At 73.9% G+C, this 54152-nt stretch carries 58 protein-coding genes and 1 tRNA gene (2 of these 59 running past the window's edge); 31 read left to right on the forward strand and 28 right to left on the reverse strand.

Annotated elements, in window-relative coordinates:
• Positions 1 to 212: the start of a SulP family inorganic anion transporter gene (locus JOE35_RS01315; RefSeq protein WP_209559474.1), read on the reverse strand. The gene continues 1348 nt to the left of window position 1, outside the view; only the first 212 of its 1560 coding nucleotides appear in the window; it begins with the start codon at positions 210 to 212; its stop codon lies beyond the left edge, outside the window.
• A 100-nt stretch (positions 213 to 312) separates the two neighbouring features.
• On the opposite strand from JOE35_RS01315, the gene JOE35_RS01320 reads away from it, so the two are divergent.
• Entirely contained in the window at positions 313 to 708 is a 396-nt protein-coding gene (locus JOE35_RS01320) for a MerR family transcriptional regulator (protein ID WP_209561800.1), read from the forward strand.
• A gap of 48 nt (positions 709 to 756) precedes the next feature.
• Here JOE35_RS01320 and JOE35_RS01325 read toward each other — a convergent pair whose 3' ends face one another.
• Positions 757 to 1875 carry a glycoside hydrolase family 6 protein gene (locus JOE35_RS01325; protein WP_209559475.1) on the reverse strand — a complete coding sequence of 373 codons (1119 nt, stop codon included), beginning with the start codon at positions 1873 to 1875 and terminating at the stop codon, positions 757 to 759.
• A 290-nt stretch (positions 1876 to 2165) separates the two neighbouring features.
• On the opposite strand from JOE35_RS01325, the gene JOE35_RS01330 reads away from it, so the two are divergent.
• Positions 2166 to 3530 carry a M23 family metallopeptidase gene (locus JOE35_RS01330; RefSeq protein WP_209559476.1) on the forward strand — a complete coding sequence of 455 codons (1365 nt, stop codon included), beginning with the start codon at positions 2166 to 2168 and terminating at the stop codon, positions 3528 to 3530.
• Positions 3531 to 3675: 145 nt separating this feature from the next.
• On the opposite strand, the gene JOE35_RS01335 is transcribed toward JOE35_RS01330, so the two are convergent.
• A complete protein-coding gene (locus tag JOE35_RS01335; RefSeq protein WP_209559477.1) occupies positions 3676 to 4608 on the reverse strand; it encodes a LysR family transcriptional regulator in 933 nt (310 codons plus the stop codon).
• A gap of 71 nt (positions 4609 to 4679) precedes the next feature.
• On the opposite strand from JOE35_RS01335, the gene JOE35_RS01340 reads away from it, so the two are divergent.
• Entirely contained in the window at positions 4680 to 5648 is a 969-nt protein-coding gene (locus JOE35_RS01340) for an EamA family transporter (protein ID WP_209559478.1), read from the forward strand.
• Between the two features lie 123 nt (positions 5649 to 5771).
• Positions 5772 to 6425 carry a ScbR family autoregulator-binding transcription factor gene (locus JOE35_RS01345; RefSeq protein ID WP_209559479.1) on the forward strand — a complete coding sequence of 218 codons (654 nt, stop codon included), beginning with the start codon at positions 5772 to 5774 and terminating at the stop codon, positions 6423 to 6425.
• 142 nt (positions 6426 to 6567) lie between these two features.
• On the opposite strand, the gene JOE35_RS01350 is transcribed toward JOE35_RS01345, so the two are convergent.
• The 4 genes from JOE35_RS01350 to JOE35_RS01365 form a co-directional block, all read right to left on the reverse strand.
• On the reverse strand, positions 6568 to 7518 hold the full coding sequence (locus JOE35_RS01350) for a hypothetical protein (RefSeq protein ID WP_209559480.1): 951 nt from the start codon (positions 7516 to 7518) through the stop codon (positions 6568 to 6570).
• A 25-nt stretch (positions 7519 to 7543) separates the two neighbouring features.
• Positions 7544 to 8293: a response regulator transcription factor gene (locus JOE35_RS01355; RefSeq protein WP_209559481.1), complete on the reverse strand. Its 750-nt coding sequence runs from the start codon at positions 8291 to 8293 to the stop codon at positions 7544 to 7546.
• The gene (locus tag JOE35_RS01360) at positions 8290 to 9636 is read right to left on the reverse strand and encodes a sensor histidine kinase (RefSeq protein WP_209559482.1); all 1347 of its coding nucleotides are present in this window, start codon (positions 9634 to 9636) and stop codon (positions 8290 to 8292) included. Before JOE35_RS01360 ends, JOE35_RS01355 begins: the two co-directional genes overlap by 4 nt.
• 309 nt (positions 9637 to 9945) lie before the next feature.
• The gene (locus JOE35_RS01365) at positions 9946 to 10566 is read right to left on the reverse strand and encodes a superoxide dismutase (RefSeq protein ID WP_209559483.1); all 621 of its coding nucleotides are present in this window, start codon (positions 10564 to 10566) and stop codon (positions 9946 to 9948) included.
• A gap of 113 nt (positions 10567 to 10679) precedes the next feature.
• Between JOE35_RS01365 and JOE35_RS01370 the strand changes: the two genes are divergently transcribed.
• The 4 genes from JOE35_RS01370 (at position 10680) to JOE35_RS01385 (ending at position 13870) form a co-directional block, all read left to right on the forward strand.
• A complete protein-coding gene (locus JOE35_RS01370) occupies positions 10680 to 11687 on the forward strand; it encodes a hypothetical protein (RefSeq protein WP_209559484.1) in 1008 nt (335 codons plus the stop codon).
• Between the two features lie 69 nt (positions 11688 to 11756).
• Positions 11757 to 12248, forward strand: coding sequence for a hypothetical protein (locus tag JOE35_RS01375; RefSeq protein WP_209559485.1), 492 nt, complete (start codon positions 11757 to 11759; stop codon positions 12246 to 12248).
• A 72-nt stretch (positions 12249 to 12320) separates the two neighbouring features.
• Entirely contained in the window at positions 12321 to 12899 is a 579-nt protein-coding gene (locus JOE35_RS01380; RefSeq protein WP_209559486.1) for a molybdopterin-dependent oxidoreductase, read from the forward strand.
• Positions 12896 to 13870, forward strand: a complete 975-nt coding sequence (locus JOE35_RS01385; protein WP_307802890.1) for an FAD-binding oxidoreductase — start codon at positions 12896 to 12898, stop codon at positions 13868 to 13870. The genes JOE35_RS01380 and JOE35_RS01385 overlap by 4 nt, the downstream gene beginning before the upstream one ends.
• Here JOE35_RS01385 and JOE35_RS01390 read toward each other — a convergent pair.
• Positions 13867 to 14586, reverse strand: a complete 720-nt coding sequence (locus tag JOE35_RS01390) for an SDR family oxidoreductase (RefSeq protein ID WP_209561802.1) — start codon at positions 14584 to 14586, stop codon at positions 13867 to 13869. The genes JOE35_RS01385 and JOE35_RS01390 overlap by 4 nt on opposite strands.
• Positions 14587 to 14755: 169 nt before the next feature.
• Between JOE35_RS01390 and JOE35_RS01395 the strand changes: the two genes are divergently transcribed.
• Positions 14756 to 15163: a MerR family transcriptional regulator gene (locus tag JOE35_RS01395; RefSeq protein WP_209559487.1), complete on the forward strand. Its 408-nt coding sequence runs from the start codon at positions 14756 to 14758 to the stop codon at positions 15161 to 15163.
• A 141-nt stretch (positions 15164 to 15304) separates the two neighbouring features.
• Here JOE35_RS01395 and JOE35_RS01400 read toward each other — a convergent pair whose 3' ends face one another.
• Positions 15305 to 15616 carry a hypothetical protein gene (locus JOE35_RS01400; RefSeq protein ID WP_209559488.1) on the reverse strand — a complete coding sequence of 104 codons (312 nt, stop codon included), beginning with the start codon at positions 15614 to 15616 and terminating at the stop codon, positions 15305 to 15307.
• Between the two features lie 170 nt (positions 15617 to 15786).
• Here JOE35_RS01400 and JOE35_RS01405 point away from each other — a divergent pair, with 170 nt between their 5' ends.
• The 3 genes from JOE35_RS01405 (at position 15787) to JOE35_RS01415 (ending at position 19432) form a co-directional block, all read left to right on the forward strand.
• A complete protein-coding gene (locus JOE35_RS01405; protein ID WP_209559489.1) occupies positions 15787 to 16245 on the forward strand; it encodes a DUF3817 domain-containing protein in 459 nt (152 codons plus the stop codon).
• A 65-nt stretch (positions 16246 to 16310) separates the two neighbouring features.
• Positions 16311 to 18494: a heavy metal translocating P-type ATPase gene (locus JOE35_RS01410; RefSeq protein ID WP_209559490.1), complete on the forward strand. Its 2184-nt coding sequence runs from the start codon at positions 16311 to 16313 to the stop codon at positions 18492 to 18494.
• 74 nt (positions 18495 to 18568) lie between these two features.
• The gene (locus JOE35_RS01415) at positions 18569 to 19432 is read left to right on the forward strand and encodes a tryptophan-rich sensory protein (RefSeq protein WP_209559491.1); all 864 of its coding nucleotides are present in this window, start codon (positions 18569 to 18571) and stop codon (positions 19430 to 19432) included.
• A 232-nt stretch (positions 19433 to 19664) separates the two neighbouring features.
• Here the strand turns inward: JOE35_RS01415 and JOE35_RS01420 are convergent, their stop codons facing one another.
• Positions 19665 to 20702, reverse strand: coding sequence for an aldo/keto reductase (locus JOE35_RS01420; RefSeq protein ID WP_209559492.1), 1038 nt, complete (start codon positions 20700 to 20702; stop codon positions 19665 to 19667).
• Between the two features lie 246 nt (positions 20703 to 20948).
• Between JOE35_RS01420 and JOE35_RS01425 the strand changes: the two genes are divergently transcribed.
• The gene (locus JOE35_RS01425) at positions 20949 to 21968 is read left to right on the forward strand and encodes a helix-turn-helix transcriptional regulator (protein ID WP_209559493.1); all 1020 of its coding nucleotides are present in this window, start codon (positions 20949 to 20951) and stop codon (positions 21966 to 21968) included.
• Between the two features lie 280 nt (positions 21969 to 22248).
• Positions 22249 to 23325 carry a chorismate synthase gene (gene aroC, locus JOE35_RS01430; protein WP_209559494.1) on the forward strand — a complete coding sequence of 359 codons (1077 nt, stop codon included), beginning with the start codon at positions 22249 to 22251 and terminating at the stop codon, positions 23323 to 23325.
• 21 nt (positions 23326 to 23346) lie between these two features.
• Here aroC and dcd read toward each other — a convergent pair whose 3' ends face one another.
• Positions 23347 to 23934 carry a dCTP deaminase gene (dcd, locus tag JOE35_RS01435; RefSeq protein ID WP_209559495.1) on the reverse strand — a complete coding sequence of 196 codons (588 nt, stop codon included), beginning with the start codon at positions 23932 to 23934 and terminating at the stop codon, positions 23347 to 23349.
• 9 nt (positions 23935 to 23943) lie between these two features.
• Positions 23944 to 24681: a FadR/GntR family transcriptional regulator gene (locus JOE35_RS01440; protein WP_209559496.1), complete on the reverse strand. Its 738-nt coding sequence runs from the start codon at positions 24679 to 24681 to the stop codon at positions 23944 to 23946.
• 154 nt (positions 24682 to 24835) lie between these two features.
• Here JOE35_RS01440 and JOE35_RS01445 point away from each other — a divergent pair, with 154 nt between their 5' ends.
• From JOE35_RS01445 to JOE35_RS01460, 4 genes are all read left to right on the forward strand, one after another.
• Complete coding sequence (locus JOE35_RS01445; RefSeq protein ID WP_209559497.1) at positions 24836 to 26227, forward strand: GntP family permease; 1392 nt, start codon at positions 24836 to 24838, stop codon at positions 26225 to 26227.
• A 109-nt stretch (positions 26228 to 26336) separates the two neighbouring features.
• Positions 26337 to 27107 (forward strand): SDR family oxidoreductase, encoded by a 771-nt coding sequence (locus tag JOE35_RS01450; RefSeq protein ID WP_209559498.1) that lies wholly within the window; start codon positions 26337 to 26339, stop codon positions 27105 to 27107.
• A 72-nt stretch (positions 27108 to 27179) separates the two neighbouring features.
• The gene (locus JOE35_RS01455) at positions 27180 to 28199 is read left to right on the forward strand and encodes a zinc-binding dehydrogenase (protein WP_209559499.1); all 1020 of its coding nucleotides are present in this window, start codon (positions 27180 to 27182) and stop codon (positions 28197 to 28199) included.
• Between the two features lie 70 nt (positions 28200 to 28269).
• Positions 28270 to 29250 carry an NAD(P)H-quinone oxidoreductase gene (locus JOE35_RS01460; RefSeq protein WP_209559500.1) on the forward strand — a complete coding sequence of 327 codons (981 nt, stop codon included), beginning with the start codon at positions 28270 to 28272 and terminating at the stop codon, positions 29248 to 29250.
• 90 nt (positions 29251 to 29340) lie between these two features.
• Here JOE35_RS01460 and JOE35_RS01465 read toward each other — a convergent pair whose 3' ends face one another.
• Entirely contained in the window at positions 29341 to 29766 is a 426-nt protein-coding gene (locus tag JOE35_RS01465) for an Asp23/Gls24 family envelope stress response protein (protein ID WP_209561803.1), read from the reverse strand.
• 128 nt (positions 29767 to 29894) lie between these two features.
• Between JOE35_RS01465 and JOE35_RS01470 the strand changes: the two genes are divergently transcribed.
• From JOE35_RS01470 to JOE35_RS01480, 3 genes are read left to right on the forward strand one after another with little or no spacing between them, the layout of a single operon-like run.
• Positions 29895 to 30452 (forward strand): RNA polymerase sigma factor, encoded by a 558-nt coding sequence (locus JOE35_RS01470; RefSeq protein WP_209559501.1) that lies wholly within the window; start codon positions 29895 to 29897, stop codon positions 30450 to 30452.
• Positions 30449 to 31141 carry an Asp23/Gls24 family envelope stress response protein gene (locus tag JOE35_RS01475; RefSeq protein ID WP_209559502.1) on the forward strand — a complete coding sequence of 231 codons (693 nt, stop codon included), beginning with the start codon at positions 30449 to 30451 and terminating at the stop codon, positions 31139 to 31141. The genes JOE35_RS01470 and JOE35_RS01475 overlap by 4 nt, the downstream gene beginning before the upstream one ends.
• The gene (locus JOE35_RS01480; RefSeq protein ID WP_209559503.1) at positions 31141 to 31614 is read left to right on the forward strand and encodes a hypothetical protein; all 474 of its coding nucleotides are present in this window, start codon (positions 31141 to 31143) and stop codon (positions 31612 to 31614) included. Before JOE35_RS01475 ends, JOE35_RS01480 begins: the two co-directional genes overlap by 1 nt.
• A gap of 22 nt (positions 31615 to 31636) precedes the next feature.
• On the opposite strand, the gene JOE35_RS01485 is transcribed toward JOE35_RS01480, so the two are convergent.
• The 5 genes from JOE35_RS01485 to JOE35_RS01505 form a co-directional block, all read right to left on the reverse strand.
• A complete protein-coding gene (locus JOE35_RS01485) occupies positions 31637 to 32542 on the reverse strand; it encodes an NAD(P)-dependent oxidoreductase (RefSeq protein ID WP_209559504.1) in 906 nt (301 codons plus the stop codon).
• 109 nt (positions 32543 to 32651) lie between these two features.
• Entirely contained in the window at positions 32652 to 32825 is a 174-nt protein-coding gene (locus tag JOE35_RS01490; protein WP_209559505.1) for a CsbD family protein, read from the reverse strand.
• A 233-nt stretch (positions 32826 to 33058) separates the two neighbouring features.
• Positions 33059 to 34063 carry an aldo/keto reductase family protein gene (locus JOE35_RS01495; RefSeq protein WP_209559506.1) on the reverse strand — a complete coding sequence of 335 codons (1005 nt, stop codon included), beginning with the start codon at positions 34061 to 34063 and terminating at the stop codon, positions 33059 to 33061.
• 284 nt (positions 34064 to 34347) lie between these two features.
• Complete coding sequence (locus JOE35_RS01500; RefSeq protein WP_158614689.1) at positions 34348 to 34500, reverse strand: hypothetical protein; 153 nt, start codon at positions 34498 to 34500, stop codon at positions 34348 to 34350.
• A gap of 160 nt (positions 34501 to 34660) precedes the next feature.
• Positions 34661 to 35143: a hypothetical protein gene (locus JOE35_RS01505; protein WP_209559507.1), complete on the reverse strand. Its 483-nt coding sequence runs from the start codon at positions 35141 to 35143 to the stop codon at positions 34661 to 34663.
• 149 nt (positions 35144 to 35292) lie between these two features.
• Here JOE35_RS01505 and JOE35_RS01510 point away from each other — a divergent pair.
• The 3 genes from JOE35_RS01510 to JOE35_RS01520 all read left to right on the forward strand — a co-directional run bounded on the left by JOE35_RS01510 (position 35293) and on the right by JOE35_RS01520 (position 36690).
• Positions 35293 to 35366, forward strand: a tRNA-Gly gene (locus JOE35_RS01510).
• A gap of 146 nt (positions 35367 to 35512) precedes the next feature.
• Positions 35513 to 36289, forward strand: coding sequence for an alpha/beta hydrolase (locus JOE35_RS01515; protein WP_209559508.1), 777 nt, complete (start codon positions 35513 to 35515; stop codon positions 36287 to 36289).
• Positions 36290 to 36339: 50 nt separating this feature from the next.
• The gene (locus tag JOE35_RS01520; protein ID WP_209559509.1) at positions 36340 to 36690 is read left to right on the forward strand and encodes a hypothetical protein; all 351 of its coding nucleotides are present in this window, start codon (positions 36340 to 36342) and stop codon (positions 36688 to 36690) included.
• Positions 36691 to 36695: 5 nt separating this feature from the next.
• Here the strand turns inward: JOE35_RS01520 and JOE35_RS01525 are convergent, their stop codons facing one another.
• Entirely contained in the window at positions 36696 to 37364 is a 669-nt protein-coding gene (locus JOE35_RS01525; protein ID WP_209559510.1) for a TetR/AcrR family transcriptional regulator, read from the reverse strand.
• Between the two features lie 77 nt (positions 37365 to 37441).
• Between JOE35_RS01525 and JOE35_RS01530 the strand changes: the two genes are divergently transcribed.
• Complete coding sequence (locus JOE35_RS01530) at positions 37442 to 37912, forward strand: GNAT family N-acetyltransferase (protein WP_209559511.1); 471 nt, start codon at positions 37442 to 37444, stop codon at positions 37910 to 37912.
• Positions 37913 to 38285: 373 nt separating this feature from the next.
• Here JOE35_RS01530 and JOE35_RS01535 read toward each other — a convergent pair whose 3' ends face one another.
• Positions 38286 to 39950: a HAMP domain-containing sensor histidine kinase gene (locus JOE35_RS01535; RefSeq protein WP_209559512.1), complete on the reverse strand. Its 1665-nt coding sequence runs from the start codon at positions 39948 to 39950 to the stop codon at positions 38286 to 38288.
• A 70-nt stretch (positions 39951 to 40020) separates the two neighbouring features.
• The gene (locus JOE35_RS15975) at positions 40021 to 40689 is read right to left on the reverse strand and encodes a response regulator transcription factor (protein WP_209559513.1); all 669 of its coding nucleotides are present in this window, start codon (positions 40687 to 40689) and stop codon (positions 40021 to 40023) included.
• A gap of 162 nt (positions 40690 to 40851) precedes the next feature.
• On the opposite strand from JOE35_RS15975, the gene JOE35_RS01545 reads away from it, so the two are divergent.
• From JOE35_RS01545 to JOE35_RS01555, 3 genes are all read left to right on the forward strand, one after another.
• Entirely contained in the window at positions 40852 to 41637 is a 786-nt protein-coding gene (locus JOE35_RS01545) for a hypothetical protein (protein WP_209559514.1), read from the forward strand.
• A gap of 262 nt (positions 41638 to 41899) precedes the next feature.
• Positions 41900 to 42820 carry a helix-turn-helix transcriptional regulator gene (locus JOE35_RS01550; RefSeq protein WP_209561804.1) on the forward strand — a complete coding sequence of 307 codons (921 nt, stop codon included), beginning with the start codon at positions 41900 to 41902 and terminating at the stop codon, positions 42818 to 42820.
• A 277-nt stretch (positions 42821 to 43097) separates the two neighbouring features.
• Positions 43098 to 43949 carry a GDSL-type esterase/lipase family protein gene (locus JOE35_RS01555; protein WP_209559515.1) on the forward strand — a complete coding sequence of 284 codons (852 nt, stop codon included), beginning with the start codon at positions 43098 to 43100 and terminating at the stop codon, positions 43947 to 43949.
• A gap of 55 nt (positions 43950 to 44004) precedes the next feature.
• On the opposite strand, the gene JOE35_RS01560 is transcribed toward JOE35_RS01555, so the two are convergent.
• The gene (locus tag JOE35_RS01560; RefSeq protein ID WP_209559516.1) at positions 44005 to 44823 is read right to left on the reverse strand and encodes a ZIP family metal transporter; all 819 of its coding nucleotides are present in this window, start codon (positions 44821 to 44823) and stop codon (positions 44005 to 44007) included.
• Between the two features lie 182 nt (positions 44824 to 45005).
• On the opposite strand from JOE35_RS01560, the gene JOE35_RS01565 reads away from it, so the two are divergent.
• Positions 45006 to 45194, forward strand: a complete 189-nt coding sequence (locus tag JOE35_RS01565; protein WP_209559517.1) for a hypothetical protein — start codon at positions 45006 to 45008, stop codon at positions 45192 to 45194.
• Positions 45195 to 45262: 68 nt separating this feature from the next.
• Here JOE35_RS01565 and JOE35_RS01570 read toward each other — a convergent pair whose 3' ends face one another.
• From JOE35_RS01570 to otnK, 6 genes are all read right to left on the reverse strand, one after another.
• Positions 45263 to 46465 carry a multidrug effflux MFS transporter gene (locus JOE35_RS01570; protein WP_209559518.1) on the reverse strand — a complete coding sequence of 401 codons (1203 nt, stop codon included), beginning with the start codon at positions 46463 to 46465 and terminating at the stop codon, positions 45263 to 45265.
• Positions 46466 to 46656: 191 nt separating this feature from the next.
• On the reverse strand, positions 46657 to 47976 hold the full coding sequence (gene nhaA, locus JOE35_RS01575) for a Na+/H+ antiporter NhaA (protein ID WP_374099689.1): 1320 nt from the start codon (positions 47974 to 47976) through the stop codon (positions 46657 to 46659).
• A gap of 73 nt (positions 47977 to 48049) precedes the next feature.
• A complete protein-coding gene (locus JOE35_RS01580; protein ID WP_209559519.1) occupies positions 48050 to 48220 on the reverse strand; it encodes a hypothetical protein in 171 nt (56 codons plus the stop codon).
• A 139-nt stretch (positions 48221 to 48359) separates the two neighbouring features.
• Positions 48360 to 49151 carry a DeoR/GlpR family DNA-binding transcription regulator gene (locus JOE35_RS01585; RefSeq protein ID WP_307802891.1) on the reverse strand — a complete coding sequence of 264 codons (792 nt, stop codon included), beginning with the start codon at positions 49149 to 49151 and terminating at the stop codon, positions 48360 to 48362.
• 10 nt (positions 49152 to 49161) lie between these two features.
• Entirely contained in the window at positions 49162 to 49959 is a 798-nt protein-coding gene (locus JOE35_RS01590; RefSeq protein WP_209559520.1) for a class II aldolase/adducin family protein, read from the reverse strand.
• Positions 49956 to 51248 (reverse strand): 3-oxo-tetronate kinase, encoded by a 1293-nt coding sequence (gene otnK / locus JOE35_RS01595; protein WP_209559521.1) that lies wholly within the window; start codon positions 51246 to 51248, stop codon positions 49956 to 49958. Before otnK ends, JOE35_RS01590 begins: the two co-directional genes overlap by 4 nt.
• Positions 51249 to 51430: 182 nt before the next feature.
• Between otnK and JOE35_RS01600 the strand changes: the two genes are divergently transcribed.
• Both JOE35_RS01600 and JOE35_RS01605 read left to right on the forward strand, forming a co-directional pair.
• Complete coding sequence (locus tag JOE35_RS01600) at positions 51431 to 52807, forward strand: homoserine dehydrogenase (protein WP_307802892.1); 1377 nt, start codon at positions 51431 to 51433, stop codon at positions 52805 to 52807.
• Positions 52808 to 52914: 107 nt separating this feature from the next.
• A protein-coding gene (locus JOE35_RS01605; protein WP_307802893.1) for an SLC13 family permease crosses the window boundary here: on the forward strand, positions 52915 to 54152 show its 5' portion. It continues 277 nt past the right edge of the window; only the first 1238 of its 1515 coding nucleotides appear in the window; the start codon lies at positions 52915 to 52917; the stop codon falls past the right edge of the window.

The following is a 54152-nucleotide window of genomic DNA, read 5'->3' on the forward strand; positions in this document are numbered from 1 at the left end:
ACGGCGAGCACGACCGACGCGACCAGGCTGACCATCGGGTCGACGCCGGCGATGACCGAGAACGAGATCACCTCGGGCACGAGGGCGAGGGTGGTGACGATGCCGGCCAGCGCCTCCCTGGTGAGGAGGCGTGGCGAGAGGAGCACCGCACGCACGCTGTCGTCGGGACGAGCGGGCGCGACGGCGCGGGGCTGGGGGGTATCGGCGGTCACGGCGTGCTCCGGGTGGGGGTGGTGGGAAGATCGGGGGACCGGCGACACTGCCGTGTGATCGACCCTACCCTCACGTGAGGGTAGAGATGGGCCAGTGACGATGACGGACGTCGACGCACCGATGATGCAGATCGGCGAGCTCGCCGACCGTGCCGAGATGTCGCTGCGCACGATCCGGCACTACGACGAGGTCGGGCTGCTCACCCCCTCGGGCCGCAGCGACGGCGGGTTCCGCCTCTACACGGACGCCGACTTCTCGCGGCTGATGGTCATCCGACGCATGAAGCCGCTGGGCTTCTCCCTCGACGAGATGGCCGAGCTGCTGCGGGTCGTCGATGCGCTGACTGCTGCCGGTGCCGACGGTGAAGGAGGCGGGGCGCCCGACACCCGCGCCCGTCTCGACGCCTTCATCGCGGACGCCGTCGAGCGCCGGGCCCGACTCGAGCGGCAGCTGGCCATGGCCGACGAGTTCCTGGAGCTGCTGCGCAGCCGCTGACGCGCCTCCCGCGGTCCCGGCCCGCGCCTCCTGGGGCTGCATCTCGGGCTACTCGCTGCGGCGCTCGACCAGACCCTCGGCGAACGACGCCCACCACTCGCCCGCGGGCGGCCCGCCGTTGCAGGTGCCGTCGCTGATGCCGGGCGTCTTCACCCACAGGAACGCGTCGAGGCCCTTGCTGCCGCCGGTGACGTGCGGGTCCTGGCCGAGGCCGGCTCCCTCGGGGTTGCACCAGGTGCCGCGCCAGCCCTGGCCGTTGCGCGAGACGTCGATGACGTACCGGCTGTCACCGGTGAGCTCGCTGACCCGCTCGGCGTAGGCGCGCTCGTCGTCGACCGGGTAGAAGCTCGCGACGTTCGTGTAGAAGCCGCGGGCGCGCTCGACGCCGGCCTGCTCGAGGCGCTCGGCCATCTCGCGTGCGGGCACCCAGTTCGAGTTGCCGCCGTCGAGGTAGGCGGGCACCCCGGCGTCGGCGAACGCTGCGACCGACTCGCGGATGAGGGGGAGGCGCTCCTCGGCGAGGTCGGGGCAGCGCGTCAGCATGCCGAGCGAGTCGGGCTCGACGATCACGACCGCGCGGTGGCCGCGGAGGGTGTCGGCGACGAGCTGGTTCCAGGCGGGGTAGTCGTCGGCCGCGAGTCCTCCGGCGGAGTAGTTGCCACAGTCCCGGTCGGGGATGGCGTAGGTGACGAAGACGGGGGTCGCGTCCTGCAGCTCGGCGGCGACGAGGTAGTCGGTGATCTCGTCGACGAGGGCGGCGTCGTCGTGCCCGTCGCCGAGCCAGAGCGCGACGGGGCGCTCGGCGATCAGCTCGGCGGCACGGGCGGCGTCGTCGTCGCCGCGGGCGGTGAGGCGCTCGGCGGCGCGGGCGGCGAGGGAGTTCGGCTCGGTGGCCAGCCCGCCGTCGAAGACGAGGGTGTTGGGGGCGGAGCGGATCGAGTCGGGGGTGATCGCGCCGAAGGGCCGGGGGGCGGCGTCGGCGGTCGAGGTGGGGGCAGGGGACGGCTCGGGCGACGTCGTGCCGTTCGCGTCGTCGGTCGGGCTGGTCGTCGGGCTCGGGCCTGCGTCGTCGCGGTCGGCGGACGTGCAGCCGGCCAGGCCGAGGGCGGCGGCGACGACGGTCAGGCCGAGGGCGGTGCGCAGGAGGTGCGGCGTCAGGTGCGGCATCGATCCCGTTCCCGGGCGCCGTGGGGAGGGCCCCGACGATGGTGGACCTCCATGACAGCACGCCGCGCGGCTGCGCGCAGGGGGCGCTTCGGGGGACACGGCCTGTCCCCGGAGCCTTTCGCGAGCCTCCTCCACAGGCGCTCGATAGTCCACAGGTGTCGTGTGCCACGCACTGGGGGAGGTGCGCCGAGGAGGTGGTCGCTAGGGTGGACCGACCGCCGCGCCCGAGCAGCGTGACCACGACCGGCCCGCCTCCGGTCGTGCCGCCGCCACACGACGAACCGAGAACCATGCTCCGCCGCCCTGCCCCCCTGTCCGTCCCGCTGCCCGCTGTTCCCCCCTCGTTCCGGGCCGCCGCCTCCCGCACCGCGTCCCGAGCGGCCTCGCGTGCCGCGGTCGCCGCCCTGCTCGTCGTGGGCCTCGCGGCCGTCCCGGTGCTGGCAGCCCCGGCCCCGGCGCAGGCGGCCGGCCCGAGCTGGCAGCAGGTGCTCGACGCGCGTGGCTCAGAGCAGGCGAAGGAGGCGGCGCTCGCCGACATCCAGGTCGCGCTCGAGGCGGCCTCGTCCAGGGCCGCCGACGCCCAGGCGGCCGCGGACGAGGCGGGCGCCGCCCTGACGACGGCGCAGCTCGCCGTCGACGAGGCCACCGGCGAGTACGAGACGGTGAAGCAGAAGGCCGAGGCCGCGCGGGCCGACGCCGATGCGGCGCAGGTCGTGGTCGGCCAGGCCGCGGCGCTGCTCGCCCGCCCGGGCAGCGGCGGGCTCACGGGCGACCTGATGTCGTCCGGTGCGGGTGCCGAGGAGGTGCTGCGCGACCTGAGCATGTCGACGAAGATCGGCGAGAACCTCAGCGCGCTCCGCGACCGGGCAGTCTCGGCCGAGAACCTGGCGACCTCGCTGGCCGACCAGGCCGCGGTCGCCCTGGCCGAGCGCGACAAGCTGGCTGACGAGGCCTCCGACGCCCTCGACGCCGCCGTGGCCGCGAGCGACACCGCCCAGCGCGACGTCGCCGCCGTCGACGAGGAGAAGGCGACCCTGGCCGCACAGGCCGCTGCCCTGCAGGACGACCGGCTCAGCCTCGAGCAGGCCTACGCGTCCGCCCAGGCCAAGGCAGCCGCGGACGCCGCCGCCGCAGCTGCGGCCGCCCGTGCAGCCGCAGCTGCAGCTGCACCCGCACCTCCCCGAGGCGGTGGCGGGTCACGACCGGCCGGTCCCGGCTCGCCCGGCACCTCCGTGCCCGATCCCGGCACCGGCTGGGTCGCGGGCATCCGCTCGTACTCGTCGTACCAGGCCTACGGCTACCGGGTGCACCCGATCACGGGCGACTACAAGCTGCACGCCGGCGCCGACTTCGGCGCGAGCTGCGGCACTGCGATCTACTCGGTCGCCGCGGGCACCGTGACCTACGCCGGTGCGGCCGGCGGCTACGGCAACCTGATCATCATCGACCACGGCAACGGCATCAGCAGCGCCTACGGCCACATGGAGCGCTCGGGCATCTACGTCGCCAACGGCCAGTCCGTCTCGGCCGGCCAGAACATCGCGGGCGTCGGCACCGCCGGCGGCTCGACGGGCTGCCACCTGCACCTCGAGATCCGCCGCGGCGGCATCGCGACCGACCCGGTCGCCTTCCTCGCCACCAAGGGCGTCCGCTAGGCCCCTTCCGCAGGGTCGATCGGCGACGTAGCCTCAGGGCAGCGAGCCCCGGCTCGTCGCGCCGGTCCCCGTCCGGCGGCACGGCTCCCGACTCGTTTCCCGTGAGCCGGGGGCCATCCCTCTTCCTCGGCGACGCGACCGGGCCTCAGGAGGTGCGACGCGCCTCCTCGGAGGCGGCCTCGGTCGCCCGCGCCTCGGCCGCGATCTCCGCGACGACCGTCTGCACGACGGGCCGTGCCGCCCGCTCCGGCCGCATCAGCGCCTCGACGTGCCGTCCGGCCCGCACGCTGTCGAGCGTCGCGAGGCGGAACCGCCCCGGCGCCCGCCCGGCCGACGTGTGCCGGGGCACCAGAGCCACGCCGAGCCCGGCGGCCACCATCGCCTCGATCACGGGCAGGTGCACCGTGCGGTGCACGACCTGCGGCACGACCCCCGACTGCAGCGCCATCGACACGAGCACGCGGTCGATCGGGTAGCCCTCCGGCACGCAGACCCAGGGCTCGCCGATCACGTCGGCCACGGAGACCCGCTCGCGTCCGGCCAGCGGGTGGTCGAGGGGCAGGGCGACCTCGAGGGGCTCGCGGAGCAACGGCACGACGGTGAGCCCCGGGTGCTCGGCCGGCACGACGCCGTCGGACCGGTGCCCGATCACCACGTCGACGTCGGCCGTGAGCTGTGCGAACTCGTCCTCCGAGACGTCGCGGTCGCTGATCTCGAGCTCGATCCCCTCGTGCTCCCGCATCCGGACCAGCAGGCCGGGCAGCAGCAGCTCCGACGCCGACGGGAACAGCGCCAGCCGCACCACGCCGAGCAGGCCGCCACGGTGCGCCTCGAGCGCGGCCTCCGCCTCGGCGACCGCCGTCGACACCGCCACGGAGGCGCGGGCCAGCGCCTGCCCCGCGTCCGTCAGCTGCACCCCGCGTCCCGCCCGCCGCACGAGCTCGACGCCGAGCTGACGCTGCAGCGTCCTCAGCTGCTGCGAGACCGCGCTGGGCGAGCGGTGCACCGCTGCGGCGACCGCGGTGACGCTCCCGCGGTCGGCGAGCTCGCGCAGCAGGTCGAGGTGCTGGATCTCCATGAAGGGACGCTACATCGTCGATGACGAGACCTGCGCTGGTCCTGCATCCGCACCTCCGGCAGGGTGGTCCCATGAGCCCCCGCGACCGCCTCCTCGCCCTAGTCGTCGTGGTCTGCTGGGGCGTCAACTTCCCGATGACGGCGCTCGCGCTCGACCACTTCCCGCCGATCTTCCTGGTGGCGCTGCGCTTCGCCCTGCTCGCGGTGCCGACCCTGCTGTTCGTGCCGCGGCCGGCGATCCCCTGGTCGCGGCTGCTGATGGTGGGCGTCGGCCTCGGGATCCTCCAGTTCGGGTTCCTGTACCTCGGCATGGCCGCGGGCATGCCGTCGGGGCTCGCCTCGCTCGTGCTGCAGGCGTCGGCGCCCGCGACCGTGGTGATCGCGGCGATCTGGCTGCGCGAGCGCATCACGCGGCGCCAGGCGATCGGCATCGGCGTGGCCGTGCTGGCGCTCGCGGTGATCGCGGCGCACCGGTCGCAGGTCGCGGCCCTGCTGCCCGTCGTCCTCACGCTGTGCGCGGCGATCGGCTGGGGACTCGGCAACGTCGCCGTCCGTCGCGCCGCCGCCCCCGACCCGCTGCGCCTCACCCTCTGGATGTCGGTCGTGCCGCCCGTGCCGATGCTCGCCCTGTCGCTGGCCGTCGAGGGCCCCGAGCGCATCGGGGACAGCCTGGCCGGGGCGTTCACGGTCGCGGCGCTGCCGTCGGTGATCGGCCTGCTCTACGTGGTGCTCGTCGCGACGGTGCTCGGCTACGGCCTGTGGACGCGCCTGCTCGCGGCGTACCCGTCGAGCACCGTCGCGCCGTTCTCGATGCTCGTGCCCGTGGTCGGCGTGTTCGCGTCGTGGGTGGCGTTCGCCGAGGTGCCCGACCTCGTGGAGGTCTGCGCCGGGGTCGTCGTCGTCGCCGGGGTGCTGTTCGCGAGCCGCCCGCCACGCGGTGCGCGTGCCGTTGCCGCAGCAGCCGCCGCCGGCAGCGGTGCTGTCACATCAGGTTCCGAGCACGACGTCCCGGCACGACGGGACGCGACGCTCGGAACGTGATGCGACAGCCCGTCACGGTGCCGTACCGCCCGTGGCCCTACCCTGGGGTCATCCTCGTCACGGCTGCCGACGCCGACTCCCGCCGACCACGGGAGAGCGACGAGCAGAGGGCAGGAGGCGACCGTGGCGCAGCAGCGCAGGGCCCGCGAGACGCGGGCGGCCATCTTGCAGGGCGCCTCCTCGGTGTTCCTCGCCCGCGGCTACGCCGAGACGTCGCTCGACCAGGTGACGGACGCGGCGGGCGTCACGAAGGGCGCCCTCTACTTCCACTTCCGGTCGAAGGCCGACCTGGCCGGGGCGGTCGTCGCCGAGCAGCAGCGGCTGTCGAGGGCCTGGACCGAGCTGGCGATCGCGAGCGCCCCGTCCGCGGCCGGTGCGCTGATGCTGGCGTGCGCCTCCTTCGCGACACAGCTCTCGACCGAGCCGATGGTCGCCGCCGGCCTGCGGCTCTCGACCGAGTCCATCGGCGAGGTGCCGACCAGGGCGCCCTCCGCGCTCGCCTGGGTCGGCGAGACCGCGGGGCACGTGGGCCGCGCGGTCGAGGAGGGGACGTTCCGCGACGACCTCGACGTCGACCGGGCGGCGCGCTTCGTCGTCGGCGCCTTCAGCGGCGTGCAGACCTTCTCGGCCCTGAGCACCGGGCACGCGGACGTCTTCGAGCGGCTGCAGGACATGATGCGGTTCGTGCTGCCGTCGTTCCTGTCGCCGCGGTCCGCCGGCCTCGTCGGCGAGCTCGCCGCACTGATCAGGCCGACGGACCGTCCCCCGATCGGCTGACCTGCGTCAGCCGACCGGCAGGAGCCCCCGCCCCGTCAGTGTCCTCTGTACCCCATCATGCATACTCCGCGACCTGTTTCGGAACCCCCCGTCGGAGGGTCGAGGCATCCTCGCTTCACGAGGTGCGCCGTCTGAGGTGCGCCTACAGCCCCTTCGGCCTCTCCGGTCCGAGCTGCTCGATCGTCCGGTCGACGAGCTGCTGGGCCGCGACGAGGGGTCCGGTGTCGATCTGGGCCAGGCGCTCGCCGTAGTCGTGCGGCACGGTCAGCTGCTGCTGCCACTCGGCCTCGTAGAGCGCGTCGAGGTACCCGGAGGCGGCGCGGCAGGCAGCGTCGGTCTCGGCCAGGTCGCGTTCCTCGTCGCTGACGGCCGTCGCCGGGTCGTACGAGGTGAAGGTCTCGGCCATCCGCGTGGTCGGCATGTCCGCCGGGTCGTCCGGCAGGTCGTCGGCCCAGGGCCCGGCCCCGACGCCCTGGTCGAGCATGCAGGCGTGCCACGCGTCGGCCGCCCGGCGCACGGACGAGTCCTGTCGCGCCTCGAGGAACGCCGCGTTGCTGAGCCGGATGGCGATGTCGCCCACCGACCCGGTGCTCGACGACGCGGAGGCGCCCGTCAGCAGCTCGGGATGCTGCCGGTAGGCGCGGTCGAGGCAGGTACTGCGGTCGGCCGCCTCGTCCGGCGAGGTCTCGCGGTACTCGAAGGCCCGCCAGGCGTCGGCGCCCGCGTCGACGGTGGGAGGCACGTGGTACCCGCGGGCACGGGCCGCGGCCAGGTCGAAGGCGCGGAGCGGCTGCCGCTCGGTGGCGTTCGTGGCCGCGTCGACGTCGCGCCAGGGCACGATCGCGTCGTCGTGGCCAGCGTCGACCATGCAGTCCTGGATGAGCAGCTCGGTCGCGTAGTTGAGGCGCACGACACCGACGCCGACGTACTGGTCGAGGGGCATCGTCCACGACGCCTGGTCCTTCTCCGGCAGGTCGGGCAGGGTCCAGGCCGCGTTGGCGGGGATGCCGACGGCCACGACCCCGGCGACGAGCGCGGCCACCGCGACGACGGTGACCCGCTTCGCGACGCGTTCCCGGCCGCCGGCCCTCACCGACCGGCCCCTCGGCACGCGGCCCTCACCGGCGGGGCCTCTGCCCGCCGTCGGACGCGGGCACGAGCCCGTTCTCGTAGGCGAACACGACGATCTGCACGCGGTTGCGCATGCCGAGCTTCTGCAGCACCGAACGGACGTGGCTCTTCACCGTCGCCTCGCTGAGGTACGCCTCGCCCGCGATCTCGATGTTGCTGAGCCCCTTCGCGACGAGCAGGAACATCTCGCGCTCGCGCGGGGAGAGCGGCTCGAGCGGGTCGACCCGTGGGGCAGGGGTCGTCGGGACGGCGAACTCGTGCACGACGTCGAGCGCGGCCGCCGCGGTCGGCACGGGGTCGCCCGCCCACGCCGCCCGGATCGTCGTGAGCACCTCGTCGGGCGTCGCGTCCTTCGTGAGGAACGCGTAGGCGCCGGCCTTGAGGGCCCCGAACACGGCCTCGTCACGTTGGATCGTCGTGAGCGCGACCACCCGCGGGAGGTCGTCGGGCGACACGCCCTCGAGGATGCGTGCCGTCGCCTCGAGCCCGTTCATCACGGGCATCCGCAGGTCCATCAGCACGACGTCGGGGTGCTCGCGCTCGACCAGCGCCAGCGCCTCGCGCCCGTCGACGGCGGTGCCGACGCATCGCAGGTCCGGCTGCGCCTCGATCAGCATGCGCAGGCCGGAGGCGAACAGCGGCTGGTCGTCGACGACCGCGACGGTGATGACGGCGGTGGCGGCGGCGCCGGGGGCGACTGCGGGGCGCGAGTCGGCGGCGGGGCGCGAGTCGGTCATGAGGAGCTTCTCTCGGTCGGCACGGAGGCAGAGGCAGGTGCAGGTGCAGAGGCAGGGGCAGGGGCAGGGGCAGCAGACGAGGAGGTGCCGGTCGCGACCGCCGAGGAGGCGCCGGTCGTCGGCACGAACGCGGTCACCTCGAAGGCGGTCCCGTCCGCCGACGGCTGTGCGGTCAGCCAGCCCCCCGCGAGGCGGGCGCGCTCGGTCATGCCGCGGACGCCGGCGCCGCGGTCGGCACCGGTGCGGGCCGCCACGAGCGGGGCGCCGCGGCCCCGCGAGGTGACCTGCAGCGTGAGGCCCCGTCCGCGCCAGTCGAGCTGCACGGCGACGCGGCTCGAGGTGCCCGCGTGCTTCAGGGCGTTCGTCAGGCTCTCCTGGACGATGCGGTAGACGGCGAGCTCCTGCGAGGGGGCGAGGGCGCCGGCCGGGCCCTGGGGGCCCGGGGCTCCCTCGACCGTGACGTCCACCTCCATCCCGACCTCGCGCATCGCGACGACCAGGGCGTCGATGTCGGCCAGCGTCTCGCGGGGGGCCGTGACGTCGTCGTCCTGGGTGATCCGCTCGACGAGTCGCCGGACGTCGAGCAGCGCCGTGCGGCCCACCTCGGCGATGGTGCGGAGCGACTCCGCCGCGACCTCGGGCCGCGTCGCCTGCAGCGCGAGCCCGCCCTGCGCCTGCGACACCACGACCGCGAGCGAGTGCGCGAGCGCGTCGTGCACGTCGCGGGAGATCCGCGCCCTGTCCTGGGCGAGGCGCAGCTCGAGGTCGGTCGCCTCGAACCGCGTCTCGGTCGCCTCGAGGGCCTGCCGGATCACGAGAACCCGCCGGATGCTGGCGAACGCGACGCCGATGGCCCACGCGCCCGCGAAGACCCCGAACAGCGCGGCGGTGAGCAGCGAGAACTCGATGCGGAGCCCGGTCGTGCCCGCGCCGACCCAGGTGCTCCAGCTCTGCGGCCGCGTCAGGGTCGGGACGGCGAGCAGCCACGCGGCGAGGCCGGCGGCGACGGCGGCGACGAGCAGCGCGGCCAGGCGGAGCCAGGGCGACGGCTTCACCGCCACGAAGGCCATCACCAGGGCGATGGCGACGTACGCCGTCCAGGTGTCCTGCGACGGGGCCTCCGCGAGGCCGAGCAGCTGCAGCAGCGGCACGACCACGACGAGCGCGAGCGAGGTCGTCGGGATCCACCAGGCGAGGGCGATCGCGACGGCGAAGAGGCCGAACACCACGGTGTTGTCGGCGACGCCGCCGCGGCCCCACGAGCTGGCGACCCAGAAGACGAAGTAGACGAGGGCCGCGGCCGGCGCGACGACGTGTCGCCCCCACCGCCTCGCGTCCGCCATGTGCGCCAGGTTAGGTGCAGGGGCGACTCTGGCGCGCCTCCTGCCCGCCGTTTTCATCCCGAGGACGCACGCCGCCGCCGCAACTCCTCATTCAGGAAGATCGGTCCTGATCTTCGCGAGGAGAGGACCCGCGTTCCTGATCCGTGCACGAATCAGGAACCCGAGGCGGCCAGATCCTGAATCACGAGAGACGCGCGCGCGGGCGCGGGCGCAGGAGGCGCGGGGACGCGCCCGAGACGGGGCAGGACGCACGAAGGAGGCGCGGTGCAGGCTGACCTGCACCGCGCCTCCTGCGAGGACTGCCTGCTGCTAGAAGGTCAGCAGTCCCTGGGTCTTGGTCGTGGCGGCGGCGTAGCGCTGGCCGACGTTGTCCCAGTTGACGATGTTCCAGAAGGCCTTGACGTAGTCGGCGCGCACGTTCTGGTAGTCGAGGTAGTAGGCGTGCTCCCAGACGTCGAGCATGAGCAGTGGGACGAGGCCGAACGGCACGTTGCCCTGCTGGTCGAAGAGCTGGAAGACGCTGAGGCGCTGACCGATCACGTCGTACGCGAGCACCGACCAGCCGGAGCCCTGCACGCCGAGCGCGGTGGCGGTGAAGTGGGCCTTGAACTTCTCGAGGTCGCCGAAGTCACGGCCGATGGCCTCGAGCAGGTCGCCGGTGGGCTCGCCGGTCTCGGGGGTGAGGTTCGTCCAGAAGATCGAGTGGTTGACGTGGCCGCCGAGGTTGAACGCCAGGTCCTTCTCGAGCTTGTTCACGTTCGCCAGGTTGCCGGTCTCGCGGGCCTCGGCGAGGGCGGCGTTGGCCGTGTTCGCGCCGGTGACGTAGGTGTTGTGGTGCTTGGAGTGGTGCAGCTCCATGATCTTCGCGCTGATGTGCGGCGCGAGGGCGCTGTAGTCGTAGGGGAGATCGGGGAGGGTGTACTCAGCCATGTGGGAGTCCTTTCGCAGTTGACCTCCGTCCACCGTACGACCACCACCCACGCCCAGGTCAACGATCTCCCAGGAGGCGCGCAGGAGCGAGAGCCCGACGTGCAGGGTCTGCAATGATCTGGACCGTGCAGATGCCGATCACCCGAGTCGAGGTCTTCGAGGCCGCTCGTCGACGGCAGCTCCCGGTCAACGTGCCCCTCGACCCGTGGCGTCAGGCCCTGCGACGTGAGCTCGGCACGCAGCGCTTCGCCCGGTGGTTCACCCTCGCGATGTTCGGCGTGCTGCCCGCCGTGCTGGCCGTGGGGATCCTCGTGACGACGCCCTCGCTGTCGCGTGCGCTGGGGGACCTCGTCCCGCTCGTGCTGTTCTGGTCGATCTCCGTCGTCGTGGTCCGCCTGACGGGTCGGCGCCGCCGGGGCATGCGGGCCCTGCTCACCGTGCTCGACCACCCGCCCGTCGAGAGGCCACGCGTCGAGGGCAGCCTCTCCGACCAGGAGCGGCACCTGATCCGCAGCCTGCCAGAGCCGATCTCCGCCGCCGACTTCCTCTACTGGTTCGGCGCCCCTGACGGGCGGGATCTCGGCCTCGAGCTGCTGGGCGAGGTCGTGCGGTCGCGGGTCGCCGACGACCTGTGGGCTGCGCTGCGGGTCTGCTTCGTCTTCGGGCTCGACGGCGACCACGTGCCGCTGCTCGCCCGCCTCTGGGACGCCGACTGGCACGAGGAGCACCTCGACGTCGTGGCCGCGCTGGGCGCGACGGGCGCGGCCTCGGCGGTGCCCTTGCTGCTCGGCGTCGTCGACGACGTCCCGCTGCACCTCGAGGGGCCGGACGCCTGGCGCGTGCCCGTCGCCGTGGTCGACGCGCTGCTCACGCTCGACGTCGAGGGCGACGGCGACCTCGACAGGGACCTCGACGGCGGTGGCGACGGTGCCGACGGTGCCGGCGGTGGCGGCGGTGCCGACGTCGGCGACCTGCGCGAGCTGGCACTCGCCGAGCTGACGGGGCACGTCGACCGCGTCGTGGCAGGGTACGCGTGGGTCCGCCTCGTCGACCTCCACCCCGACTGGTGGCAGCAGATGGTGGACGAGGGCTCCGAGGCCGACTTGCCGGCCGCCTCCTGACCCTCGTCCCCACCGGGGCAGGCACGAAGGAGGCAGCAGGCCGTCGACGGACCCTGGCACCCTGGGTGCATGGCCGAGACGACGCACCACCGACGACCTGCCACCGCCTCCCGCGCCGCCCTCGTGGCGGTCGCGGCGACCTTCCTCCTGGGCGCGTGCGCGCAGACGGGGCCGGGCGACGCGCCTGGTGCGGGGGCGGCGCCGACGGGGTCGTCCAGCGCGTCCGCGCCGGCCAGCCCTGACGGCGACGGCGACGGCTCGGACGACGGCACCGCCGACGGCGGCCCCTCCGTGGCGTGGCTCGACGAGGGCCGGTCCTTCTCCCTCACCCTCTACGGCAGCTCGACCTGTCCGCCCGCGGTCGAGTCGGTCGAGGCAGCCGGTGCCGACGCGGTGACCGTGCGGCTCGCGCCTGCCGACCAGGGGATGTGCACGATGGACTACGTGCCGACCGTGTCCGAGCACGACCTGCCCGACGGCGTCGACGGTCGCCCCGTCGCTATCGACGTCGTCGTCGCCGCGGGCGAGGGTGCGGAGCCCGTCTCCCTCGAGCTGCCGTAGGGAGTCCGGGTCCGGGGGTGTCCGGCGTCGGTCGTGCTGGGTAGCCTGACGTCGACCACGAGGAGGCGCACCATGGCAGGTTTCACGGGCTTCGGCCGACGTCGCGAGGCCGACCCGCGACTCCCGCCGGGGCAGCACCTCGAGAAGGGGTTCCCGGTCCTGTCGGCGGGCCCGACCCCGAACATCAAGAGGTGGGAACTCCAGCTCGGCACCGAGCAGGGCAGCCGCTCGCTCAGCTGGGCCGACTTCCAGGCGCTGCCGCACGAGCAGATCGAGACCGACATCCACTGCGTCACGAGCTGGTCGAAGCTCGGCACGCACTGGTCGGGCGTCTCGCTCGACACCCTCTTCGACGGCCTCGAGACCACGCACGAGTTCGCGATGACGACGAGCTACGGCGGCTACACGACGAACCTGCCCCTGAGCGAGCTGCTGGGCGGAAAGGCCTGGGTGGTCGACACCTACGAGGGCGAGCCGTTGGGCTCGGAGCACGGCGGCCCGGCGCGCCTGTTCGTGCCCGGCCTGTACTTCTGGAAGAGCGCGAAGTGGGTGCAGGGCATCCAGACGATGGCGTCCGACCGCCGCGGCTTCTGGGAGAGCATGGGCTACCACCAGCTCGGCGACCCCTGGCGCGAACAGCGCTACGCGTGAGCTCGCCGGACGGCGGTGCGTCCGCCTCGCCGCCTGCGTCCCTGGCCGGTGACCCGTTCAGGTGGTTGCCGGCGACGATCGTCGGCGCCGCGCCGCAGACCCCGACCGGGCGCTCGATCGTGCTCGAGGTCCCAGGGCTGCGACCCGCGCGCGCCGGGCAGCACGTCGACGTGCGGCTCACCGCGGACGACGGGTACCAGGCCGTCCGCTCGTATTCGCTGTCGGACGTCTCGTTGTCAGGCGTCTCGTTGTCGGACGTGCGCGCGAGCGCAGGAGGCGCGGGCCGGGCACCGCAGGTCGAGCTGACGGTGGAGGAGCTCCCCGACGGCGAGGTCTCGCCCTACCTCGTCTCCGCGGCAGAGGTCGGCGACCCTGTCGAGGTGCGCGGGCCGATCGGCGGCTGGTTCGTCTGGCCGCCGACCGAGTTCGACCCGGAGTCGGCCGTGCACGCCGTGCTGCCGGAGCCGGACGGGGCGCCGGCGCCGGGTCGGTCGCCCGTGCAGCTGATCGGGGGAGGCTCGGGCATCGCCCCGCTCGTCGCGATGGTGCGGGCCCGGGCCGCTGGGGCTGCCGCTGCTGATGACGCAGTCCTCGGCGACGCGGCTGCCGACAGCGCGGCCGCAGCCGGCGCGGCCGGCCCCGCCGGGGCGCCGCCGCCGATGCGGTTGCTCTGCTCCGTCCGGACGCCGGCCGACCGCTGGTTCGAGACCGAGCTGACGGCGCTCGCCGAGGAGTCGGCGGGCGAGGTGCAGGTCGACTGGGTCTTCACGCGGGAGGCTCCCGCAGGGGCGACCCGCGCCTCCGGCAGGATCACCCGTGACGAGCTGGTCGACCTCGTGCTGCCGGCGTCCGAGCACCCGCTCGTCTACGTCTGCGGCACGAACTCGTTCGTCGAGACCGTCGCCGGCTGGCTGGTCGACGCCGGCCACGACCCGACCCGCGTCCGCACGGAGCGCTTCGGCGGCGTCTAGCCGAGCAGCTCGCGCATCTTCGCGTAGAACACGGCGGGGTCGCCGGCGAGCGACGCCTTCACCATCGCGCTCCAGTCGTCGACGACGACCTCGATCGCGCCGGCGGCGAGGCCGTCGAACGAGCTGCGGGGCACGTCGCGCGGGTCGATCTTGGGCCCGTCGTAGTTCGCGGTGATGTCGGTGTCGGCGGCGCCGAGCATCACGCCCTGCACGAGCGTCCCCTGGGCGGCGAGCTCGAGCCGGACGGCGTTGGTCATGTTCCACTCGGCGGCCTTGGCGGCGGCGTAGGCCCCGCTGCCGGTCGCCGCGAACCACGAGAGGGCGGAGAGGACGTTGACGATCGCGCCGCCTCCGTTGGCCGCGAGCACGGGGGCGAACTCGCGGATCACGTCGAGGGTGCCCCAGTAGTGCGTGTCCATCTCGCGGCGGGCGTCCACGAGGTCGCCGGTGATCAGCGACGCACCGGTCGCGATGCCGGCGTTGTCGACGAGCACGGTCACGTCGTGGGCCGCAGCGGCGGCGGCCACCACGGAGTCGTGGTCGGTGAGGTCGAGCTGCAGCGGCACGACCCGGGCGTCGTCGAAGTCGAGGGTCTCGGGTCGACGAGCCGTCGCCCAGACCTTGGCGGCGCCGCGCTCGAGCGCCTCGAGGACGAACTGGCGGCCGATGCCGCGGTTGGCTCCCGTCACGAGGACGGTCTGGCCGGTGATGTCGATGTTCATGCGTGGTGTCTTCCTGGTCGTGGACGGTCGGCCGGGCAGTCTCGGCTGGCCCGGCGTCGGCTACGCTAGGACTTCACGTTGACGTCAAGGGCAAGTCCGACACGCGGACCGGGTCCGGGAATCGCGTCCACGAAGCTCCAGGGGCATCCACGAAGGGGACGACATGCGCATCGGCGAGGTGGCAGAGCGGGTCGGCGTCAGCACGCGGGCCCTCCGGTACTACGAAGAACAGGGCCTGCTGGAGTCGGAGCGCTCGAGCAGCGGCCAGCGCAGCTACGCGGAGGCGGCGGTCGAGCGGGTGCAGCTGATCCAGCAGTTCTTCACGGCGGGGCTCCCGAGCCGCACCATCCTCCAGCTGCTGCCCTGCGTCGACTCCGGCACGAGCTCGCCAGAGGTCTTCGCCCTGCTCGAGGGGGAGCGTCGGCGCATCACCGCGGCGATGGCCGACCTCGCGGCCGCACGCGATGCGCTCGACCGCATGGTCGAGATCGCGCGGCACCCGACCCCCGAGCACTGCCCGGCGCTGCGCGAGTCCGCCGAGCTTGCCGAGCCGACCCGCGACGCGGCCTGACCCCGTCCGGCCGTTCCCGCCCGGTCCGCGCGCCGAGTGGTCAGCTCCTGTCCTTCCAGGCATCGTCTACGACCGTTCCTGACCACTCGACCCCACGAGGTCGCCGGCGTCGACGTCACGACGTAGGAGGTGCGGGCCGGGTCAGGCGCGCGGGTCGCCCTCGTCGAGCCACGACGGCCGTGACGGGCGCGGGTGGCGGAGGGTCTGCACGACGCCGACCAGGCAGACGACGAACACGACCGCGACCAGCACCAGGAAGACGATGCCGAACGGCGTGGGCGCCTCGCCGCGGCCGAGCGAGACGGCGGCCGTGACCAGGTGCAGGAACAGCGGGAACGCGAGCACGCCCCAGAGGAACGGCGACCCGCGGAAGGTCGGCCACTGCAGCCGCAGCCTGCCTCGCGGGCGCTGATCGGCGTGCTGGCGGTGCTGCTCGGCGTCGTGGTCGCTCATGGAGTCCCCCTCGTGGTCGTCGTCGATCCGTCCACCGTACGCCGCGCCTCCTTCCTCCCCAGAGGGGGGGGAGGTGGCCCGACCTCGTGCAGGGGCTGCACCGGGGGAGGCGGCGTCCAGGGCGGGACTGCGACCATGGAGTCCCACCGACCCCCTCACCAGGAGCCACCGTGTCGCCTCGCGCCCTCTTCCGTTCGTTCGCCGTCGCCGAGGTCGTGACCTGGGCCCTGCTGATCGGCGGGATGCTGCTCAAGTACGTCGCGAAGGTGGGCGACTGGCCGGTCAACGTCGCGGGGCCGATCCACGGGTTCGTGTTCCTCGCCTACCTCGTCGCCGGGGTCGTCGTCGCCGTGAACCAGCGCTGGTCGCCTGGCGTGACCGTGCTCGCCCTGGCCAGCGCGGTCGTGCCGTTCGCGTCGCTTCCCGTCGAGCGCTGGATCGACCGGCGCGGCGGCCTCGACGGCGACTGGCGTCGCGAGGCGACCGGCGACCCGCGCGACCGTCGTCCGCTCGACCGCCTCCTGCGCTGGGTGCTCGGGCACCTGGCGCTCGCGGTCGTCCTGCTGCTCGCAGCCGTCGTGGTCGTCTTCGTGCTGCTGCTGATCGTCGGTCCGCCCGTCGGCGGCTGACCGGCCGAGGAGGCGGTGGTCGCGAGACCTGGACGCCTCGCGGGATACCCCCCTAGGGTATGAGCATGAGCAATCTGCACGATCAGCACGCAGGGCACGATCAGCACGCGGGTCACGACACGCACGCCGATCACGACGCGCACGCCGCGCACGCGGGTCACGACGCGCACGCCGGCCACCACGGGCACGGGGGCCACGGCGACCATGCCGCGCAGTTCCGGGACAAGTTCTGGGTCAGCCTCGTCGTCGCGATCCCGGTGGTCGTCTTCAGCTCGATGTTCGCCGGGCTGCTCGGCTACGACGTCCCGTCGTTCCCCGGCTCGGAGTGGATCTCGCCGGTGCTCGGCACGTTCCTGTTCGCGTGGGGCGGCTGGCCTTTCCTCAGCGGGGGCGTCGCCGAGGCGCGGGCGAAGCAGCCGGGCATGATGCTCCTCATCGCGATGGCGATCACCGTGGCGTTCGTCGCGAGCTGGGCGACGACGCTCGGCATCGGCGGCCTCGACCTCGACTTCTGGTGGGAGCTCGCGCTCCTCGTCGTGATCATGCTGCTCGGGCACTGGATCGAGATGCGGGCGCTGGGTGCCGCCTCCGGGGCCCTCGACGCGCTCGCCGCGTTGCTGCCCGACACGGCCGACCGGGTCGACGGCGACGGCGACGGCACCGGCGCCGGCACGACGACCGAGGTCGCACTCGCCGACCTCGTCGCCGGCGACGTCGTGCTCGTGCGCTCTGGCGCCCGGGTCCCCGCCGACGGCGTCGTGGTGGACGGCTCCGCCGAGATGGACGAGTCGATGGTCACGGGGGAGTCGCGCACCGTCGCCCGGGGCCAGGGCGACCGCGTCGTCGCCGGCACGGTCGCGACCGACGGCACCCTGCGGGTCCAGGTCACCGCGGTCGGCGACGACACGGCCCTCGCCGGCATCCGACGGCTCGTCGCGGAGGCCCAGGCGTCGTCGTCGCGCGCCCAGGCCCTGGCTGACCGGGCCGCCGCCCTGCTCTTCTGGTTCGCCTCGGGTGCCGGGGTCGTCACCTTCGTCGTGTGGCTCCTCCTCGGCGACCTCGACCAGGCGATCACGCGCACGGTGACCGTGCTCGTCATCGCCTGCCCGCACGCCCTGGGCCTCGCCATCCCGCTCGTCATCGCCATCTCGACCGAGCGCGCTGCCCGGGCCGGCGTCCTCGTCAAGGACAGGCTCGCACTCGAGCGCATGCGCACCGTCGACACCGTGCTGTTCGACAAGACCGGCACCCTCACGAAGGGCGAGCCCGGTGTGACGGACGTGGCCACCGCCTCCTCGTCCTCCTCGTCCTCCTCGTCCTCCTCGTCCGCCTCGGCCGCCTCGTCCGAGGGGCTGACGCACGACGAGGCGCTGCGCCTCGCCGCGGCCGCCGAGCGCGACAGCGAGCACCCGGTCGCCCGAGCGCTGGTCCGTGCCGCGACGGCGGGCTCGGTGCCGGCGGCTGCCCCGCAGGAGGCGCGGGTCGAGTCGTTCCGCTCGCTGACGGGCAGCGGCGTCTCGGCTCGGGTCGACGGGGTCGAGGTCAGCGTCGGGGGACCCGGGCTGCTCCGCGACCAGGGCCTCGAGGCGCCTGCCGACCTCGCCGCGGCGACCGAGCCGTGGCGGGCCGACGGTGCGGCGGTGCTGTGGCTCGTTCGCTCGGGGAGCGTCGTGGCGGCGTTCGCGCTGCGAGACGAGGTGCGGCCCGAGTCGGCCGAGGCCGTGCGCCGGCTGCACGATGCCGGGGTGCGGGTCGCGATGGTGACGGGCGACGCGCAGCAGGTGGCGGACTCCGTCGCGCGCGAGCTCGGCATCGACGAGGTCTTCGCCGAGGTCCGCCCCGACGAGAAGGACGCGCGCGTCGCCGAGCTGCAGCAGCGCGGCCAGCGCGTGGCGATGGTGGGCGACGGAGTCAACGACGCGCCTGCCCTCGCACGGGCCGACGTGGGCATCGCTATCGGCGCGGGCACCGACGTCGCGGTCGAGTCGGCGGGCGTCGTGCTCGCCTCGAGCGACCCGCGTGCCGTGCTGTCGGTCATCTCGCTGTCCAGGGTCGGCTACCGCAAGATGATCCAGAACCTCGTGTGGGGAGCGGGCTACAACGTGCTCTCGGTGCCGCTCGCCGCGGGGGTGCTCGCGCCGGTCGGGTTCGTCCTGTCGCCGGCCGCCGGGGCGGTGCTCATGAGCCTGTCGACGGTGATCGTCGCGCTGAACGCGCAGCTCCTCCGCCGCTGGCGCCCCGCCGCCTGAGCTGAGGAGGCGCGGGCTGGGAGATCGCTGATGATTCAGTTGCTAAGAGATCGGGCGGGGATAGCGTCGGCGGCATGAGCACAGCAGCGACCCGTCCCGCCTCCGCCACCGCACCTCCTGCGTCCGCCGACGTCGTCCGCCAGGTCGTCGTCGTGGTGGGCGCCGTACTCGCGATCGTCCTCGCGGCGTTCGGCTCGGGCGCCTTCGGCGGCACCTCCGTGTCGGGAGCCTCGGGCGGTGCACTCAGCGCCGACGCGACGCCGATCGCCCCGGCGACGACCGCCTTCTCGATCTGGTCGGTCATCTACGCCGGCCTCGTCGCCTACGCCGTCTACCAGGCGCTGCCCGGCCAGCGCGCGGTCGACCGGCACCGTCGCCTCGGGTACTGGGTGGCCGCCTCCATGCTGCTGAACGCGGCCTGGTTGTTCGCCGCCGTGCAGCTCGGCCAGGTCTGGCTGAGCGTGGTCGTGATCGTCGCGTTGCTGGCCGTGCTGGTCCGGATCTTCCTGCTCGTCGTGCACACCCCCACCCGCAGCTGGGTCGACGCCGTCGTCACCGACGGCACCATGGGGCTCTACCTCGGCTGGGTGTCGGTCGCGACCGCCGCGAACATCGCCGCGGCCCTCGTCGAGTCGGGCTTCGGCGGCTTCGGGCTGCCGGGCGGCGTCTGGTCGACGGTGGTCCTCGCGGTCGCCGGGCTCTCGGGCGTCGCGGTCGCCGTGGCCGGGCGGGGTCGCGTCGCGCCGATGCTCTCGCTCGTGTGGGGCCTGGCGTGGGTCGCCGTGGGTCGTTTCTCGGGTCAGCCGCTCGACGTCGCCGCAGGGGTCACCGCGCTGGTCGCCGCCGCCGTCGTGCTGGTCGCCGTCGTGGTGCTGCGGGTGCGTGCCGAGCGGAGCGGCTCGGCCCGCGCATCCGGGGAGCCGCTGCGCGCCTCCTGACGGCCGCGTCCCCACCCGATAGCAACGAACCGACGTGATCTTCCACGTCGGTTCGTCGCTTTCGTGTCGCTTTCGCGTCGCTTCGCTTCGCCGACGGCGCCACACCTCCACGCCTGCGGGGCTCGAACCGAGTCGAGGGCGGGTGTCCTGGGCCGAGGGCGGGTCGCGAGGAACCCGCCCTCGAGCCAGAACACCCGCCCTCGGCGAGCGGCCGCGGGCGAGGGGGCGGGGGTCAGCGGCCGCCGGTCAGCTTGCGGTCGCGCTGCGCGACGCCCGCGGTCCCGTACGGGTAGTCGTCGACGCGCGGGCTGCTCGACGCGTCGAGGCGGGCCAGCTCGTCGTCGCTGAGCTGCTTCGCGAGGTCGGACGCGCCGAGGTTGTCGTCGAGCTGCGCGACCGTGCGCGCGCCCAGGATCACCGACGTCACCGCGGGCTGCCGCAGCAGCCACGCGAGCGCGACCTGCGACGAGGAGGCGCCGTGCGCGTCCGCGACGGAGGCGACGGCCTCGATGGCGGACCAGGTGCGCTCGTCCCCGTTGCGCGCCTCCCACGCCTCCATGCCCCGCTTCGGGTCCTCGCCCAGGCGGGTCGCGCCGGTGGGGGCCTCGTCGCGGCGGTACTTGCCGCTCAGCCAGCCGCCGGCGAGCGGCGACCACGGCAGCAGGCCGATGCCGGCGTCGAGCGACGCGGGCACGATCTCGTGCTCGATGTCGCGGACGAGCAGGTTGTACTGCGGCTGCAGCGTGACGGGCGGTGCGTAGCCGAGGGCCTGGGCCCGGGCGACGGCCTTCGTCAGCTGCCAGCCGAGGTAGTTCGAGAAGCCGTAGTAGCCGATCTTGCCGGCCGTGATCGCGTCGTCGAGGAACCTCAGGGTCTCGTCGATCGGGGTGAAGGCGTCCCAGGCGTGCATCTGGTAGAGGTCGACGTGCTCCACGCCGAGCCTGCTGAGCGACGCGTCGAGCGCCGTGGCGAGGTGCCGCCGCGAGAGGCCGACGTCGTTCGGGCCTTCCCCCATCGGGAACCGGCCCTTCGTGGCGAGCACGACCTGGGCCGCCTCCGTGGGGTGCGAGGCGAGCCAGCGCCCGATGATCTCTTCCGAGACGCCGGCGCTGTACACGTCGGCGGTGTCGACGAGCGTGCCGCCGGCCGCGACGAACGCGTCGAGCATCTGGTGAGAAGTGGTCTCGTCGGCTTCTGCGCCGAACGTCATGGTGCCCAGTGTCAGCTCCGACACGGAGGCACCGCTGTTCCCGAGGGTCCTGTAGTCCATGCCCCGACGCTACGCCGCGAGCTCGCCACCGTGCCCGAGGAGGCGCGGGCGGGTGCCCGAGGAGGCAGCGGCAGGCAGCAGGGGCGCGCTCGATACCAGGCGGTCGCGTGAGAGTCGCTCGGGTCCGGTCTGAGAGGTAGCATCGCGAGATCGGTGGATCAGGCCGATGCGTCCGAGGTGCGTCGACCACCGGCCTCGTCGCCCACGGGAGCACCTCGTGCTCCGCTGCACCGCATGGAGGGGCGCATGGCGAGTCCCCCGACGCCGACGGCGTGGACCCGCGCGGGCGCACGCCGAGCCGACTTCGACGATCCTCGCGTGCGTGGCGTCGAGACGAGCGACCCTGCGGTCGCGCACTCGATCATCAGCCGCATCTACCGCCTCCGTGACCTCACGCCCGCGGCCGGCCCCGACTTCAGCTTCGGCCGGGTCGTCTCGGGCGACGACCGGTTCGCCATGGGCCAGATCCACTACCAGGGGCAGCTGCACGCCATCAGCGAGCCGCTGCCCGAGTTCTTCTGCATCAGCCGCGTCATGGCGGGCCGGTACGGCCTGGCCGACGGCAGGTCCGAGCTGCGTGCGCAGGCCGGCGACCGCTTCGTGTTCCCCAGCGACCGGGTCAAGGAGCACCGCTGGGACGACATGCACCTCGGCCAGGTGATGCTCGACCGGGCGGCCGTCGAGCGCGAGCTCACGGCGCTGTCGCTCGCGACGCCGCCGGGAGGGCTGCAGACCCTCTCCATGGAGCCCGTCTCGGAGGCCCTCGGAGAGCACTGGGGCAGCACGACGCGGCACGTGCTCGACGGCGTCCTCTCGAACGACGCCGCGATGGCGAGCCCGCTGGTGCGCGCGGCCGCGTTCCGTTCGCTCGTGACGGCGTTCGTCGAGGCCTTCGACACGAACGTGGTGGGGACGGGCAGGTCGACCGACGCCCGCGCCCTGCCGTCGACGGTGCGGCGGGCGCTCGCCTTCGTCGAGGAGCACGCCCACGACGACATCGGCGTCGTCGAGATCGCGGAGGCGGCCCGCCTGACCCCGAGGGGGCTGCAGCTGGCGTTCCGTCGCCACCTCGACACCACGCCGATGGCCGCTCTCCGCGCTGCCCGCCTGCGCGGCGCCCATGCCGACCTCGTGCTCGGCGACCCGACGCTCGGGCACACCGTGGCCGGCATCGCGCTGAGCTGGGGCTTCGCCAACCCCGGGCGCTTCGCCGCGCTGTACTCGACGCAGTTCGGCCGGACGCCCCGCGAGACGCTCGAGTCGTGACCGGCCCTGCAGGAGGCGGTGGTCGGGAACCCGATCCCGCGCCTCCTTCGCTCGGTGTCCTGTGGATTCGTTTCGTGACCACCTGGTGGCACGGACGGCCAGATCCGTCGCAGAATGAGAGTGCCTCGCGATTTGGGTTCAGGATCGCGAGTCGTCACGCGGCAAGCGCAGGGACGTCGGGTCCCGGTCGCGGCTGCGAGGGGTGCGGGTGAGGGCGTCGGGTCCCCACCCGCACCCCCTTCCCTTTCTCGCTGGGGACACGGGGCCGTAAGGTCGTCCCATGTCTGGCAGCACCTTCGGTGAACTCTTCCGCGTCACGAACTTCGGCGAGTCGCACGGCGTCGCCATCGGCTGCGTCATCGACGGGTGCCCTCCCGGCCTCGCCCTGACCGAGGCCGACATCCAGGCCGACCTCGACCGGCGTCGCCCCGGCACATCGCGACACGTGACGCAGCGCAAGGAGCCCGACGCCGTCGAGATCCTGTCCGGCGTGTACGAGGGCGTGACCACGGGCACGCCGATCGCCCTGCTGATCCGGAACGTCGACCAGCGCAGCAAGGACTACGGCAACATCCTCGACACGTTCCGCCCCGGGCACGCCGACTACACGTACTGGCGCAAGTACGGGGTGCGCGATCCTCGTGGCGGGGGCCGTTCCTCCGCCAGGCTCACCGCGCCGATGGTCGCCGCGGGCGCCGTCGCGCGCAAGTGGCTGCAGGAGCAGGGCGGCATCTCGTTCGTCGGCTGGATGAGCCAGCTCGACGACATCGCCGTCCCGTTCACCGACGAGTCGCAGATCTCGCAGAACCCGTTCTTCGCCCCCGACGCGTCGATCGTGCCCCGGCTCGAGGAGCGGATGGACGAGCTGCGCAGGGCCGGCGACTCGTGCGGCGCGCGCATCGACGTGGTCGCCCGCAACGTGCCCGCGGGCCTCGGCGAGCCCCTGTTCTCCAAGCTCGACGCGGACATCGCCGCCGCGATGATGGGCATCAACGCCGTCAAGGGCGTCGAGATCGGCGCGGGCTTCGACAGCGTCTCGCAGCGCGGCAGCGAGCACGGCGACGCGCTGACCGCCGACGGCTTCGAGAGCAACGACGCGGGCGGCGTGCTCGGCGGGATCTCGACCGGTCAGGACCTCAGGGTCTCCGTCGCGATCAAGCCGACGAGCTCGATCCGGACGCCGCAGCGGTCGATCGACCGACAGGGCAACGAGACGAGCGTCGAGACCTTCGGACGCCACGACCCCTGCGTGGGCATCCGCGCGACGCCGATCGTGGAGGCGATGCTCGCCCTGGTCGTGATGGACCACGTGCTCGCGTTCCGCGCCCAGATCGGGCCGGTGGAGTTCACGCCGTAGGGCGTCTGCCCGTGCCGCGGGTCAGTCGCGGGCGGAGACGTCCGTGTGGACGAAGTTCGTCGCCGAGCGGCTCGCGGTCGGCCCGCGCTGGCCCTGGTACCGCGAGCCGTACTCGCCCGAGCCGTACGGGTGGTCGGCCGGCGAGCTGAGGCGGAAGAAGCAGAGCTGCCCGATCTTCATGCCCGGCCAGAGCTTGATCGGCAACGTCGCCACGTTCGACAGCTCGAGGGTGACATGCCCGGTGAAGCCGGGGTCGATGAAGCCGGCGGTCGAGTGCGTCAGCAGGCCGAGGCGGCCGAGCGAGCTCTTGCCCTCGAGGCGCGCGGCGACGTCGTCGGGCAGCGTGACTCGCTCGTAGGTGCTGCCGAGGACGAACTCGCCCGGGTGCAGGATGAACGGCTCGTCCGCGGGGGTCTCGACCAGGCGCGTCAGCTCCGGCTGCTCGGCGGCAGGGTCGATGAACGGGTACTTGTGGTTGTCGAACAGCCGGAACAGGCGGTCGAGCCGCACGTCGATGCTCGACGGCTGGATCAGCGAGGCGTCGTACGGGTCGAGGCCGATGCGCCCGGCGTCGAGCTCGAGCTTGATGTCGTGGTCGGAGAGCAGCACGCGGTCAGCCTAGTCAGCCGCCCGGTCCACCTCGCTGCCCGGCGCCTCCTGCACCTCGTGGCTGACGATGGCGATGTGGGTGCGCACCTGGTGCTCGGCCGCGTCGCCGTCGCCGTCCGCCACGGCGCGCGCGGCCGCGACGTGGGCGTCGAGGGTGCCCGGCCAGGGGACGCCGGGCGTGAGGCCGAGGTCGGCGCGCCCCTCCAGGATCTCGCGGACCGGGGCGGCGAGCTCGGCGTAGAGGGGGTTGCCGCTGGCCGTGAGCAGCAGCGAGTGGAACGCGACGTCGACCGCGAGGTACTCGGACGAGTCGCCCCGCCCGGCCCGGCCGAGGTCGTCGAGCTCGGCAGCGAGGCGCACGAGGCCCGCCCGCTGGTCGTCGGTGGCGTTCCGTGCTGCGAGGCGCGCGGCAGCCGGCTCGAGCGCGGCGCGCAGCTCCATCAGCTCGACGAGGTGCCGCTGCCGCAGCGGGCCGGCCAGGGTCCAGCGGATGAGCTGCGCGTCGAGCACCCGCCACGACGCCCGCGGCTGCACGGTCATCCCCACCCGTCGGCGCGACCGGATCAGGTCGAGCGACTCGAGGACGCGCACCGCCTCGCGCACGGCGGTCCGGGAGGCCCCGAACTCGAGCTCGAGGGCGGCGAGGGTGAGCACGGTGCCCGCGGGGAGGTCGCCCGAGGCGATGCGGCCGCCGAGGGCGTGCACGAGCCGTGCGTGCGTTCCCTCGGGCCCGGGGCGAGATGTCATGAGGGTCATCCTGTCGTAGGCCGCTGGCTCGGCACGACTTGAAAAGTACTACCTTTGATGGCACCCTGGGCGTCACCGCTGTCGCGCACCTCCCGTGCGCCTCGACCGCGGACTCGACGGGCGCAGCCCACGGTATTCAACGGAGAAGATCGACATGGACGACTGGACACAGACCCTGGGGGCGGCTCCGCTCCTCGCGATCGCCGCGGGGGCGATCGCCTTGATCCTGGTGCTCGTCATCAAGTTCAAGCTGCACGCGTTCCTCACCCTGGTCATCGTCGCGGCGCTCACGGCCCTCGCGACGGGCATCCCCACCGGCGCCATCGCCGACCTGCTCGTCACGAGCTTCGGCAGCACCCTCGGCTCCGTCGCGCTGCTCGTCGGGCTCGGGGCCATGCTCGGGCGGCTCGTCGAGTCGTCGGGCGGCGCCCGGGTGCTCGCCGACCGGATGGTCGACGTCTTCGGGGAGAAGCGCGCCCCGTTCGCCCTCGGCCTCGCCTCGCTGATCATGGGCTTCCCGATCTTCTTCGACGCCGGCCTGATCGTCATGCTGCCGATCGTCTTCGCCGTGGCCCGCCGCATGGGCGGCAAGTCGCTGCTGCTCTACGGGATCAGCTCCGCCGCGGCCTTCTCGGTCATGCACGTGTTCCTGCCGCCGCACCCCGGCCCGGTCTCGGCGACCGAGCTGCTCGGCGCCGACCTCGGCATCGTGCTCGTCGCCGGCCTCGTCATCGTGTTCCCCGTCTGGTACGTCTCGGGCTACCTGTGGGCGAAGTACGTCAACAAGCGGATCCCGCTGCCCGTGCTGTCGCTGTTCGGCACCCCTGAGGACGACGTCCAGGCCGTCAACCCGCCCAAGGCCGGCACGGTCATGGCCGTCCTCGCCGTCCCGCTCGTCCTCATCCTCCTGAACACCGGGCTCAGCTCGCTCAGCTCGGTGGGCGTCGTCGACGGCGACGCCGGCTGGGTCCAGGCGTTCGTCCTGGTCGGCACGAGCGGCATCGCCCTGCTCATCTCGGTGCTCGTCGCGGCCGTCGTCCTGGGTCGTGCCCGAGGCGTCGCCGGCAGCGCGCTCGAGAAGGTGCTCGAGAGCGCCCTCGGCCCCATCTGCTCCGTCGTGCTCATCACCGGCGCCGGCGGCATGTTCGGCGGCGTCCTCCGCGCCTCGGGCATCGGCGACGCGCTCGCCGACGTGCTGGGCGACCTCGGCCTGCCCGTCATCGTCGCCGCGTGGATCATCGCCGCGATCCTGCGCCTCGCCCAGGGGTCGGCGACCGTCGCCCTCGTGACCGCCGCGGGCCTCGTCGCCCCGGCCGTCGCGCTGGCCGACCTCAACGCCGTCCAGCTCGCCGCCGTCGTGCTCGCCACGGCCGCGGGCTCGGTCTTCGCCGGCCACGTCAACGACTCGGGCTTCTGGCTCGTCGGCCGGCTGATGGGCATGGACGTCAAGACCACCCTGCGCGTGTGGACCGTGCAGCAGGGCGTCGAGTCCGTGCTCGGCTTCGCCGCGGCGCTGCTCGTCTTCACCGTCGGCTCGCTGGTCTGACCGACCGACCGGGCGGTCCCGACCGACCGGGCCGTCCCGACCGCCCGGGCGGTCCCGACCCGACCGACCACGCCGACCGTCCGGGCCCCCGGAACCACCAAGGAGAACCATGACCTCGTCCCTGTTCGACCTCACCGGCCGACTCGCCCTCGTGACCGGCTCCTCCAGGGGCCTCGGTCGTTCGTTCGCCCTGGCGCTGGCGGAGGCGGGGGCCCAGGTGATCGTGCACGGCCGAGACGCCGGGGCGCTGCGGGAGACCCAGGACGCCCTCGAGGCGGCCACGGGGACGCGGCCCGCGACGACGGTCTTCGACGTCACCGACGCCGCGTCGGTCGAGGGGGCCGTCGGCGACCTCGTGGCCGAGCACGGCGTGCCCGACGTCCTCGTGAACAACGCCGGCGTGCAGAAGCGGGCGCCGTTCACCGAGTTCCCGGTCGAGGACTGGGATGCCGTCGTCGCGACCAACCTGTCGAGCGTGTTCTACGTCTCGCGGTTCGTGGCGCCCGGCATGGTCGAGCGGGGCTCGGGCAAGATCGTCAACGTCGCGAGCGTCCAGTCGATGCTGGCACGCGAGACCATCGCGCCGTACTCGGCGAGCAAGGGCGGGGTCGCCCAGCTCAGCCGGGGCATGGCGGCCGACGTGGCCAGGCACGGGGTCCAGGTGAACACCCTGTCGCCCGGCTACTTCGCGACCGAGATGAACACCGCCCTGTGGCAGGACGAGACCTTCGACGCCTGGCTGCGGCAGCGCACCCCCGCGCGCCGCTGGGGACGTGTCGAAGAGCTCACGGGCACGCTCATCTACCTCGCGTCGAGCGCGAGCGACTTCGTCTCGGGGCAGAACATCTTCGTCGACGGCGGCATGACGAGCGTCGTCTGACGCACGCGGTCCCGACTCGCACGCAGACCCGACCCGCACGCAGACCCGACCCGCACACTGAGGAGAACGACCGTGAAGACCATCCAGATCGACTCCGCGACCGTCCTGACGGAGCGCGAGGTCCCCACGCCGGAGCCTGCCGAGGGCGAGGTCCGGATCCGCGTCGACTTCGTCGGCATCTGCGGCTCCGACCTGCACTACTACTTCGAGGGCGCGAACGGGGCCTTCGTCGTCGAGGAGCCCCTCGCGCCCGGCCACGAGCTGTCGGGACGCGTCGACCTCGACCCGAGCGGCGAGTGGGCGCCCGGCACGCCCGTCACGGTGCACCCTGCCCGGTTCGGCACGCCGACCGAGGGCACGGAGGACGCTCCGCACCTGTGGCCGGGCGGCTCGTACCTGGGCAGCGCCTCGACGCACCCGCACACGCAGGGCGCCCTCAGCGAGTACCTGGTGGTCGACGCGGGCATGCTGCGGGCGCTGCCCGCCACGCTGCCGCTCGAGCGTGCCGCGCTGGCCGAGCCGCTCGCCGTCGCGCTGCACGCCGTCAGCCGGGTCGGCGACGTCGCGGGCGCCAGGGTGCTCGTCTCCGGGGCCGGGCCGATCGGCCTGCTCGCCGCCGCCGCGGCCCGTGCCCGCGGCGCGGCGCACGTGACCGTCGTCGACGTCCTGGCAGAGCCCCTGGCCAGGGCGCTCGCCGTGGGCGCCGACGAGGTCCTCCGCCTCGGGGAGGACGCCGTCCCCGCCGACTCGTTCGACGTCGTGCTCGAGTGCTCGGGCGCCGCACCGGCCGTCAGCGCCGCCTTCGTCGCCGCCCGTCGCCTCGGCGTCGTCGCGCAGGTGGGGATGGTCCCCGACGTCGCCCGTCCGGTCAACCTCGCGCCCGCGATCTCGAAGGAGCTCACCGTGCTCGGCGTCTTCCGGTTCCGCGACGAGATCGACGAGGCCGTGCGGATGCTCGACGCCGACCCGTCGCTCGGCACGGTCGTCACGCACGTCGTCGACAGCGACGACGCCGCACGGGCGTTCGAGGTCGCCAGGGACTCGTCGGTCAGCGGCAAGGTCCTCGTCGCGGCCTGGCCCGACCGGCCGTAGGAGGCGCGAGCCGGCCCCGGGGGACCGGCCCGGTGCGCCTCCGCCCGCCCGGCAGGGGGAGGATGGGGGCATGCGCGCCGTCACCGTCCCCGTTCCCGGAGGGCCCTCCGCCCTCGTCGTCAGCGAAGTCCCCGAGCCCGTCGCCGGCCCGCACGAGGTCGTGATCGACGTCGCCGCCGCGGGCGTCAACCGTGCCGACGTGTCGCAGCGCGAGGGGCACTACCCGTCGCCGGCGGGCGCGCCCGCCTGGCCGGGTCTCGAGGTGAGCGGCACGGTCGTGGGCGTGGGCAGCGAGGTGACGACCGCCTCCCTGGGGGACTACGTCCTGGCGCTGCTGTCCGGCGGCGGCTACGCCGACCGCGTGGCCGTCGACGAGGGCCTGCTGCTGCCCTACGCGAAGGGGCTCGACCTGGTCGAGGCGGCCGGGCTGCCCGAGGCGCTCGCGACCGTGTGGTCGAACGTCTTCATGTCCGCGCAGCTGCAGCCGGGCGAGACCCTGCTGGTGCACGGCGGGTCGAGCGGTGTCGGGTCGATCGCGATCCAGCTCGCCGTCGCGCGCGGCGCCACGGTCTACGCGACCGCCGGCTCGGCCGAGAAGACGGCGTTCTGCGAGCAGCTCGGCGCCGCCCGCGGCATCGACTACAAGCAGGAGGACTTCGTCGAGGTCGTCCGGGAGCTGACCGACGGGCGCGGCGTCGACGTCGTGCTCGATCTCGTCGGCGGCGACTACCTGGCCCGCGACGTCGACGCCGTCGCTCCGGGCGGCCGCGTCATGGTGATCGCGACGCAGGGCGGCACGTCCGCGACGATCGACGTGGGGCGCCTGATGGCCAAGCGCGCCCGCATCTGGGGCACGACCCTGCGCGCCCGCCCCCTCGAGGAGCGCCGCGCGATCATGGCCGAGGTGCGCGAGCACGTCTGGCCGCTCGTCGCCGCGGGCACGGTGCGCCCCGTGCTCGACAGCGTCTACCCACTCGAGTTCGCGGCGACGGCCCACAAGCGGATGGAGTCGGGGCAGCACCTCGGCAAGATCGTGCTCGCGGTGCGCTGAGGTCGCGTGCCCCTGCCGACACTCGCAGGAGGTGCGGTGCAGGGGATCCCGCACCGCACCTCCTCGGGTCGGCCTGTGCCGCTGCCGTCGTCAGCTCTCGTCGTCGTCGCCGGGGATGTGCACGTCGGTGACGGACACGTTGACCTCGGCCACGTCCATGCCGACGAGCTGCTCGATGGCCGCCGCGACGGACTCGCGGACCTGGTCGGCGACCTGGCTGATGGCGACGGGGTACTCGACGACGATGGTGACGTCGGCCGCGACCTGGGTCTCGCCGACCTCGACGCGGACGCCCTGGCCGAGGTCGGTGCTGCCGACGACGTCGCGGAGGGCGCCGAACGCACGGGCCGCTCCGCCGCCGAGGGCGTGCACGCCGGGCACCTCACGCGCGGCGATGCCCACGACCTTGGCGACGACGGCGTCGGCGACGACCGTGCGGCCGGGGGTGGCGCCCTCGGTCGGGAGGCCGTTCGAGGTCGTGACGGCGGCGGGGGAGGTCTGCGTGTTGTCGGCCATGATGGCTCCGTTCTGCGTGAGGCTGGTGTAGTCATGGATGAGACGCACTCCGCGACCCGATCGTCACGGAATCCGTCGAAATCGTCCCACCCACGCCCCCACGGGGGCCGCCGCGCAGAGGAGGCAGCATGCCGATCGACCTCTCGGACGCTGCCGACGGCACGCTCGCGTCCCGCGCCGCGGAGGGCGACGAACGGGCTTTCGAGGTGCTGCTGCGGCGGCACCTCGGCCTGATGACCGCCTACGCGACGCGGCTGACCTCGTCCAGGGCCGACGCCTCCGACGCGGTGCAGGAGGCGTCGATCACCATCTGGCGCGAGCTGCCGGGCCTGCAGACCCCCGACGCCGTGCGCGGCTGGATGATGACGATCGTGTCGCGCAAGGCGTTCGACCTGATCCGTTGGCGGCGCCCCGCCGCCGACGTCGACGAGCTTGAGGTGCCGTCGACCGACGGTGCCCACGACGACCCCGAGCGCCGGGCGCAGTCGTCCGACGCGATGGTCGCGCTCCGCCAGGCGCTCGACCGGCTGCCTGCGGCACAGCGGCGCGTCTGGACCATGCGCGAGGTCGGCGGCGAGTCGTACGCTGACATCGCGGAGACGACAGGCTCGTCCGTGACCGCCGTGAGGGGCCAGCTCGCCCGTGCCCGCGAGTCCCTGACCCGAGAGATGGAGGCCTGGCGATGAGCGACCCGACGCACTTCTCGCCTGCCGTGCAGCCGAGCGACAGCCCCGCCGAGAGCTCGGACACGAGCTCGGTCTCGGACGCTGGGTCGGTCTCGGACGCTGGCTCGGACACGGCCGTTGGGTCGGACACGGCCTCGGTCTCGACGGAGCGGCTCGCCGACTACCTCGACTCCGGCCGTCAGCCGTACGACCCGCTGATCGAGGACGACCCTGCCTGTCTCGCGCAGCTCCTCGCGCTCGAGCGGCTGCGGTCGCTGTCGTCCGAGCTGGTGGAGAGCGACGTCGAGACGGCTCCGGCGCCCGACCCGTCGTGGATCGCGAACGTCATGGACCGCGTGCGCCTGGAGTCGCGCACCGGCCGTGACATCCCGCTCGCCTCGCCCGACCCGCGCAGCACGGTGCACATCACCGAGGGCGCCGTGCGCTCCCTCGTCCGCGAGGCAGGCGACTCGGTGCCCGGCGCGGTCGTGGTCTCGTGCGGGCTGGCCGGCGACGTGGGCATAACGGACGCGCCGATCCGCGTCGACGTGGCGGTGAGCGTCGTCTACGGCGCCGACGTGCGACAGGTCGCCGACCTCGTCCGTGAGGCCGTGGCACGGGCGCTCGCCCGCCAGACCGAGATCGTCGTCGAGGCGCTCGACGTGACCGTGCGCGACGTGCACCTCGGTGCCCGAGAGGCAGGACTGTGATGGACGAGGCGACGGTGGACGGCGACGGGGCGGTCGAGGAGGCGATGGCCACGTCCGAGCGGCAGGCACGCCTGGGCGACCTCGCGCTCGAGCTCGGGGCGCTCGCCGCCGGGACGCAGGGCGTGGCTCGCGTCCAGGCCCGGCCCGGGGCGGTCGAGGTCGCCCGCCAGGCTCTCGACGGGCTCGCGGGCGCGGTCGCCAGCGTGACCGCTCGTGTCGGTGCCCGGTCGGGTGCCGGGGCCGATGCCGGCCACGATGCGGCACAGCCCGCGGGCCGGCCGCAGCCCCTGGTGACGCTGGTCGTCACCGACGACGAGACCCGGGTGGTGCTCGACCTCGCCGTGGACGAGGCCGCCTCGGGACCGGCGGTGGCCCGCGACGTCGCCGCGCGCCTCCTCGTGCACCTCGCGGAGCAGGACGAGCAGCTGCCCGCGCCGACGGTCGACGTGCGGATCGTGGGCGTCGCCTCCTAGCCTGCCACCGCGTCGCCGGGCCTCAGCGCGTCATGCGGTCGAGCGAGAACGCCGCCGAGGCGAACGGGCCGCCCTGCGGACCGGCCGTGCTGCTGGCCTCCGTCGGCGCGACCCCGGCAGCGGCGGGCTCGGGCAGCGGGCCGACGGCCGCCACGGACGCGTCGTCCTGCGGCCGGAACCCCACGGCCTCGCCCGCCGCGAGGTCCCACCACCCGTCGGCGTTGGCCGACACCGCGTAGAACACGGCGACGTGCACGTCGGTCGTCATGGCGGCGACGAAGGCGCGCACCGCGTCCGGACGGCTGAGCCAGGTGTGCAGGTGCCGGGTGTCCTCCGGCGACTCGCCGTAGCTGCCGATGCGGAGCGCGATCGTGCTCAGGCCGAACTTGTCGGAGTACAGGCGGCAGAGCGCCTCGCCGGCGACCTTCGAGACGCCGTAGAAGCCGTCAGGGCGCGGCGTCATGCCGACGTCGACGGTCGTGTCGGTGTCGTATGAGCCGGTGAGCCGGTTGCTGCTCGCGAACACCACGCGGCCGACGCTCGCCCGGCGTGCCGCCTCGAGCACGTGGTACGTGCCCACGACGTTGACCGTCGCCAGGTCGTGGAAGTCGGCCTCGTCGCTGAGCCCGCCGAGGTGCACGACCCCGTCGCAGCCCGCGAAGAGCTCGGTCAGCGCCTCGAGGTCGGCGACGTCGACGACCTCGCGGCGCTCGGGGGCGGCTGCGACGGCGGCGTCGGTCGCGGGCCCCTCGTCGCTCGCGTCGGTCGTGGCGACCGGCGGCACCTCGACGACGTCGGTCGAGACGAGCTCGACCCCGAGCTCGTGCAGCGCGGAGCGGAGGTGCACCCCGATGCGGCCCGCGGCCCCGGTCACGGCCCAACGGGCTCCTCGGAGGCGGGTGGAGTCGGGTTCGGCGTGGTCGCTCATGCCCACCACCGTACGGCCGACTCGACCCCGGGCAGCAGTCGAGCCCGGCACCTGTGCAGGTGCCGGGCTCGGACCGGGTGGGCGCACGACGTGTCGGCGCCCGGGTGGATCAGTGCTGGTCGCCGTCCTTGGCGCGCTCGGTCGCGAGGCGGTCCTCGCTCATGGCCTTGTCCTTCTGGCCCTGAGCCGTGAGCTCGGCGTCGTCGGTCTTCTTGCCGACGGCCTCCTCCACGTGTCCGGCTGCCTTCTGCACTGCGTCCTTGGCCTTGTCTCCGATGGACATGCGGTTCCTCCTCCTGCTGAGTCCCGGGATGTCCCGGCTGTGTCGTGGACGGTAGGCCCGCCCGACCGCGGTCGTCCGCCGCCAGGGATGTTCCCAGGAGGCGGTCGGCCAGCGTCCAGCGCCGCCTCCGTCCGCATCCGCACCCGTCGAACCCGCGCACACCCTCGAGCGCGCGCGAGGGTGTGCGCGGGTCCGAGGGGTGCGGCGGCCCCGACCACGCGGCGGGCGGCGGCCTAGACCTCGCGGCCTGCGGGCATCTGCGTCTTGCGGGGGTCGGTCTCGGCGAGCCCCTCGAAGATCGACTCGATCTTCGCCAGCACGTCGGCCTCGAGCACGACGCCGGACGCCTTCGCGTTCGACTCGACCTGCTCGGGCCGCGAGGCGCCGATGATCGCCGAGGCGACGTTCTCGTTCGACAGCACCCACGCGAGCGAGAGCTGTGCCTGCGTGAGGCCGAGCTCGTCCGCGACGGGCTTCAACTGCGCCACGGCGTCGAGCACGTTGTCGCCCATCCAGCGCTCGATCATCGCGGCGCCGCCCTTGTCGTCGGTTGCCCGGCTGCCCGCGGGCAGCTCGCCGCCCCTCGTGTACTTGCCGGTCAGCACGCCCTGCGCGACGGGGGACCAGACGATCTGCGAGATGCCCAGCTCCTTCGAGGTCGGGACCACCTCCTCCTCGATGACCCGCCAGAGCAGCGAGTACTCAGGCTGGTTCGAGACGAGCTGGATCTTCAGCTCACGGGCGAGCGCGTGCGCCTCGCGCAGCTGCTCGGCGTTCCACTCGGAGACGCCGATGTACAGCACCTTGCCCTGGCGGACGAGGTCGGCGAAGGTCTCCATCGTCTCCTCGAGGGGAGTCTCGACGTCGTAGCGGTGCGCCTGGTAGAGGTCGACGTAGTCCGTCTGGAGCCGCTTCAGCGAGCCGTTGATCGACTCGGTGATGTGCTTGCGGCTGAGGCCGGTGTCGTTGTGGCCCTTGGGGCCGGTGGGGCCGTAGACCTTGGTGAAGATCTCGACCGACTCGCGGCGCTCGCCCTTCAGCGCCTCGCCGAGCACGACCTCGGCCTGGGTGTTCGCGTACACGTCGGCCGTGTCGAAGGTCGAGATGCCGACGTCGAGCGAGGCGCGGACGCACGCCGTCGCCGTGTCGTTCTCGACCTGCGAGCCGTGGGTGAGCCAGTTGCCGAACGTGAGCTCGGAGACCTTGAGTCCTGAGTTGCCGAGGTACCTGAATTCCATGGGGTTCTCCTTGTCGGGGGCGCTCCGCTGCGCACCGCCGTCGACGCTACGCCCCGGCGGCGTGAACGTTCACGCTCGGGGTACGGGCCCAGCTCCCCGGCCCGTCGGCCTCGAGTGGTCGAGAAGTGTCCATCCAGGCGCCGGGAGAGACAGATGCTGACCACTCGACCCGCGCGTGCACGGGCACGAAGCCGTCCGCCGGCACGACGAGAGGCCCCGATCCGACCTCCGCAGGTGCGGGCAGGTCGATCCGGGGCCTCTCGAGGAGCCTTCGGGGGAGGGGCTCAGGCCTTGTCGGCGTCCGAGTCCTTGTCGTCGTCGACGAGGCCGTCCTTCGAGCCGTCGGCCAGCTGCTCGGTGTGCTCGGCCTGCTCGTCGGTGACGTTCGTCGAGCCGTCGGGGGCGGTGTCCGGTGTGGTGTCGTCGTGATCGCTCATGCGGGCGACGATACGCCGCACCGCTCCGGGCAGCCCGGCCGTGCAGCCCCGAGGCGAGACAGATCCGGTCCGCGGCGGGCCGGATCACGGGGCACACGGCTGGCCGACGGGCAGATCACTCTCAAATTACGGGGACGGGGCCTGATCACGGGACCGCTCGCTAGCGCGCCGTCTCGCCCGCGTCCGCGATGCAGCTGAGCGCCTGCTGACCTGCGTCCGACTGCTCGGCCGAGGCCGGCTCGGACGAGACGGGCCAGGTCGACGACGACTGGGCGTCCTCGTTGACCGACTCGAAGGTGCCGTCGAACTCGTCCGACTCGACGTCGCCGGTGGTGGTCCAGAGGCCGACCGTGTCGCTCAGCACGTTGTTCTCGCCGACGGGGGCGGCGACGTACCAGGTGCCGTCGTCCTCGCGGGCGTAGGCGAGCAGCACGTCGTCGTCGACCTCGTCGCCGAGCGCGTTCAGCGCGCTGTCGAGCACACGGGTGCAGTCGACCTGGTTGGCCTGGGCGGGGCTGGTCGCGGTCTTCTCGCTGCCGGGCGCGTCGCCTGCCGGGTCGGTGACCTGGGCGCCTCCGGTGCAGCCCGTCAGAGCCAGCAGGAGGAAGGCGGCGAGGGGGAGCGTGGTCTTCTTCGTGATCATGGGGCGACCGTACGGCGGTGCCGCGCACAGCGTCCGCATCCACAGGAGATCGTGCCCTGGGCACGCTGGTGTGCTGCGTTCCGGGCTTCGTGACGACCCGAGGAGGCGCGGGGCGGTATGGTGGGAGGTACCTGCCTCCGAGCGGGTTCGCGAGTGTAGTTCAATGGTAGAACTCCAGCTTCCCAAGCTGGTAGCGCGGGTTCGATTCCCGTCACTCGCTCCACTTCCGCTTCGCCGCACCGTCGTCGCCGTCTCGCGTGTGACCGGGGCCCTACCGCGACGTCGGCGGTCTCCCGTAGGTTCGAGCCAGGTCGTCATCGTCCCCGGACGACGCGGTCGCAGCTGCTCCGCCTCCCCGGAAGGACCCCCTTGGACATCCTCTTCGTGCACGGCGCCCTGGTACGCGACGGCCAGTGGTGGTGGCGGCCGACGGCCGACCTGATGGAGGCGGAGACCGGCGTCCGGAGCCGCTCCCTGGCCCTGCCCTCGTGCGGCGAGCGCCCGGCCGACGGCCGTGACGACGTGCGGGTCGGTCTCGACGCTGTCGATGGTCTCGACGGCACTGACGGCGCCGACGTCCCCGCGACCGGACTCGTCGCCGACGCGGCCGCCCTGCGCCGTGCGCTCGACGACGCGAGCGGGCCCGGCGAGGTGATCGTCGTCGCGCACTCGTACGGCGGCACCGTCGTGGCCGAGGCCGGGGCGCACCCGGCCGTGGCGCACCTCCTTCTGGTCTCGTCGTACCTGCCCGACGTCGGGCTGTCGCAGGGCGCCGTGATGAGCGGCGAGACGGACCCGGTGCCCCTCGGCGACGCCGGTGCGGGCCGTCTCGGGCTGGTCGGCGACCTCGACGCCGCGTGGTTCGGCGCCCGTTTCCTGCAGGACGGCACGCCAGAGCATCAGCGCGAGGCCTTCAGCCGGGTCGTGCCGCAGGACGCCGCCTCGTTCACGACGCCCACCACCCGGGCCGGCTGGCAGGGCGTCGACTCGACCTACCTCGTCTGCGCGGACGACCGCAGCACCTCGGTCGGGCTCCAGCGCGAGCACGCCGCCAGGGCGACCCGCTCGGTCGAGCTGCCGACCGGGCACCACCCCTTCGTGACCCGGCCGGACCTCGTCGTCGAGCAGCTGCGGGCCTTCGCCTGAGCGCCGTCACGCGCAGCCCGCCGCTCGGACGACGGGCGATCACGGGGATCGTGGTCGGCACGATCGTCGCGGGCGTGGTCGTGCTGGTGGTGGGGCTCTTCCTCGTCCGGCTGGTGCTGCAGCTCGCCTTCGCCACCGAGGGCGACGTGCCCGACGCCTCCTCGATGGACCTGCCCGCAGGCAGCTCGGTCACGGCGAGCGAGACGAGCTGCGGGTCGGGCGGGTGCTGGACCATGTTCACCGTGCTGCCGCCCGACGGCACGACGCCGGCCGAGCTGGCGCGACAGATCGAGGACGAGCACGGCGACGGCATCCCGGGCGACCTGCTCGACCCCCGGACGATCTTCGTGTCGGCCGAGGCCCGCGCCTCCGACGTGGCGGTGCGCGGCAGCTTCTGGTGAGGGCGTCAGGCGGGGGCGAGCACGGCCGTCAGCGTGACGGCGAGGGCCGCGTGCTGTCGCTCGGCCGGCCAGGCGGCGGGGTCTCCGGCGGTGAGGGTCGCGATGCCCTCGATCGCGGCGACCAGGGCCGACGCCCGTGCGGTCGCGTCCACGGCTCCGTCGGGGTCGCCGGTGCCTGCGTCGCGGTCGACGTCGGTGTCGGCCGGGCCTCGTGTCGCCTCGAGGAGGCGCGAGAGACGGGCGACGAACGACCGGTTGGCCGCGGAGTGGCGTCCCGCGAGCACGGGGTCGCTCAGGGCCGCGGCGACGAAGCCCACCCAGACACGGGCCTCGGCGAGGCCGTCGGGGTCGGTCGGCAGGGAGGCGCTCGCCACGGCACGCACAGCACGCACGGCCGCCGCGCGGTCGAACTCGGCGTCGGTCGCTGCCTCGGCCTCCGCCTCGGCCTCGAGTCGCTCGGCACGGAGCCTCGACCGCTCGTGCAGCACGTCGCGCGCGTGCAGCAGCAGCGCCTGCTTGTCACGGAACGTGTGCAGCACGAGACCCGTCGTGCAGCCCGCCCGCTCGGCGACGGCGCGCAGCGTGAGGCCGCTCGGCCCGAGCTCGGCCAGGGTCGTGAAGACGGCCTCCGAGAGCTGGAGGCGTCGGGCGTCGTCGTCGCGGGGGCGGGGCACCCCAGGACCGTAGCATCTGTTACCGTAACGATTGCTACGGATACTCGGACGAGAGGGCATCCCGAGAGGAGCCGCACATGACCTGGCAGATCGAGGTCGTCCCCTACGACCACCCCGAGGCCGACGTGCTGCGCAAGGCCCAGCGCCGCGAGCTCGACGAGCGCTACGGCAGCGACGACCACGAACCGGGGACGCCGCCCAGCAGCGCGGACGTGCCCGTCTTCGTCCTCGCGCGCACCGCCTCCGGGGAAGCAGTCGCGTGCGGAGGGCTGCGACCGCTGCCCGACGACGTCGCCGGGCCGGGGTCGGTCGAGATCAAGCGCATGTTCGTCGATCCCTCGGCCCGCGGCTCGGGAGTGGCCGTCTCGGTGCTCCGGGCCCTCGAGGAGGAGGCGCGCGGCCTGGGCGCGCTGCGCATCGTCCTCGAGACGGGCACGATGCAGCCCGACGCGATCCGCTTCTACGCCCGCGAGGGGTACGGCGAGGTGCCGCTGTTCGGGGCGTACGTCGGCAGCGCCGAGTCGGTCTGCTTCGCCCGCGAGCTGTAGGAGGCGCGGCGCGCGTCGCCGAGGCCGGCCGCCTGCTCGTCCGGCTCGGCTCTCCTCTGCTCGGCCTCCTGCGGCCTGCTGCGGCCTGGCCTGATGCGGCTCGATCTGCGCCGAGGGCGGGTCTTCTGGCTCGAGGGCGGGTCGCGGACGACCCGCCCTCGGCCCGGGCGACCCGCCCTCGGCGAGGGGCGCGCGGCTCGCGTGCCCGTCGGCTGGGCTCGGCCGGAACCCGGGCGGCGCGCGCTCCGACCCCCCTCCGGCCTGGGTCTCGGCGGCTAGGCGACGCGGGAGCGACAAGACGACGTGGTGTTCCGCGTCGTCTTGTCGCTGTTGCGTCGCCTAGCGGCGAGCCGCGGCGCGGCGTGGCGCGACGTCAGCGGGGGAGCGTCAGCCTGAAGACCGCGCCCGCAGCGCCGACGCCGCCGGCGCCGACGGGCAGCGCCTCGCAGACCAGGTCGCCGCCGTGCGCCTGCGCGATGCCGCGGGCGATGGGCAGGCCGAGGCCGGCGCCTCCGTCGCCCGTCTGCCGGGCCTCGTCGAGCCGGACCAGTCGGTCGAAGACGCGCTCGCGGTCGGCCTCCGGCACCCCGGGGCCGTCGTCCGCCACGAGCACTGCGACCCCCTCCGGCGCGGAGCCGTCGACCGTCAGCACGACCGTGCCCGTCCCGTGCGTCGCCCTGGCCGCGTTGTCGACGAGGTTGCCGAGCACCTGCGCCAGCCGACCGGCGTCGCCGGGCACGACGAGCGGGCCCTCGCCCGAACCTGCGCCAGCACGAGCACCACCACCACCGGCACCAGCACCCGCACCAGCACCCGCACCGCGCACCTCGACCCGCAGCTCCAGCCCCGGCCGCCGTAGTCGCTGGCCCTCCACGACGGAGGCGACCAGCGCCTCCACGTCGACGGGCGCGACGTCGAGCTCGAGCCCGCGGTCGACCCGCGCCATCAGCAGCATGTCGTCGATCAGCCGTGACGCCCTGGCAGCCTCCCGGACGACGTGCACGGCCAGCCGCTCGCGCTCGTCGGGCCCGACGTCGGCCGACGAGCGGACGAGCGTGTCGGCGGCGGCGCGCATCCCGGCGACGGGCGTGCGCAGCTCGTGCGCCGCGTCGGACACGAACGCCCGCACCCGCTGCTCCGCCTCGAGGGCCGTGCGCTCCGCCTGCAACGCCGTCCGTTCCGCCTCGAGCGCGGCCCGCTCGGCGCCCTCGACCCCGTCGAGCATCTCGTCGAACGCGCCGGCGACGCGGCCGATCTCGGTCGACCCGTTCGCCGGGCGGAGTCGCCGGCCCCGGTCGCCGTGGGCGATCGAGCGTGCGACGGCGGTCATCCGGTCGAGCGGCCGCAGGGTCGCCCGCACCACGAGCACGAGCCCCGCGGCGGCCACGACCAGGAACACTCCCGACGCCCCGAGCATCACCCAGCGGAGCTGCGTCAGCGTCTGCCCGACCGAGCTCGAGTCGGCCGTCAGCGTGATCGTCGACCCGTCGCTCAGCTCGCTGACCAGCGTCGTCACCTCGTCGTCGGCCGTGACGGTCGACGCGGTGACGGTGACGGTCTCCGCGGCGGCGGCCGGATCCGAGGAGGTGCCCGTCGGCTCCTGCCCCGGGGCCGCGGGACCTGCGGTCGCGTCGCCGGCCGGCGTGTCCGAGCCCGCGCCTCCTGCTCCCCTGCCCGGTCCCGCCGGCAGGCCGTCCCCGAGTGCGGGCGGGCCCTCGCGCAGCTCGTCGGGGGAGGGACCGGCGACGATGGCGCCGCCGTCGGCGTCGCGGATCACGACCGAGAGGCCCTGCGCCGAGAGGCGGTCGGCGAGGTCGTCGCCGTCGACGGTGCCGACGAGCGCGGCGGCGGCGGAGGCGCGGTCGCGGAGGCGGTCCTCGACCTGGGCACGGAGCCGCTGGCCCAGCGTCGCCTCGACCGCGACGGCCAGCCCCGCGAGCAGCAGGGCGAGCAGCACGAGCACGGCGACGACGGTGCGCGCGCGGAGCGACCCGGTGCGGAGGCGAGGCCCGTCCTGTCGCGCTGGGTCGTGTCGCATCGTGTTCCGAGCGTCGCGTCCTGTCACGGCGCGACGCGATGCTCGGAACACGATGCAGCAGCAGCGGCGTTCACGCGCTCATCCGGTAGCCGAGGCCGCGCACGGTGTGGATGAGCCTCGGCCCCTCCCGTTCCATCTTCTTGCGGAGCGAGCTGAGGTGCACCTCCACCAGGTTCGGGTCGTAGTCGTCGTAGCCCCACACCTGCGTCAGGATCTGCGTCTTCGACACGGTGCGGCCCCTGCTCTCGGCGAGGAACGTCAGCAGGCGCTGCTCGGTCGCGGTGAGGTCGAGCGCGACCCCGGAGCGGGTCGTGACCGCCGCCTCCGGGTCGACGACCAGGTCGGCCACCTCGATCACCGCGGGGATCCGCCCGCGCCGACGCAGCACGGCGCTGATCCTGGCGAGCAGCTCGGCCACCGAGAACGGCTTGACCACGTAGTCGTCGACGCCCTCGGCGAAGCCACGGAGGCGGTCGTCCAGCTCGTCGCGCGCGGTCAGCATGACCACGGCCGCGTCGCTGCTCGTGCGGACGGTCGCCGCCAGGCGGATGCCGCTCGCCCCCGGCAGCATCCAGTCGAGGACGACGAGGTCGGGGACGAACGCACGCAGCGCGTCGGGCAGCTCGGAGCCGTCGGGCAGGCCCTTCACGGCGAAGCCCTCGGCGCCGAGGGCGGCGACGACGGACGAGAGCAGGGCAGGGTCGTCGTCGATCACGAGGACGCGGGCGGGGGAGATCACCGGCTGGACGGTACGGGGCCGAGATGCGCCGCCGCCGCCGGTCGCCTATGGAACCGCTGGACGCGTCGGCGACTTAAGCGCGGCTTCAGGTCTGCTCCCGAGGTTGGTCACAGCGGCGGACGACCGGTCCGCGACACCACCACCCACTCGTCAGGAGACGACATGAACGACCAGCAGAACCCCTTCGACCGCGACGGCGACCTGGGCCGCGACGGCAGCGGCGCCGGTGACGGCGACCGTCACCGCGACCAGCGGGACGCGTTCGGCGCACCCCGCCAGGACTCGACGGCGCAGGACTCGACCGCGCACGACTCGACGGCCGACGACGCCACCCGGGAGCTGCCCGTCTCGCCGCGCGTCGCGTCGGAACAGGGCGTACCCGCCGCCCCGCGCCGCCGGGTGACCAAGCGCCTCGGGATCGGACTCGGCGTCGCCGCGGTCGGCCTCGCCCTCGTCGGAGGCACGGCTGCCGTGGCGTCGTCGGGCGGCGGCGCGAGCACGCTGACGGCCGCGACGTCGAGCGCGTCGCCCAGCCCCAGCGCGAGCTCGGACGCAGGAGGCGGCACGGACTCAGGCGACGGGTCCGGCCCCGCAGCCCCCGGCTCGGACGCCACGGGGTCGCCGACGCCCGCCGCACCGGGGGCCGGCGGCGACGAGGCCGACGGCGACGCGCCGGCCGGCCTGCTCGCGGGCGGGCCCGGCTGCGCGCCGGGCGCCGCGCCCGCGCCCGGGGACGCCCCCGACCCCGAGGCCGACGGCGCTGAGCGCCCGACGCCGCCCGCGCCTCCGGCCGGTGCGCCGACCCCGCCGACCCCGCCGACCGACGCGCCGGCCCCCGGCGACGAGGGCTCCGGCGACGCCGAGCGCCCGACGCCCCCGACCGACGCCCCCACCCCGCCCACGGACGCCCCGTCGGCTCCCGCCGACGAGTCCGCCACCGGCAGCTGACCTGCTCGACGCCCCCGGCAGCCTGCGGCGGGCCCGCCTGCTCGGCCCGCGCCTCCTCGTGCACCTCGAAGTGGACGAAGCACCCCGTCGTTGCGGGGTGTCTCGTCCACTCCGGGGTGTCGGGCCCGGGCCGAGCCGCCGGGCCGAGCCGCGGCGCCGGGCCGGGGCGCGGGCCGCACCGCACCGCACCGCGAGACGTGCCCCGACAGGGCGTCCCTCGCCGCGCCTCCTGCGTCGTAGCCTCGTCGTCATGAGCGAGCGCATCGACAACCGGGACGACGTCCGCGAGTTCCTCATGTCGCGGCGGGCGCGGGTGACGCCCGAGCAGGTGGGGCTCCCGGCAGGAGGCGGTCGTCGCGTCGCCGGGCTCCGTCGCAGCGAGGTCGCGATGATCGCCGGCGTCAGCGTCGAGTACTACGCGCGTCTCGAGCGCGGCCAGGTCGCGGGCGCGTCGACGGGCGTGCTCGAGGCGCTGGCGACGGCGCTGCAGCTCGACGACACGGAGCGCGCGCACCTCTTCGACCTCGCGCGTGCCGCCGACGGGATCCCCGCCTCCGGGCGTCCTCGCTCGCGCCGCACGACCCGCAGCACGTCGCGCCCGAGCCTGCAGTGGGCCCTCGACGCGGTCGTCGACGGCGTCGCGTTCGTCCGCGACCAGCACCAGGACCTGCTCGCCACCAACTCCCTGGCCCGCGCCTTCTACTCGCCCGTGATCGGCGACGGCGGGCGCACGCCGAACCTCGCCCGCTTCCAGTTCCTCGACCCGGCGTCGCGCGACTTCTACCCCGACTGGGATCTGTTCGCCGAGATGTGCGTCGGCATCATGCGCGCCGCCGCGGGCCGCGACCCGCACGACGCCGGGCTGCACGACCTGGTCGGCGAGCTCTCGACGCGCAGCGAGGTGTTCCGCCGGCTGTGGGGCGCGCACGACGTGCGGTCGCACGGGGCCGGCACGAAGCGCTTCGTGCACCCGGTCGTCGGCGAGCTGACCCTCGCCTACGAAGAGCTCGCCGTCGTCGCCGAGCCCGGCTGCTCGCTGCTCGTGTACACGGCCGAGCCAGGGTCGCCGTCCGCCGAGCGGCTGCGGCTGCTCGCGTCGTGGGCGGCCACGCAGGAGGCGGCGGTCCGCTCCGGGGACGCGCTCGCGCAGGAGGCGTCGGTCGCCTCCCCCGAGGACGCCTAGCCCGCAGCCCGCCGCGCGCAGTCCGCAGCCTGCCGCGCTGGCGTCCGCACCCGCCGGACCCGCGCGCACCCCTCGGCGCGCACGAGGGTGCACGCGGGATCGCGGGGTGCGGCCGCACTGCCGCGCTGCCGCTCGAGGCAGACCGCTCGGTCTGTCCGCAACGCGCAACTCCGCCCGCCGACGCTGGCGCCGTCGATGCAGCCGCATGTACCGTCATCGAGCGCCACCGCGCCACCCGACCGGGACGGAACCCGGCACCGCACCGCCAGGACGGCCCATGCACACCCTCCGAGCCCGCACAGCAGCGACCCTGCTCACGCTCGCACGCCCCTACCTCGCCCTCCACCTCGGGGTGCTCGGCCTCAAGATCCGCAGCGCGCCGTTCCCCCGCGACGAGGCCACGGCGACCCTCCCCGGCCCGAGTGCCGCCCGCCTCCTCGTCGTCGGCGACCTCGCCGCCTCGGGGTACGGGGTGCTGCTGCACGGCATGGCGTTCCCGGCCCAGCTCGCCGGCATCTGGTCGAGCCGCACCGGCCGCGGCTGCAGCTGGCAGGTCGTCGCCGACCCGCTGCTGACCGTGCGCCGGGCGGCCCACCACTCCCGTCTCGGCACCTCCGCCGCGGGGGCGGACGCGGTCGTCGTCGCCCTCGGGATCCCCGACGTGCTGCGGATCACCCCGAGCGCGGACATCGTCGCGTCCGTCGCTCGCCTCGTCGCACGCGTCCGCTCCGCGGCGGGGCGCGACGTGCCCGTGCTGCTCGCCGGGCTGCCCCCGATGACGCAGTTCCAGGGGCTGTCGCCTGCGGCGTCGCACCTGATCGGGTCGCAGCTGCGCCGCGTCGACGACGCCCTGCGCCGGGTCGCCGCCGAGCACGTCGGCGTCGACTTCGTGTCGTTCCCCTCGTGGGACACCGACGGCACGACCCTCCGCCGCGCCTTCTCGTTCCGCGCGATGCACCGTGGCTGGGCGCTCGCCGTCGCCGCCCGCCTCGCTGTCGCTCTGCCCGGCTCGGGGCCGGAGCCCGCACCGGAGCCGACCGACGGTGTCGTCGAGCAGGCCGAGCAGGTCGCCGAGGAGGCGTCGGCCGCGCCCGGCGCACCCGACGGTCCCCTGACGCTGGCCGCGTAGACCTCCGCGGGGGCCGGGGTGCTCGCGGCCGGCGAGCACGACGCCCGCTCCGCGCTCAGCCGACCTGGTGCACCGCGTAGCTCGCGACGAACCCCAGCACGGTCACGAGCCCGGTCAGCGTCTGCGCCTTGCGGAACGCCTCCGGGATCATCGTGTCGCAGATCATCGCCAGGATCGCACCGGCCGCGAACGCCATGACGAACGACTGGGCGCCCTCCGGCACGCCGCCGAGCAGCACGTAGCCGCCGATCGCGGACAGGGCGCAGATGACGGCGATCCCGGACCAGAGCCCGAACACGTACCGGGCGCCGCGCCCGGACTCCTTGAGGTCGGCCGTGCTCGACATGCCCTCGGGGAAGTTCGAGATGACGACCGCGACGAGGATCGCCACGCTGAGCGTGCCGCCGCCCGTCAGGCTGACGCCCTGGACGGCGGTCTCGGGCACGCCGTCGAGCAGGGCGCCGAGCGCGATCCCGAGGCCGGTGCCGCCGCTGGCCGCTGCGGCCTTCCCGCCGCCGCTGCCGCCTCCTCGGCTGGTGCTGGTGCTGGTGCTGCTGTTCGGGCTCGCGCCGTCGGGGTGTCGTCGGTGTCGCTTGCGGCGGAACCCGCCGTGCTCGAGCAGCTGGTCGAGCGCGACGTAGACGACGGCTCCCACGACGAAGCCGGAGATCGTCGGCACGAAGCCGCCGCTGCTGGTCGCCTCGTCGACGAGGTCGAACGCGAGCGCCGAGATGAGCACGCCCGCGCCGAATGCCATCACGAGGGCGACGAGCTCACGCGGCACCTTCACGAACCAGGCGACGAGCGAGCCGACGACGAGCGACAGGCCGGACAGCAGACCGGCGAGGCCGGCGAGGAGGAGCGGTGAGGTCACGCGGTCCGGTGTACTCCGAAGGAGGACCGTCGGTCGGGCTCCGCCGTATACCCAGCCCGAGCTTCGACACCTTGTACCGCACCCCTCGTTCGAGGCGCAAGCCCCTGCCTGAGATCGGCTCGGGGTCCTAACCTCGGTCACGCCGGACGGGGTGTCCTCGACGCGGAGGGAAGGGAACAGAGATGAGCACGTACGAGACGGATCCGCGGGTCCGACCTGCATCGATCGGCGCCTACCCGAAGCGCCGACCTCCCGTCACGGAGCTGCCCCCGATGCGCTCGGCCCGGCTGCCCGAGCCGGCCTACGCCGACTTCTTCGAGGTGGAGCGCGAGGCTGTCGCAGCGGAGCGCAAGGCCTTCGCGGTCATCTGATCCGGGAACGCGCCTCCTTCGCTCGACCTGCCCGCGCCTCCTCAGCCTGGTCCTGCGCCAGGCCGCGACTACGGGCGCGACCGCACCGCGAGCTGAACGGCGAGGCCGGCGCCGACGAACACCACCATCAGCCCGCCCATCACGAGGGCAGTCCCGCCGAGGGCGCCCGCGAGCGGCGTCGCCAGGCCGCCGAGCCCGAACTGGAGCCCGCCCTGCAGCGCCGCCGCCGAGCCGGGCCAGCGGTGCCCGAGCGCCTGCGTCAGCGTGATCGACCCGGGGATCACGAAGCCCCAGCCCGCCGTGACCAGCGCGAGCGCGGGCCAGATCAGTGCCGGGCCGAGGCCGGTCGCCGCCCCGGTCAGCACGAGCGCCGACCCGACCGTGCAGGTGACGAGGCCCGCCGTGTAGAGGGAGTCCTCGGCGAAGCGACCCACCAGTCGACGGAACAGCAGCGTCGACAGGATCATGCACGACGCGTTCGAGGCGAAGACCAGCGTGTAGCCGAGCTCGGTGAACCCGTACTGCTCCTGGAACACGAACGACGACGTCGAGATGTACGAGAAGAAGCCGATCGTCGCGGCACAGCCCGTGACGAGGTACCAGCGGAAGCGCGGGATCCGCAGCAGCTCGGCCATCCGGCGACCTGCCGCGCCGAGAGAAGCCCCCGACCGGGAGGCGGCGGGCAGCGTCTCGGGGAACCTCACGGCCGAGAGCACCGTCAGCAGCAGGCCGAACACGGCGAGCACGACGAAGAGCGAGCGCCAGGCGGCGAACGTCAGCACGACGCCGCCGACCAGGGGCGCGACGACCGGTCCGAGCGAGTTCACGACCGCCAGGGAGGCGAAGAGGCGGCTGCGTCGCGTGCCCGTCGTGGAGTCGCCGACCATCGCCCGCCCCGCGATGCTGCCCGCCGCGCCGCCGAGGCCCTGCAGCACCCGCGCGACGATCAGGGTCGTCGCGTCGGGCGCGAGGGCGCAGCCGAGGGAGGCGAGGGTGAAGATCGCGGTGCCGATCAGCAGCACTCGGCGACGGCCGATCCCGTCGCTCAGCGGGCCGATCACGAACTGGCCGAGCGCGAAGCTGACCAGGAACGCCGTCAGGCTGAGCTGCGCGACGGCCGTCGTGGTGTCGAGGTCACGCGCTATGGCCGGCAGGGCCGGGACGTACATGTCCGTCGCGAACGGCGAGATCCCGACGACGAGGGCGAGCAGGGTGACGGACGACCGCCGACGGGTCCACGAGGAGGCGGGGGTCGTGTCGTCGTCGTCCACGTGACCGACGGTAGTCGTTCATCGTCGCGGCCCGCGCCTCCTGAGGGGTGCTGGTCACCGGGGCGTCGTGTGCGTCGTGCAGCTCTCAGGAACTTTCCCCGCGCCCATCCTGAATGGTGCACGGTTCAGGAGCTTGGCTCCCCCCGTGGCGAGGATCAGGACAGGACTTCCTGAATGAGGAGGTCAGGAGGTCAGGTGTCGCGCGACCGCTGGCGGACCCGCACCGTGAGGATCGCGGCGCCGATCAGGGCCGACACCAGCGAGCCGACGAGCACGCCGACCTTGACGACGTCGTCGCGCTCGCTGCCGCTGCCGAACGCGAGCTCGCCGACGAGCAGCGACACCGTGAAGCCGATGCCCGCGACGAACGAGAGGCCGACGACGTCGGGCCAGCGCAGGCTCGGGTCGAGCCGGATGCCGGGGAGGCGCGTCACGAGCAACGACGACAGGGTGATGCCGATCGACTTGCCGAACACGAGGGCCAGGACGATGCCCAGCGCGACGCTGTCGGTCAGCGCGTCGCGGAGGCCGGTGAGACCGCCGACGGTGACACCCGCGGAGAAGAAGGCGAAGAGGGGGACGGCGACGCCGGACGAGACGGGGCTCCAGCGCTCGGCGAAGTGGTGCGTGAGCGGATGCCGCTCGACGTGGCCGTCGGCGCCGACGTGGTCGACACCGGCCTTCCGCGTCGCGATCGCCGGGACGAGCAGGCCGAGCACGACCCCCGCGATGGTCGCGTGGATCCCCGAGGCGTGCACCAGCGCCCAGGCGACGACGCCGAGCGGGATCAGCAGCCACCACGACCGGACCCCTCGGCGCACGAGGAGGGCGAACGCCGCCAGGGGCACGACCGCCGCGAGCAGCGGCAGGAACAGGATGCCGGAGGTGTAGAAGACCGCGATGATCGTGATGGCGAGCAGGTCGTCGACGACGGCGAGCGTCAGCAGGAACGTGCGGAGCGCCGGCGGCAGCCGCTTGCCCACGACCGCGATGACCGCCACGGCGAAGGCGATGTCCGTCGCGGCGGGGATCGCCCAGCCCTGCAGTGCGTCGCCGCCGGCGTCGAGGTTGACGAGCGTGTAGATGACGGCGGGCAAGGCGACTCCGCCGACCGCAGCCGCGATGGGGAGCGCGGCGGCTCGCGGGTCGCGGAGCGAGCCCGCCACGAACTCCTGCTTGAGCTCGAGCCCGACCACGAAGAAGAAGATCGCGAGCAGTCCGTCGGCGGCCCAGGCTCCGACGCTGAGGTCGAGGTGCAGGGCCGCGGGCCCGAACGTCGTGTCGCGGACGGCGCCGTACCAGTCGGCGGCCGGGGTGTTCGCGAGCACGAGCGCGAGCACGGTCGCGCCGAGCAGCAGCAGGCCGCCGGTCGTGTCGCGGCTGACGAAGCGGGCGAGGCGGGCGCCGCGGCCGAGAGGGCCGGGAGCGTGCGCGGGCGGCGCGGGCGTGCGGGCGGGCACGGGCGTGGAAGAAGGCGAGGACGAGGAGGCGTCGGGGGCGTCAGGGGACACGGTTGCTCTCAGAGGGGGTCGCGGAACGGCGGGCGCAGGGAGGCGTCCGGGTCGTCGACGATCCCGGGCGCGGTCACGCCGTCGGCGGTGGGCATCCCGCGATCTCGCCGTGGGCGTTGCTGCCCCAGAGGCTCATCCAGCCGTTCGTGCCGCACGTGCGCTTGGTCAGCACGAGCCGGTTCGGGAACGCCTGCTGCGCCGCGCGCTGGCGGCGCGTGCTGTGGGCGATCGGGTGGCTGGTCACGCGTCGAGACTACCTGCGTCGGGCGTCCTCTCCTCGGGCGATCTTCGAGGGCGGGTCGCCGCGGTCGAGGGCGGGTCCGCGGTGACCCGCCCTCGACCGCGATGACCCGCCCTCGACGGAAGTTCGTGCGCGCGGGCCGTCAGCGGACGCGGGCGGCGGGGGCGAGCCGGAGGTCGACGCCGGCGTCGCGCAGCGCGGCGGCGGCCTCGTCGCCGAGCGCGTCGTCCGTGATGACGCCGTCGAGCTCGTCGAGCCGCAGCGCCCGGTACCGGCCGAAGCGCCCGTACTTCGAGCTGGCGGCGACGAGCACGGTCCGCTCGGCGACCGCGAGGGCCGCCCGCTTCGCCTGGATCTTCGCCTCGACGGGGGTGGTGACACCGTGGGCGAGGTCCCACGAGCTCGACGAGACGAACGCGAGGTCGAGCGACAGCTCGGCGAGAGCGACGCCGGTGAGGCGTCCCATCGTCGACTGGTTGGCCCGGTCGACACGTCCGCCGATGCAGATCAGGTCGGCGGTCGGGTGGTCGAGGAAGGCCTGCACGGTCGCGAGGTCGTTCGTCACGACGGTGAGGTCCGAGACGTCGTCGAGGTGCCGGCGCATCGCCTGCACCGTGGTGCCCGCGTCGAGGTAGACGGTCATGTGGTCGTGCACGAGGGCGGCCGCCTCGCGGGCGATCGCCTCCTTCTCGGCGACGTCCGCCTCCTGCTTGACGGCTCGGCTCGGCTCCTCGATCAGGCGGGAGGCGAGCTTGGCGCCGCCGGCGGTGGCGCTGACGCGGCCGGCGTCCTCGAGGGCGGCGACGTCGCGTCGCACGGTCATCTGGCTCACGCCGAGCAGCTCGGTCAGCTGCCGGTAGCTCAGCACCCGCTCGCGCTGCAGGTGCGTCACGATCGACTCGCGGCGCTGCTCGGGGATGAGGGGGGTCGACACGCGCGCCAGCCTAGTTGGCGGGGCCCTCGCCGGCGGCGTGCCGGACCGCGGGCGAGGAAGCGGACGAGACCGCAGCCGAGGAGGCGCCCGCCTCGTCAGCGGGACCGGTCCAGGGCATCCCCCACGCGGCCGTGATCGCCCGTACCTGGTCGGCGGCGATCAGCCGGCGGGCGGCTCCCTGGGTGAGCAGGGCGATGCGGCACGCCTCCTCGAGCTCGATCGTGCTCTGCACGGCCCGGTCGAGGTCCTCGCCGCTGACGACGGCTCCGTGGTTGGAGAGCAGCGCGGCGCGGAACGGCAGCGGGCTGTCTCTGACCAGCGCACCCATCGCCGGGTCGCCGGGGGCGACGAACGGCAGCAGCGGCACCTGGCCGACCCGCATCAGCGAGTACGGCGTCAGGGGCGGGACGGCGCTGTGGTCCGACCATGGCTCGAGGCAGGACAGCGCGACGGCCGACGGCGAGTGCACGTGGACGACGGCGGTGTGGGCAGGGTCCTTGGCGTACATCGCCAGGTGCAGCGCCACCTCCTTCGACGGTGCGGGGCCGGCGAGGTGCACGCCCGCGAGGTCGAGCACCGACAGGTCGTCGAGGACGAGGTCGCCGAGCTGCGTGCCGGTGCCGGTCATCAGCAGGCGGTCGCCGTCGCGGACGCTGACGTTGCCCGAGCTGCCGGGGCTCAGCCCGGCCGCGACGAGGGCACTGCCTGCGGCGACGAGGAGGCGGGCCGCAGTCGCGTGGTCCGCAACGGTCTCGAGACTGCCGGGCTCCGGGCTCGCGGTGCCGGCGCTCACGCTCGTGCCGCTCATGCCAGTGCCTCCCAGGCGGTCGAGAAGAGGTCCGTCGAGCCGAAGTTGCCGCTCTTGAGGACGAGCGCGACCTCACGGCCGTCGTCGGTGCGGGCCGCGCTCCAGCAGACGCCGGGGGCGAGCAGGGGCCCGATCGTGAGCAGGCCGATCCCCAGGCTGCCCACGACGGCGCCGCTGGTCTCCCCGCCCGCGACGACGACCTGGTCGACGGTCCCGTCCGCGACGAGGTCGAGCACGAGGCTCGACAGGACCGTCTCGACGGCGTCCGCGGCGCTGACGGCGGCGCCCGCGCCTCCTGCGGGCACGGCCTCCGCTGCGGGCACGACGTCCGACGGCTGGCCGACCGAGTAGACGACCGGCACCGAGGCGTCGTCGAGGCCCCGGACCCACTCGGCCAGCGAGGCGGTCTCGGCCTCCGGATCGGCGAGCGCCTGCGCGATGTCGACCTTGCGGGTCGGGTGCCCGGCGGCGACCGCTGCGGCGACCTGCGCCTGCGTCGTCGTCGAGGCCGAGCCGCACACGACGAGGCGACGACGGGAGAAGGAGGGGAACGCTGCGTCTGCGTCTGCGTCTGCGGAGGGGGAGGAAGCGGAGGCCTCGACCGGCTCGAGCCCGAGCGCGAGCCCCGCGCCGCCGCTCACGAGCCGGTGCGTGGCAGTCGCCTGAGCGATCGTCCGCAGGTCGTCGTCCTCGACGGCGTCGACGACCAGGTAGCCAGCGGGTGCAGCGTCGAGCGCGTCCCGCAGCGCGTCGGCCCCGCGGCGCACCACGTCGAGCCCGACCTCGGTGACCGTCGCCGGTGTCTGCGGCGCGAGCAGGTCGCGCAGCCTCGACCGCGTCATGGGGGTGAGCGGGTGGTGCCGCATCGACGAGTGCTCGAGCAGGTCGTCGCCGACCCACAGCGAACCGTCGCGCACGGTGCGACCGTTGGCGGGGAACGCGGGCACGACGACGCTGCGGTCGGTGTCGAGGCGCTCGCGGAGCGCGTCGAGCACGGGCCCGATGTTGCCCTCGTCGGTCGAGTCGAAGGTCGAGCAGTACTTCACGTAGAAGCGGTCGGCACCCCAGCCGAGGAGGCGGTCGGCGGCCCCCAGGGACGCGGCCACCGCCTCCTCGACGGGTGCCGTGCGCGACTTCAGGGCGACGACGACGGCGTCGAGCCCGGCCACCTGCTCGTCGGGGACGGGTCGGTCGCCGATCACGACGGCGGCCCGCAGCCCGCGCGAGTGCAGGGCGGCGGCGAGATCGGTGGCTCCTGTGAAGTCGTCGGCGACGGCACCTGTGAGCATGGGGACCTTCCGGTGGAGACGTTCGTCCGTCGTCGGACGCGACGGGGCCATCTCAGCATATGTGACTATTTGGTGCGATCTTTGACAATCTGTGAAGTCAGGCTACGGTTGCCCACGAAGCCCCGGCCTCCCGCTCCGATCTCCCTCGGACTACCGGCCACCTCGAACGAACGGGAACAACGGTGATCCTCCACTCGACGTCGCGCCGCGCGACCCAGGCCCGCGAGACCCCGGTCCGTGTCCTCCTCACCGGAGCGAACGGCGGCTACGGCCGCACCCTGCTCGACCAGCTGCGCCGGCTCGACGACATGGTCGCCACCCAGCTCGTCGACCCCGACGTCGCCGGGACGACCCGGATGCTCGACGAGCTCGGCGTCCCCGCCGACCGCGTCGCGACCCCCTCCACAGTCGCCGAGACGGCCGCCGCGCTCGCCGCCGGCCAGGTCGCCGTGATCGCCGACGGCGCCGCGGTCGACTGGAGCGCCGCCGACGTGCTCGTCGAGGCCACCGGGCGCATCGAGGCCGGCCACGGCTACGCCGACACCGCCCTCGACCACGGCGTGCACGTCGTCATGGTCAGCAAGGAGATCGAGTCCGTCGCCGGCGTCGCCCTCAGCGCCAAGGCCCGCGCCGCCGGCCTCCGCTACCTGCCGGGCGACGGCGACCAGCCCGCGAACCTGCTGCGCCTCGTCGCGTGGGTGCTCGACTGCGGCTTCGACATCGTCGCCCTCGGCAAGTCGAGCGAGTACGACCTCGCCTTCGACCCGGCCACCGGCGTCGTCGACCAGGCAGGCACCACGATCGACGCCCCCGGGCTCGCCGACCTGCTCGAGCTCGGCGACCGACCCCTCGACACGGTGGAGGCGCGGGCCGGCCAGGTGGCCTCGCTCAAGCGGTCCGCCGCGGCAGACCACTGCGAGATGACCGTGGTCTCGCTCTACACCGGAGCACACGCCGACGTCGAGGGCATGCACTACCCCGTGGCCCGGCCGCACGAGCTCGCCGACCTCTACGCCACCCGCGAGGACGGCGGCCTGATCGGCCGCACCGGCAGCGTCGACGTGTTCTCGATGCTCCGCCTGCCGGGCGAGGCCAGCTTCGCCGGCGGCGTCTTCGTCGTCGTCCGCACCGGCGACCCCGTCACGTGGGAGACCCTGCGCGGCAAGGGCCACGTCGTCAGCCGCGACGGCCGGTACGCCTGCATCTACTGGCCGTACCACTTCATGGGCGTCGAGACCCCGCTGACGATCGCGGCAGCCGTCGACGGCGGGTCGTCCGTCGCCGAGCCCCGGCAGCACACGGTGCTGGCCGCACGGTCGAGCTCGGCGCTCGCCGCGGGCACGACGTTCCGCGTCGAGGGGCACCACCACGAGATCGCCGGCGTCGCACCCGTGATCGTCGATCCCGACGACCACGGCGTCGCGCCGTACTACCTGCTCAGCGGCGCCCGGCTCGTGGCCGACGTCGCCCCGGGCGAGCTCGTGCGCCTCGACGACCTCGCCGACGTGCCCGCCGCCGCGCTGGCCGCGTACCGGACGGGCCTGGCCCTCGGGGCCTGACCCGCTCCTCCTTCCGTTCCTCAGCACCCACCCACCTCGCACAGGAGATCGACGACGATGCCCCTCAGCCCGACACCGCCCGCCCCCGCCCCGATCGAGGTGACCTCGTGAGCGTCGAGATCATCGCCCTGATCGTCCTGGTCGCCGTCTTCACGATCTCGGCCGTGCGCAACGTCCACATGGGCGCGCTCGCGCTCGTCGCCGCCCTCGTGGTGGGCGTGCTCGTCGTCGGCGAGAGCCTCGACGACGTGCTCGGCGGGTTCCCCGTCGACGCCCTGCTGATCCTGCTGGGCATCACCTACCTGTTCGGCATCGCCAGGGTCACGGGCACCATCGACTGGCTGGTCGACCGCTCGGTGCGCCTGATCGGCGACCGCGTCGCGCTCATCCCGTGGGCGATGTTCGTCATCGGCACGCTCGTCGCCTGCCTCGGCACCTCGCACGCCGCCTTCACGATCGTCCCGATCGCGATGAGCCTCGCGCACAAGCACAAGATCCACTCGACCATGATGGGCATCGTCATGAGCTCGGCCATCGTCGGCGGCGCGCTCGCCCCGACGAGCATCAACGGCATCACGGTCATGACCGTGGCGCGCACCGCGGGGATCCCGTACGACCCGGCGCTGATGTTCGGGCTGTCGATCGGCATCAACACGCTCGTCGTGCTGGTCGCGTTCTTCCTGTTCGGCGGACGCGAGCTGATCGCCAGGACGCGCGCCGCGGGTGCTGCTGCCGCTGCCGCGGGCGGCTCGGGTCGCTCGGGCTCGGGCTCGGGCTCGGGCTCGTCTCGTCGCCGCGCCGGCGGCCCCGGCATCGGAGGCTCCGGCCTCGCGACGACCGTCGCCACGAGCGAGGGCGCCGTGGGCGCACCCGCCACCAGCGCCGAGCGCGCGGACGCCGGTGCTGCCGGCTCGGCCGCCTCCTCGTCGGCGACCTCGACGGCCACCGCGACCGCCGCCTCCTCGACGGGTGCGGTCTCGCTCGACGCCGCCCCCTCGGACAAGCTCAGCGGCTACCAGCTGCTCGTGCTCGTCTCGATCCCGGTGCTGATCGTCGGCTTCTTCACGATCACGCTGCTCGACGTCGACCTGAACCTCGGCGCCGTCGCGCTGACCATCGCCGTGCTGCTCGCCTTCGTGAACCCCGACGTGGGTCGCCAGGCGCTCGGCCGCATCGACTGGGGCACGATCCTGCTGCTCGGCGGGATCATCACCTACGTGGGCGTCCTGACGCGTCTCGGCGCCATCGACCAGCTCGGCGAGGCCGCCCGCTCGGTCGACTCCCCGCTGCTCGCCGCCCTGGTCATCTGCGTGATCGCCGGGCTCGTGTCGGCCTTCGCGTCGAC

This window comes from Frigoribacterium sp. PvP032, assembly GCF_017833035.1.
GTDB lineage: Bacteria > Actinomycetota > Actinomycetes > Actinomycetales > Microbacteriaceae > Frigoribacterium.

What these genes read in the sequence shown, in the direction of transcription:
- JOE35_RS01500 (WP_158614689.1), bottom strand. Translation starts at nt 34,500, where the DNA reads ATGAGCGATCACGACGACACCACACCGGACACCGCCCCCGACGGCTCG.
- JOE35_RS01370 (WP_209559484.1), top strand. Translation starts at nt 10,680, where the DNA reads ATGATCTGGACCGTGCAGATGCCGATCACCCGAGTCGAGGTCTTCGAG.
- JOE35_RS01415 (WP_209559491.1), top strand. Translation starts at nt 18,569, where the DNA reads ATGAGCACAGCAGCGACCCGTCCCGCCTCCGCCACCGCACCTCCTGCG.
- JOE35_RS01450 (WP_209559498.1), top strand. Translation starts at nt 26,337, where the DNA reads ATGACCTCGTCCCTGTTCGACCTCACCGGCCGACTCGCCCTCGTGACC.
- JOE35_RS01420 (WP_209559492.1), bottom strand. Translation starts at nt 20,702, where the DNA reads ATGGACTACAGGACCCTCGGGAACAGCGGTGCCTCCGTGTCGGAGCTG.
- JOE35_RS01335 (WP_209559477.1), bottom strand. Translation starts at nt 4,608, where the DNA reads ATGGAGATCCAGCACCTCGACCTGCTGCGCGAGCTCGCCGACCGCGGG.
- JOE35_RS01375 (WP_209559485.1), top strand. Translation starts at nt 11,757, where the DNA reads ATGGCCGAGACGACGCACCACCGACGACCTGCCACCGCCTCCCGCGCC.
- JOE35_RS01440 (WP_209559496.1), bottom strand. Translation starts at nt 24,681, where the DNA reads ATGACATCTCGCCCCGGGCCCGAGGGAACGCACGCACGGCTCGTGCAC.
- aroC (WP_209559494.1), top strand. Translation starts at nt 22,249, where the DNA reads ATGTCTGGCAGCACCTTCGGTGAACTCTTCCGCGTCACGAACTTCGGC.
- JOE35_RS01330 (WP_209559476.1), top strand. Translation starts at nt 2,166, where the DNA reads ATGCTCCGCCGCCCTGCCCCCCTGTCCGTCCCGCTGCCCGCTGTTCCC.
- JOE35_RS01425 (WP_209559493.1), top strand. Translation starts at nt 20,949, where the DNA reads ATGGCGAGTCCCCCGACGCCGACGGCGTGGACCCGCGCGGGCGCACGC.
- JOE35_RS01325 (WP_209559475.1), bottom strand. Translation starts at nt 1,875, where the DNA reads ATGCCGCACCTGACGCCGCACCTCCTGCGCACCGCCCTCGGCCTGACC.
- JOE35_RS01565 (WP_209559517.1), top strand. Translation starts at nt 45,006, where the DNA reads ATGAGCACGTACGAGACGGATCCGCGGGTCCGACCTGCATCGATCGGC.
- JOE35_RS01475 (WP_209559502.1), top strand. Translation starts at nt 30,449, where the DNA reads ATGAGCGACCCGACGCACTTCTCGCCTGCCGTGCAGCCGAGCGACAGC.
- JOE35_RS01445 (WP_209559497.1), top strand. Translation starts at nt 24,836, where the DNA reads ATGGACGACTGGACACAGACCCTGGGGGCGGCTCCGCTCCTCGCGATC.
- JOE35_RS01355 (WP_209559481.1), bottom strand. Translation starts at nt 8,293, where the DNA reads ATGACCGACTCGCGCCCCGCCGCCGACTCGCGCCCCGCAGTCGCCCCC.
- JOE35_RS01485 (WP_209559504.1), bottom strand. Translation starts at nt 32,542, where the DNA reads ATGAGCGACCACGCCGAACCCGACTCCACCCGCCTCCGAGGAGCCCGT.
- JOE35_RS01590 (WP_209559520.1), bottom strand. Translation starts at nt 49,959, where the DNA reads ATGAGCGGCACGAGCGTGAGCGCCGGCACCGCGAGCCCGGAGCCCGGC.
- JOE35_RS01535 (WP_209559512.1), bottom strand. Translation starts at nt 39,950, where the DNA reads ATGCGACACGACCCAGCGCGACAGGACGGGCCTCGCCTCCGCACCGGG.
- JOE35_RS01395 (WP_209559487.1), top strand. Translation starts at nt 14,756, where the DNA reads ATGCGCATCGGCGAGGTGGCAGAGCGGGTCGGCGTCAGCACGCGGGCC.
- JOE35_RS01470 (WP_209559501.1), top strand. Translation starts at nt 29,895, where the DNA reads ATGCCGATCGACCTCTCGGACGCTGCCGACGGCACGCTCGCGTCCCGC.
- JOE35_RS01400 (WP_209559488.1), bottom strand. Translation starts at nt 15,616, where the DNA reads ATGAGCGACCACGACGCCGAGCAGCACCGCCAGCACGCCGATCAGCGC.
- JOE35_RS01505 (WP_209559507.1), bottom strand. Translation starts at nt 35,143, where the DNA reads ATGATCACGAAGAAGACCACGCTCCCCCTCGCCGCCTTCCTCCTGCTG.
- JOE35_RS01360 (WP_209559482.1), bottom strand. Translation starts at nt 9,636, where the DNA reads ATGGCGGACGCGAGGCGGTGGGGGCGACACGTCGTCGCGCCGGCCGCG.
- JOE35_RS01380 (WP_209559486.1), top strand. Translation starts at nt 12,321, where the DNA reads ATGGCAGGTTTCACGGGCTTCGGCCGACGTCGCGAGGCCGACCCGCGA.
- JOE35_RS01480 (WP_209559503.1), top strand. Translation starts at nt 31,141, where the DNA reads ATGGACGAGGCGACGGTGGACGGCGACGGGGCGGTCGAGGAGGCGATG.
- JOE35_RS01465 (WP_209561803.1), bottom strand. Translation starts at nt 29,766, where the DNA reads ATGGCCGACAACACGCAGACCTCCCCCGCCGCCGTCACGACCTCGAAC.
- JOE35_RS01490 (WP_209559505.1), bottom strand. Translation starts at nt 32,825, where the DNA reads ATGTCCATCGGAGACAAGGCCAAGGACGCAGTGCAGAAGGCAGCCGGA.
- JOE35_RS01365 (WP_209559483.1), bottom strand. Translation starts at nt 10,566, where the DNA reads ATGGCTGAGTACACCCTCCCCGATCTCCCCTACGACTACAGCGCCCTC.
- JOE35_RS01410 (WP_209559490.1), top strand. Translation starts at nt 16,311, where the DNA reads ATGAGCAATCTGCACGATCAGCACGCAGGGCACGATCAGCACGCGGGT.
- otnK (WP_209559521.1), bottom strand. Translation starts at nt 51,248, where the DNA reads ATGCTCACAGGTGCCGTCGCCGACGACTTCACAGGAGCCACCGATCTC.
- JOE35_RS01530 (WP_209559511.1), top strand. Translation starts at nt 37,442, where the DNA reads ATGACCTGGCAGATCGAGGTCGTCCCCTACGACCACCCCGAGGCCGAC.
- JOE35_RS01545 (WP_209559514.1), top strand. Translation starts at nt 40,852, where the DNA reads ATGAACGACCAGCAGAACCCCTTCGACCGCGACGGCGACCTGGGCCGC.
- JOE35_RS01495 (WP_209559506.1), bottom strand. Translation starts at nt 34,063, where the DNA reads ATGGAATTCAGGTACCTCGGCAACTCAGGACTCAAGGTCTCCGAGCTC.
- JOE35_RS01460 (WP_209559500.1), top strand. Translation starts at nt 28,270, where the DNA reads ATGCGCGCCGTCACCGTCCCCGTTCCCGGAGGGCCCTCCGCCCTCGTC.
- JOE35_RS01340 (WP_209559478.1), top strand. Translation starts at nt 4,680, where the DNA reads ATGAGCCCCCGCGACCGCCTCCTCGCCCTAGTCGTCGTGGTCTGCTGG.
- JOE35_RS01555 (WP_209559515.1), top strand. Translation starts at nt 43,098, where the DNA reads ATGCACACCCTCCGAGCCCGCACAGCAGCGACCCTGCTCACGCTCGCA.
- JOE35_RS01320 (WP_209561800.1), top strand. Translation starts at nt 313, where the DNA reads ATGACGGACGTCGACGCACCGATGATGCAGATCGGCGAGCTCGCCGAC.